General features: G+C 60.4%; 51 protein-coding genes (1 of these 51 running past the window's edge). 25 read left to right on the top strand and 26 right to left on the bottom strand.

Annotated features, from left to right (window positions below):
• On the top strand, positions 1-2,056 hold the 3' portion of the coding sequence (bglX, locus tag PMI26_RS09335) for a beta-glucosidase BglX (protein WP_007976732.1). 236 nt of this gene lie to the left of the window's left edge; only the last 2,056 of its 2,292 coding nucleotides appear in the window; its start codon lies off the left edge, out of view; it ends in the stop codon at positions 2,054-2,056.
• Positions 2,057-2,198: 142 nt separating this feature from the next.
• On the opposite strand, the gene PMI26_RS09340 is transcribed toward bglX, so the two are convergent.
• From PMI26_RS09340 to PMI26_RS09360, 5 genes are all read right to left on the bottom strand, one after another.
• Positions 2,199-3,356, bottom strand: a complete 1,158-nt coding sequence (locus tag PMI26_RS09340) for a phospholipase D-like domain-containing protein (protein ID WP_007976729.1) — start codon at positions 3,354-3,356, stop codon at positions 2,199-2,201.
• A gap of 1 nt (position 3,357) precedes the next feature.
• Complete coding sequence (locus PMI26_RS09345) at positions 3,358-3,948, bottom strand: YceI family protein (RefSeq protein WP_007976727.1); 591 nt, start codon at positions 3,946-3,948, stop codon at positions 3,358-3,360.
• 254 nt (positions 3,949-4,202) lie between these two features.
• Complete coding sequence (locus tag PMI26_RS09350) at positions 4,203-4,526, bottom strand: hypothetical protein (RefSeq protein ID WP_007976726.1); 324 nt, start codon at positions 4,524-4,526, stop codon at positions 4,203-4,205.
• Entirely contained in the window at positions 4,523-5,617 is a 1,095-nt protein-coding gene (locus PMI26_RS09355; protein WP_007976724.1) for a serine hydrolase domain-containing protein, read from the bottom strand. The genes PMI26_RS09350 and PMI26_RS09355 overlap by 4 nt, the downstream gene beginning before the upstream one ends.
• 179 nt (positions 5,618-5,796) lie before the next feature.
• Positions 5,797-6,675, bottom strand: coding sequence for an acyl-CoA dehydrogenase family protein (locus PMI26_RS09360; RefSeq protein ID WP_007976722.1), 879 nt, complete (start codon positions 6,673-6,675; stop codon positions 5,797-5,799).
• Between the two features lie 155 nt (positions 6,676-6,830).
• Between PMI26_RS09360 and olsB the strand changes: the two genes are divergently transcribed.
• Complete coding sequence (olsB, locus tag PMI26_RS09365) at positions 6,831-7,586, top strand: L-ornithine N(alpha)-acyltransferase (protein WP_007976720.1); 756 nt, start codon at positions 6,831-6,833, stop codon at positions 7,584-7,586.
• Positions 7,586-8,377, top strand: coding sequence for a lysophospholipid acyltransferase family protein (locus tag PMI26_RS09370; RefSeq protein WP_007976719.1), 792 nt, complete (start codon positions 7,586-7,588; stop codon positions 8,375-8,377). The genes olsB and PMI26_RS09370 overlap by 1 nt, the downstream gene beginning before the upstream one ends.
• A gap of 123 nt (positions 8,378-8,500) precedes the next feature.
• Here PMI26_RS09370 and PMI26_RS09375 read toward each other — a convergent pair whose 3' ends face one another.
• Positions 8,501-9,079 (bottom strand): acyl carrier protein phosphodiesterase, encoded by a 579-nt coding sequence (locus PMI26_RS09375; RefSeq protein WP_007976717.1) that lies wholly within the window; start codon positions 9,077-9,079, stop codon positions 8,501-8,503.
• A gap of 170 nt (positions 9,080-9,249) precedes the next feature.
• On the opposite strand from PMI26_RS09375, the gene PMI26_RS09380 reads away from it, so the two are divergent.
• The 4 genes from PMI26_RS09380 (at position 9,250) to PMI26_RS09395 (ending at position 12,617) form a co-directional block, all read left to right on the top strand.
• Positions 9,250-9,552 carry an ArsR/SmtB family transcription factor gene (locus PMI26_RS09380; RefSeq protein ID WP_007976715.1) on the top strand — a complete coding sequence of 101 codons (303 nt, stop codon included), beginning with the start codon at positions 9,250-9,252 and terminating at the stop codon, positions 9,550-9,552.
• 36 nt (positions 9,553-9,588) lie between these two features.
• Entirely contained in the window at positions 9,589-10,755 is a 1,167-nt protein-coding gene (locus PMI26_RS09385) for an MFS transporter (protein WP_007976713.1), read from the top strand.
• 30 nt (positions 10,756-10,785) lie between these two features.
• Entirely contained in the window at positions 10,786-11,835 is a 1,050-nt protein-coding gene (locus PMI26_RS09390) for an alkene reductase (RefSeq protein ID WP_007976711.1), read from the top strand.
• A gap of 251 nt (positions 11,836-12,086) precedes the next feature.
• On the top strand, positions 12,087-12,617 hold the full coding sequence (locus PMI26_RS09395; protein ID WP_007976709.1) for a hypothetical protein: 531 nt from the start codon (positions 12,087-12,089) through the stop codon (positions 12,615-12,617).
• Between the two features lie 310 nt (positions 12,618-12,927).
• Here the strand turns inward: PMI26_RS09395 and emhR are convergent, their stop codons facing one another.
• Positions 12,928-13,560: an efflux system transcriptional repressor EmhR gene (gene emhR / locus PMI26_RS09400; protein ID WP_007976707.1), complete on the bottom strand. Its 633-nt coding sequence runs from the start codon at positions 13,558-13,560 to the stop codon at positions 12,928-12,930.
• A 277-nt stretch (positions 13,561-13,837) separates the two neighbouring features.
• Between emhR and PMI26_RS09405 the strand changes: the two genes are divergently transcribed.
• The 4 genes from PMI26_RS09405 (at position 13,838) to PMI26_RS09420 (ending at position 21,303) form a co-directional block, all read left to right on the top strand.
• The gene (locus PMI26_RS09405) at positions 13,838-14,995 is read left to right on the top strand and encodes an efflux RND transporter periplasmic adaptor subunit (protein ID WP_007976706.1); all 1,158 of its coding nucleotides are present in this window, start codon (positions 13,838-13,840) and stop codon (positions 14,993-14,995) included.
• 3 nt (positions 14,996-14,998) lie between these two features.
• Positions 14,999-18,160 (top strand): efflux RND transporter permease subunit EmhB, encoded by a 3,162-nt coding sequence (gene emhB / locus PMI26_RS09410; protein WP_007976703.1) that lies wholly within the window; start codon positions 14,999-15,001, stop codon positions 18,158-18,160.
• The gene (emhC, locus tag PMI26_RS09415) at positions 18,160-19,620 is read left to right on the top strand and encodes an efflux RND transporter outer membrane subunit EmhC (RefSeq protein ID WP_007976702.1); all 1,461 of its coding nucleotides are present in this window, start codon (positions 18,160-18,162) and stop codon (positions 19,618-19,620) included. Before emhB ends, emhC begins: the two co-directional genes overlap by 1 nt.
• A 423-nt stretch (positions 19,621-20,043) precedes the next feature.
• On the top strand, positions 20,044-21,303 hold the full coding sequence (locus PMI26_RS09420; protein WP_007976700.1) for an OprD family porin: 1,260 nt from the start codon (positions 20,044-20,046) through the stop codon (positions 21,301-21,303).
• Between the two features lie 123 nt (positions 21,304-21,426).
• On the opposite strand, the gene pcaC is transcribed toward PMI26_RS09420, so the two are convergent.
• The 11 genes from pcaC to pcaR form a co-directional block, all read right to left on the bottom strand.
• Positions 21,427-21,819 carry a 4-carboxymuconolactone decarboxylase gene (gene pcaC / locus PMI26_RS09425; protein WP_007976697.1) on the bottom strand — a complete coding sequence of 131 codons (393 nt, stop codon included), beginning with the start codon at positions 21,817-21,819 and terminating at the stop codon, positions 21,427-21,429.
• A gap of 10 nt (positions 21,820-21,829) precedes the next feature.
• Positions 21,830-22,621: a 3-oxoadipate enol-lactonase gene (pcaD, locus tag PMI26_RS09430; RefSeq protein WP_007976694.1), complete on the bottom strand. Its 792-nt coding sequence runs from the start codon at positions 22,619-22,621 to the stop codon at positions 21,830-21,832.
• Between the two features lie 12 nt (positions 22,622-22,633).
• Positions 22,634-23,998 (bottom strand): 3-carboxy-cis,cis-muconate cycloisomerase, encoded by a 1,365-nt coding sequence (locus PMI26_RS09435; RefSeq protein ID WP_007976692.1) that lies wholly within the window; start codon positions 23,996-23,998, stop codon positions 22,634-22,636.
• A 45-nt stretch (positions 23,999-24,043) separates the two neighbouring features.
• A complete protein-coding gene (locus tag PMI26_RS09440; RefSeq protein ID WP_007976690.1) occupies positions 24,044-25,348 on the bottom strand; it encodes an MFS family transporter in 1,305 nt (434 codons plus the stop codon).
• Between the two features lie 125 nt (positions 25,349-25,473).
• Entirely contained in the window at positions 25,474-26,040 is a 567-nt protein-coding gene (gene pcaG / locus PMI26_RS09445; RefSeq protein WP_007976688.1) for a protocatechuate 3,4-dioxygenase subunit alpha, read from the bottom strand.
• 1 nt (position 26,041) lies between these two features.
• Positions 26,042-26,746 carry a protocatechuate 3,4-dioxygenase subunit beta gene (gene pcaH, locus PMI26_RS09450; RefSeq protein ID WP_007976686.1) on the bottom strand — a complete coding sequence of 235 codons (705 nt, stop codon included), beginning with the start codon at positions 26,744-26,746 and terminating at the stop codon, positions 26,042-26,044.
• Between the two features lie 37 nt (positions 26,747-26,783).
• Positions 26,784-27,989: a 3-oxoadipyl-CoA thiolase gene (gene pcaF / locus PMI26_RS09455; RefSeq protein WP_177323536.1), complete on the bottom strand. Its 1,206-nt coding sequence runs from the start codon at positions 27,987-27,989 to the stop codon at positions 26,784-26,786.
• On the bottom strand, positions 27,986-28,765 hold the full coding sequence (locus PMI26_RS09460) for a CoA-transferase subunit beta (RefSeq protein ID WP_007976682.1): 780 nt from the start codon (positions 28,763-28,765) through the stop codon (positions 27,986-27,988). Before PMI26_RS09460 ends, pcaF begins: the two co-directional genes overlap by 4 nt.
• The gene (locus PMI26_RS09465) at positions 28,765-29,622 is read right to left on the bottom strand and encodes a CoA transferase subunit A (protein WP_007976681.1); all 858 of its coding nucleotides are present in this window, start codon (positions 29,620-29,622) and stop codon (positions 28,765-28,767) included. Before PMI26_RS09465 ends, PMI26_RS09460 begins: the two co-directional genes overlap by 1 nt.
• A gap of 270 nt (positions 29,623-29,892) precedes the next feature.
• Complete coding sequence (locus tag PMI26_RS09470; protein ID WP_007976679.1) at positions 29,893-31,239, bottom strand: MFS transporter; 1,347 nt, start codon at positions 31,237-31,239, stop codon at positions 29,893-29,895.
• A gap of 123 nt (positions 31,240-31,362) precedes the next feature.
• Positions 31,363-32,205, bottom strand: coding sequence for a pca regulon transcriptional regulator PcaR (gene pcaR, locus PMI26_RS09475; RefSeq protein ID WP_007976676.1), 843 nt, complete (start codon positions 32,203-32,205; stop codon positions 31,363-31,365).
• A 687-nt stretch (positions 32,206-32,892) separates the two neighbouring features.
• Between pcaR and PMI26_RS09480 the strand changes: the two genes are divergently transcribed.
• Complete coding sequence (locus PMI26_RS09480; RefSeq protein ID WP_007976673.1) at positions 32,893-33,093, top strand: hypothetical protein; 201 nt, start codon at positions 32,893-32,895, stop codon at positions 33,091-33,093.
• 377 nt (positions 33,094-33,470) lie between these two features.
• Complete coding sequence (locus PMI26_RS09485; RefSeq protein ID WP_007976671.1) at positions 33,471-34,946, top strand: inorganic phosphate transporter; 1,476 nt, start codon at positions 33,471-33,473, stop codon at positions 34,944-34,946.
• A gap of 270 nt (positions 34,947-35,216) precedes the next feature.
• Here PMI26_RS09485 and ccoM read toward each other — a convergent pair whose 3' ends face one another.
• The 3 genes from ccoM to PMI26_RS09500 form a co-directional block, all read right to left on the bottom strand.
• The gene (gene ccoM / locus PMI26_RS32185; RefSeq protein WP_007976669.1) at positions 35,217-35,327 is read right to left on the bottom strand and encodes a cytochrome c oxidase subunit CcoM; all 111 of its coding nucleotides are present in this window, start codon (positions 35,325-35,327) and stop codon (positions 35,217-35,219) included.
• A gap of 145 nt (positions 35,328-35,472) precedes the next feature.
• A complete protein-coding gene (locus PMI26_RS31645) occupies positions 35,473-35,634 on the bottom strand; it encodes a hypothetical protein (protein WP_086776977.1) in 162 nt (53 codons plus the stop codon).
• A 100-nt stretch (positions 35,635-35,734) separates the two neighbouring features.
• Positions 35,735-36,076, bottom strand: coding sequence for a hypothetical protein (locus tag PMI26_RS09500; RefSeq protein WP_007976665.1), 342 nt, complete (start codon positions 36,074-36,076; stop codon positions 35,735-35,737).
• Positions 36,077-36,294: 218 nt separating this feature from the next.
• On the opposite strand from PMI26_RS09500, the gene rapA reads away from it, so the two are divergent.
• A complete protein-coding gene (rapA, locus tag PMI26_RS09505; RefSeq protein ID WP_007976663.1) occupies positions 36,295-39,141 on the top strand; it encodes an RNA polymerase-associated protein RapA in 2,847 nt (948 codons plus the stop codon).
• 184 nt (positions 39,142-39,325) lie between these two features.
• Here the strand turns inward: rapA and PMI26_RS09510 are convergent, their stop codons facing one another.
• On the bottom strand, positions 39,326-40,675 hold the full coding sequence (locus PMI26_RS09510; protein WP_007976662.1) for a spinster family MFS transporter: 1,350 nt from the start codon (positions 40,673-40,675) through the stop codon (positions 39,326-39,328).
• Between the two features lie 268 nt (positions 40,676-40,943).
• On the opposite strand from PMI26_RS09510, the gene PMI26_RS09515 reads away from it, so the two are divergent.
• Complete coding sequence (locus PMI26_RS09515) at positions 40,944-41,309, top strand: YkgJ family cysteine cluster protein (protein WP_007976659.1); 366 nt, start codon at positions 40,944-40,946, stop codon at positions 41,307-41,309.
• 146 nt (positions 41,310-41,455) lie between these two features.
• Positions 41,456-43,672: a putative bifunctional diguanylate cyclase/phosphodiesterase gene (locus PMI26_RS09520; RefSeq protein ID WP_274517838.1), complete on the top strand. Its 2,217-nt coding sequence runs from the start codon at positions 41,456-41,458 to the stop codon at positions 43,670-43,672.
• Here the strand turns inward: PMI26_RS09520 and PMI26_RS09525 are convergent.
• A complete protein-coding gene (locus PMI26_RS09525) occupies positions 43,629-44,525 on the bottom strand; it encodes an NAD(P)-dependent oxidoreductase (protein ID WP_007976655.1) in 897 nt (298 codons plus the stop codon). The two genes, PMI26_RS09520 and PMI26_RS09525, sit on opposite strands and share 44 nt — an antisense overlap.
• A 196-nt stretch (positions 44,526-44,721) precedes the next feature.
• Between PMI26_RS09525 and PMI26_RS09530 the strand changes: the two genes are divergently transcribed.
• Positions 44,722-46,920 carry a hypothetical protein gene (locus PMI26_RS09530; RefSeq protein ID WP_007976654.1) on the top strand — a complete coding sequence of 733 codons (2,199 nt, stop codon included), beginning with the start codon at positions 44,722-44,724 and terminating at the stop codon, positions 46,918-46,920.
• Between the two features lie 284 nt (positions 46,921-47,204).
• On the opposite strand, the gene PMI26_RS09535 is transcribed toward PMI26_RS09530, so the two are convergent.
• Positions 47,205-47,510 (bottom strand): DUF2288 domain-containing protein, encoded by a 306-nt coding sequence (locus PMI26_RS09535; RefSeq protein WP_007976652.1) that lies wholly within the window; start codon positions 47,508-47,510, stop codon positions 47,205-47,207.
• Between the two features lie 350 nt (positions 47,511-47,860).
• Here PMI26_RS09535 and PMI26_RS09540 point away from each other — a divergent pair, with 350 nt between their 5' ends.
• From PMI26_RS09540 to PMI26_RS09560, 5 genes are all read left to right on the top strand, one after another.
• Entirely contained in the window at positions 47,861-48,988 is a 1,128-nt protein-coding gene (locus PMI26_RS09540; RefSeq protein ID WP_007976650.1) for a branched-chain amino acid ABC transporter substrate-binding protein, read from the top strand.
• A 233-nt stretch (positions 48,989-49,221) separates the two neighbouring features.
• Complete coding sequence (gene livH / locus PMI26_RS09545) at positions 49,222-50,145, top strand: high-affinity branched-chain amino acid ABC transporter permease LivH (RefSeq protein ID WP_007976647.1); 924 nt, start codon at positions 49,222-49,224, stop codon at positions 50,143-50,145.
• Positions 50,142-51,398 carry a high-affinity branched-chain amino acid ABC transporter permease LivM gene (locus PMI26_RS09550; protein WP_007976646.1) on the top strand — a complete coding sequence of 419 codons (1,257 nt, stop codon included), beginning with the start codon at positions 50,142-50,144 and terminating at the stop codon, positions 51,396-51,398. Before livH ends, PMI26_RS09550 begins: the two co-directional genes overlap by 4 nt.
• The gene (livG, locus tag PMI26_RS09555) at positions 51,395-52,162 is read left to right on the top strand and encodes a high-affinity branched-chain amino acid ABC transporter ATP-binding protein LivG (protein WP_007976644.1); all 768 of its coding nucleotides are present in this window, start codon (positions 51,395-51,397) and stop codon (positions 52,160-52,162) included. Before PMI26_RS09550 ends, livG begins: the two co-directional genes overlap by 4 nt.
• Entirely contained in the window at positions 52,163-52,864 is a 702-nt protein-coding gene (locus PMI26_RS09560) for an ABC transporter ATP-binding protein (protein ID WP_007976642.1), read from the top strand.
• Between the two features lie 162 nt (positions 52,865-53,026).
• On the opposite strand, the gene PMI26_RS09565 is transcribed toward PMI26_RS09560, so the two are convergent.
• A complete protein-coding gene (locus tag PMI26_RS09565; protein WP_007976640.1) occupies positions 53,027-53,935 on the bottom strand; it encodes a LysR family transcriptional regulator in 909 nt (302 codons plus the stop codon).
• A gap of 106 nt (positions 53,936-54,041) precedes the next feature.
• Here PMI26_RS09565 and PMI26_RS09570 point away from each other — a divergent pair, with 106 nt between their 5' ends.
• Complete coding sequence (locus PMI26_RS09570) at positions 54,042-54,641, top strand: short chain dehydrogenase (protein ID WP_007976638.1); 600 nt, start codon at positions 54,042-54,044, stop codon at positions 54,639-54,641.
• A 12-nt stretch (positions 54,642-54,653) separates the two neighbouring features.
• On the opposite strand, the gene PMI26_RS09575 is transcribed toward PMI26_RS09570, so the two are convergent.
• Positions 54,654-55,010, bottom strand: a complete 357-nt coding sequence (locus tag PMI26_RS09575; RefSeq protein ID WP_007976636.1) for a SecDF P1 head subdomain-containing protein — start codon at positions 55,008-55,010, stop codon at positions 54,654-54,656.
• A 173-nt stretch (positions 55,011-55,183) separates the two neighbouring features.
• On the opposite strand from PMI26_RS09575, the gene PMI26_RS09580 reads away from it, so the two are divergent.
• Together PMI26_RS09580 and PMI26_RS09585 are read left to right on the top strand one after the other, a co-directional pair.
• Entirely contained in the window at positions 55,184-55,852 is a 669-nt protein-coding gene (locus PMI26_RS09580) for a COG3650 family protein (protein WP_007976634.1), read from the top strand.
• Positions 55,853-55,947: 95 nt separating this feature from the next.
• The gene (locus PMI26_RS09585) at positions 55,948-57,561 is read left to right on the top strand and encodes an NAD(P)/FAD-dependent oxidoreductase (RefSeq protein WP_007976632.1); all 1,614 of its coding nucleotides are present in this window, start codon (positions 55,948-55,950) and stop codon (positions 57,559-57,561) included.
• Positions 57,562-57,671: the final 110 nt, after the last annotated feature.

Here is a 57,671-nt window from a genome sequence, read left to right as displayed (position 1 = left end):
GATCACCCGTCCGGAAAACCGGCCGATGCAGGACGCCGCCATGCGCAGCCGCCTGAAGATCCCGATGTTCTTCGCCTACGACGTGATCCACGGCCACCGCACCATTTTCCCGATCCCGCTGGCCCTGGCCTCGAGTTGGGACATGGATGCCATCGGCCTGTCCGGGCGCATCGCCGCCAAGGAAGCCGCGGCTGACAGCCTCGACATCACCTTCGCGCCGATGGTCGACATCTCCCGCGACCCGCGCTGGGGCCGCACCTCCGAAGGCTTCGGCGAAGACACCTACCTGGTGTCGCGCATTGCCGGCGTGATGGTCAAGGCGTTCCAGGGTACTGGCGCCAATGCCGCCGACAGCATCATGGCCAGCGTCAAGCACTTCGCCCTGTACGGCGCGGTCGAGGGTGGCCGCGACTACAACGTGGTCGACATGAGCCCGGTCAAGATGTACCAGGACTACCTGCCACCGTACCGCGCCGCCATCGATGCCGGCGCTGGCGGGGTCATGGTCGCGCTGAACTCGATCAACGGCGTGCCGGCCACCGCCAACACCTGGCTGATGAACGACCTGCTGCGCAAGGAGTGGGGCTTCAAGGGGCTGGCCGTGAGCGACCACGGGGCGATTTTCGAGCTGATCAAGCACGGCGTTGCCGCCGACGGTCGCGAAGCAGCGAAGCTGGCGATCAAGGCCGGCATCCACATGAGCATGAACGACACCCTGTACGGCAAAGAGCTGCCAGGGCTCTTGAAGTCCGGCGAGATCCAGCAGAGCGACATCGACAACGCCGTGCGTGCGGTGCTCGATGCCAAGTACGACATGGGCCTGTTCAAGGACCCGTACCTGCGCATCGGCAAGGCCGAGGACGATCCGGTCGACACCTACGCCGACAGCCGCCTGCACCGCGCCGAGGCCCGTGATGTGGCACGCCGCAGCCAGGTGTTGCTGAAGAACCGGAACGAGACCCTGCCGCTGAAGAAGACCGCGAAAATCGCGCTGGTCGGTCCGCTGGCCAAGGCGCCCATCGACATGATGGGCAGTTGGGCCGCCGCCGGCAGGCCAGCGCAGTCCGTCACCCTGTTCGACGGCATGACCAACGCCCTGGGCGATAAATCGACACTGATCTATGCCCGTGGCGCCAACATCACCAGCGACCCGAAAATCCTCGGCTACCTGAACTTCCTCAACTTCGACGCCCCGGAAGTGGTGGATGACCCGCGCCCGGCGAACGTGCTGATCGACGAAGCGGTGAAAGCGGCCAAGGATGCGGATGTCGTCGTTGCCGCCGTTGGCGAATCCCGTGGCATGTCCCACGAATCGTCGAGCCGCACCGACCTGAACATCCCGGAAAACCAGCGCGAGCTGATCCGTGCCCTGAAAGCCACCGGCAAACCGCTGGTGCTGGTGTTGATGAACGGTCGTCCACTGACGATCCTCGAGGAGAAGGAACAGGCTGACGCGATCCTCGAAACCTGGTTCACCGGCACCGAAGGCGGCAACGCCATCGCTGATGTGCTGTTCGGCGACTACAACCCGTCGGGCAAACTGCCGATCAGCATCCCGCGTTCGGTCGGCCAGATTCCGACCTACTACAACCACCTGACCATTGGCCGGCCGTTCACCCCGGGCAAGCCGGGCAACTACACCTCGCAGTACTTCGATGACACCACAGGCCCCCTCTACCCGTTCGGCTATGGCCTGAGCTACACCGAGTTCAACCTGAGCGACATGGCCCTGTCGTCGACCACGCTGAACAAGACCGGCAAGCTCGACGCCAGTGTCACGGTGAAAAACACTGGCAAGCGCGACGGTGAAACCGTGGTGCAGTTGTACATCCAGGACGTGGCAGGCTCGATGATCCGCCCGATCAAGGAACTGAAGAACTTCCAGAAAGTGATGATCAAGGCCGGCGAGCAGAAGGTCGTGCACTTCACCATCACCGAGGACGACCTGAAGTTCTACAACACCCAGCTCAAGTACGCGGCGGAGCCGGGCAAGTTCAACGTGCAGATCGGCCTGGATTCAGAGGACGTGACGCAGCAGAGTTTTGAGTTGCTGTAAACCCGGCAACAACGCAATACAAATGTGGGAGCGGGCTTGCTCGCGAAGACGGAGTGTCAGTCAATGAAGATGTCGACTGACAGACCGCTTTCGCGAGCAAGCCCGCTCCCACATTAGGTTTCTGGTGTTTGAAGGATTGGGATCAACCGCGCCGATCCAGCAGATTCACCACCACCCGATCCACCCATCCCCACACCCGCTGCTTGACCCGCCGCCACAACGGCCGACGTTTCCATTCTTCCAGGCTGACTTGCTGGCTCAGGGCGAAGTCGTGCTCGAAACTCGCCGCCACCGACCGGGTCAATCCGGGGTCCAGTGCTTCCAGGTTGGCTTCCAGGTTGAAGCGTAGGTTCCAGTGATCGAAGTTGCACGAACCGATGCTCACCCAGTCGTCGATCAGGACCATTTTCAGGTGCAGAAAACACGGCTGGTATTCGTAGATCTTCACCCCGGCCTTGAGCAGCCGCGGGTAGTAACGATGCCCGGCGTAGCGCACGGAGGGGTGATCGGTACGCGGGCCGGTCAGCAGCAAGCGCACATCCACGCCGCGGGCAGCCGCCCGGCGCAGGGAGCGGCGGACTTTCCAGGTCGGCAGAAAATACGGCGTGGCCAGCCAGATTCGTCGTTGACCGCTGTTCAGGGCGCGCACCAGCGATTGCAGAATGTCCCGGTGTTGACGGGCGTCGGCATAGGCCACCCGGCCCATGCCCTCGCCACTGGACGGTACACGGGGTAACCGCGGCAAGCCGAAATGCGAGGCCGGCCGCCAGGCGCGGCGATGGCGGTTGGCGATCCACTGACGATCGAACAGCAGCTGCCAATCGAGCACCAGCGGGCCGGTGATTTCCACCATCACTTCGTGCCATTCGCTGACGTCTTCGCCCGGCGTCCAGAACTCATCGGTGACGCCCGTGCCGCCGACCACGGCCAGGCTCTGGTCCACCAGCAGCAGCTTGCGGTGATCGCGGTAGAAGTTGCCGACCCAGCGTCGCCAGCTCAGGCGATTGTAAAAACGCAGCTCCACCCCGGCGGCCATCAGTCGCTGGCGCAAGGCCAGGGTGAAGGCGAGGCTGCCGTAATCATCGAACAGACAGCGCACCCGCACACCGCGCTCGGCGGCCTGCACCAATGCCTGGACCATGGCTTCGGCGCAAGCGCCCGCCTCCACCAGATACAGCTCCAGCTCCACCTGTTCTTCTGCGCGGGCAATCGCCACCAGCATGCGCGGAAAAAACTGCGGGCCATCGATCAGCAGTTCGAAGTGGTTGCCTTCACGCCAGGGAAAAATCGCTCCGGCCATGTCAACGCGCCGTAAAAATCAGCACCGCACCCACCGGCACCGAAAGACTGATGGCCGAGAGGCCGGCCATTTTGCGCAACGTTTCCAGACCCGGTGCCAGATCGAAATCCTCGGCGTTGACCACCAGCGGTTCGAGGGTCACCACCTGGAAGCGCCGGTCATCGAGACGGGTGGCCAGCAGTTCGGCCTGGTACTCGTGTTGCTTGCCGTGCAGGTCGACCATCAGCGGCAGGCGCAATTCCAGCTGCGCACCGGGAGCGAGGTCGTTGATCGGGCGCAGATCAATTTTCGTGGTGATCAAGGCGTCGGGGAACCGCTCGACCTGGAACAGCTCCTTGCGCATGCGCTCATCGCGCAACGGGATGCCGCTGTTGATCGACTCCAGTTCGACTTCCACCTGCGCCAGCCCCTGGGGATCGACTTTGCCGTGCAGCACCAGAAAGCGCTGCACTTCGGAAACATTGGCGTTTTTGGTGCTGACAAACGACAGGCGTGAAGATTCGCCATCCAGGTACCAATCGGCACGGGCCGACACCGCGGCACCGGTCAGCAGTAGGAAAGTGAGGGTTTGAAGGGTGGAGCGCTTGAACATAGAGACTCGTGGGGCAGATAAACCTGTGCTGAACCTTAACCGGCCCTCAGCGCATTGCAAGCCGTCTACTGCACCAAATCCGCTTTTGTGGCGAGGGAGCTTGCTCCCGCTCGGCTGCGAAGCAGTCGCAAAACCTGCAACCGAGTGCTGCCTGAAGAAACCGAATGGCTGATTTCGGGAGTGCTTCGCACTCCAGCGGGAGCAAGCTCCCTCGCCATAGAAGCTCCCTCGCCACAAAAGCCCGGTCGCTCCACTCAAGGTTGCAAGCGACAACCCTGGCGCTCGCCGATCCACTCGGCGCCGTTGCTGCGGCCCATGCCGCTGACCGTTACACGCTTGCCGGCCGGGTCATCGGTAAAGCCGCTGGCGGGCAGCCACTGTTTCACATAACCGTGGCAGTACTCGGTGTCATTGTTCATCACGTAGCGGCACGAACAGTATTCCTTGGCGGTGTAGGCGCTGATGATGTCGGGGAACGCCCACAGCGCCACCCGCTCGTGCCAGATCCAGCCGAGCAAGGCGATCAGCGCAATCAGCAATAGCGAACTGACCGGTCGACGACGGATGAAACCGGTCATGGCTGCACCTTCCCGGCAAAGGCCTTGAGCGCGAGCCTGAGCAATTCGTTGTGCCGGTAACTGCCGTCGCGGTCATCGCCGTAGCGGACGATCACCAACCGTTCGCTGGGAACCACATACATCGCCTGCCCCCAATGCCCCAGTGCAGCGAAGGTATCGGCGGGGGCATCGGGCCAGGGTTGTGCCGCGCCCTCAACCGCTCGATTGAGCCACCACTGGCCGCCGGGGACGGCATCGTCTTCGTGGGCATGATAGTGAGCGAATGGCTCGCGGTTGAACGCCACCCAGTCCTTGGGCAGCAACTGTCTGTCTCCCCAGCGCCCCTCGCGGGCCATCAACAGACCGACCCGGGCCAGATCCCGTGCCGTCAGGTAGGCATAGGACGACGCGACGAACGTGCCGGTGGCATCGGTTTCCCAAACGGCGTGGCGAATGCCCAGCGGTTCGAACACTGCAGTCCATGGATAGTCGGGATAGCGTTCGGGGCCGACGATGGTTTTCAGCGCGGCGGACAACAGGTTGCTGTCGCCGCTGGAGTAGCGAAAGGCCTGACCCGGCGCGGCATACGCAGCATGCGCCGCAGTGAACGCGGCCATGTCGTGGTGCCCGCGGGTGTAGAGCATGGCCACCACCGAAGATTTCAGCGGGGCGTATTCGTAGTCTTCTTGCCAGTCCAGGCCTGAGGCCCAGTGCAGCAAGTCAGCCATGGTCATGTCGGGATGTTTTTGCAGGGGCGGATAAAACTTCGCCACCGGGTCGCTGAGTTTGAAAAAGCCTTCGCCATAGGCCACGCCGAGGACAGCGGCCATCAGGCTCTTGCTGATCGACCAGGTCAGGTGCGGCGTCTCGGCCGTCGTCACGCCGGCGTAGCGTTCGTAGATCAACTGGCCGTCGCGGATCACCAGCAAGGCATCGGTGCGAATGCCCTGGCGAGTGCTGTCATCGCGGGACGGGAAGGCGTAGGCCTCCAACGCTTGAAGCGCCGGGCCAGTCGGCGTCGGGGTGGTCGGCCATTGCTCGGCGGGCCAGTACTCGGCCTGGGCCGTGACGCAGAGCAACAGCAGGAAAATCAGGGACAAGCCTTTGGGCATGGCGGGGGCTCGGAGATTGAACCTGCTGAGCCTAGTCGAGGTTAATGACAGTTCTGAAATTTGTAGCGCCAATAAAGACGTCTTCGCTGGCAAGCCAGCTCCCACAGGGATCTCTGGCGCACACAAGATCATGCAAGACACAGAACTTGTGGGAGCTGGCTTGCCAGCGATGAGGCCCGTCAATGCACCGCCAACGCCTTGGCCAACCTCTTCCCCCGGGCCCCCGCCGCCAGATCCATCACCGCTTGATCGCGCTGCCACATCGCCGCCCACTCCGGGGGCCCACCGGCCATGGCCTCATTCACCTCAGTCTTGAGCGCGTCGAACTGCGCGAACAACCCGCCAAGCACCAGATGCCCGGCCAGACTGGTCGGTGGCTGGCGGCTGGTTTCCGCGCAACCTGCCAACAGCCCCAGCAGACGCAATTGCAAGGATTGCGGCCAGGCACAGTCCCGGCCGATCCCATACAGCCACGCCGTCATGGCGCTCAGAACATAGATGTCTTCCAGCGTGCGGAACGGTTTGACGTACGCATCCCAGCCGTCCCCCGCGAGCAATTCGCACAAGGCATTATCCAGAAACAGCCGGCCGTGGCTGATGTCCGGCATCAACGGAATTGACGCCAGTTTTTCCACCCGCACACCCGGCTCATCGCGATAGATCACCGCCAGGCTCAAGCGCGGGTCGGCGCCGGGCTCCTCGCTGCGTGCCGCCACCAGCAGCCAGTCGGCGGCATCGCCGGCGGTGACGAAATCCTTGCGTCCGCTCAGGCGCAACCCGCTCAGGCGGGTCTGCATGTCGGCCGGGCGCAGGCTGCGCTGTTCGGTGGCGCACAGCGCGCCGAGGCTCAGTGGCGCGCTCGGCCAGAGCATGCGCAATGCCGCCTGATACCCCACCAGAAACGCCAGCCCCGGCGTCGCCATCCGCCGCCCGCCCAGCACGGCCAATTCAAACGGCGTGACCGTGCCCAACTGCTGCAACAAAGTCGCGAAACCTTCGGCCAGGTCCGGGTTGGCGGGCAAGCGATCACGGCGATTCAACAGGGTTTGCCAGGGCATAAGAGGCTCCTCGTGGGCTGTCATATAAGCATCACCAAAGCTTAATGGCGATGACACCGGGGCTACATAGCCTGACTTTGCACAACACGGCTAGACAAAGAAAGTCGATTCGCTGTAGCCCAAAGACGGGTGAGCAGCCCGCACGGAGATTCGCCATGACTCAGATCGCCCGCATCAGCGACACCGCCAACGAACGCCGCCTGCAAGCCGAGCGCCTCGTGGGCGCCGAGGCGCTGCAGGAAGCCCAGGCCTTGCGTTTCAACGTGTTCAGCGGCGAATTCAACGCCAAGCTCAAGGGCGCTGAACTGGGTCTGGACATGGATGACTACGACGTCCACTGCGCCCACATCGGCGTGCGCGACTTGAACACCGGGCGCCTGGTGGCGACCACCCGCTTGCTCGACCACACGGCTGCCAGCAGCCTGGGCAAATTCTACAGCGAAGAAGAATTCAGCCTCCACGGCCTGGTGCACCTGCAAGGCCCGATCCTGGAAATCGGTCGCACCTGCGTCGACCCGGCCTACCGCAACGGCGGCACCATCGCCGTGCTCTGGGGCGAACTGGCCGAAGTCCTGAACCAGGGCGGCTACAGCTACCTGATGGGTTGCGCGAGCATTCCGATGCAGGATGGCGGCGTGCAGGCCCATGCGATCATGCAGCGTCTGCGCGAACGCTACCTGTGCACCGAACACCTGCGCGCCGAGCCGAAAAACCCGCTGCCAAGCCTGGACATCCCATCCAACGTGATTGCCGAAATGCCACCGCTGCTCAAGGCCTACATGCGCCTGGGCGCGAAGATCTGCGGCGAGCCATGCTGGGACGAAGACTTCCAGGTCGCCGACGTGTTCATCCTGCTCAAGCGCGACGAACTCTGCCCGCGCTACGCCAAACACTTCAAGGCGGCCGTGTAATGAGCCGGTTGCGGGTGTACGCGCGAATCGCGCGAGTGCTGATGGTGGTGACGCTGGGCCTGGGCATGGCCAGTGTGTTTGGCGTATTCGAACGCCTGGGCCTGGCCCATTCGATGGCGCGTCGTCAGCGCTGGTCGCGATTTTTCATGGCCCGCCTGGGCAACGCCCTGCCCTTTGACGTGACCGTCCACGGCGAACTGCCGAAGACACCGATGCTCTGGGTCAGCAACCATGTGTCCTGGACCGACATTCCGCTGCTGGGCATGCTCACGCCGTTGTCGTTCCTGTCCAAGGCCGAAGTGCGCACCTGGCCGGTGGCCGGCTGGTTGGCGGCCAAGGCCGGCAGCCTGTTCATCCGTCGCGGCTCGGGGGACAGCCAGTTGATCCGCAAGCAGATGACCCGCCATCTGGAACAGGCCTACCCACTGCTGATGTTCCCGGAAGGCACCACCACCGATGGCCGTTCGCTGCGCACCTTCCATGGTCGCCTGCTGTCCGCCGCCATCGACTCCGAAGTGGCGCTGCAGCCGGTAGCGATCCGTTATGTGCGTGACGGCGAGCCTTGCGCGCTGGCGCCATTCATTGGCGACGATGATCTGCTGTCGCACCTGATGCGTCTGTTCGCCAATGACCGTGGCGGCGTAGAGATTCATCTGCTCAAGCCAATCGCTTGTGAAGGTCGGGAGCGCGCAGCACTGGCGTTCGAGGCACAGCAGGCGGTGCAGAAGGCGTTGTTTGGAACTGTCGTTGAACCTCAGCGAGCACCGATGCGCCCTGCTATCGCGGCGTGACACGATCCTTGATTCACTGAAATACCCTGTGGGAGCGAGCTTGCTCGCGATAGCGGTGGGTCATTCAGCATCATCGTTGAATGTTGATCCGCAATCGCGGGCAAGCCCGCTCCCACAGTGGTTTTAGGGTGTTGGATAGTTCCGCGCAAAATCCTGCAACTGCGGATAGAACAACCGAAAGTCCTCGCTCAACGGTTCATACAACCGTCGCAACTCCTGCATCGCCGCCGCCAGTTCCTCCGGCCGGGTCAGGCGCCGCGAGATCCCGCGCAACACCTGCTCCAGCACTTCAAATTCCTGATACGAGCCCAACCAGTCATTGGCCACCATGTGCGGCGCAATCTTCGCCAGCCGCTCCGGCAGTTGCCGCTCGCTGGACAGCACGCGGTACACGTCCGAAGTGAACAGCTCCAGCGGCTGGTCGGCGTACAGCCTCCAGTCCCGGGCCAGGCAATGGTCGAAAAACACGTCGAGCACGATCCCCGCATAGCGACGACGGGTCAGGGAGAAACGCGACAACGCGACATCCACAAGAGGATGGCGATCGGTGAACACGTCGATGCTGCGGTGCAACTGGATAGCCCCTTCGATGTCCGGAGCGAACTGCCCTTGCAGCCGTCCCTTGACGAAATCGCCATACAGGCTGCCGAGCAATTGGCCGGGACGCTGGCCACCGAGGTGAAGATGTGCGAGATAGTTCATGGGCGCAGCTTAGCACTGCCCCCTTGTCTTGTTACACTCAACGTATCGTTATAACTCGATATACCGAAATGTGAGCTGGTCAGAGCCAAATCATATTTGTATATCGCGAAATACCGATTTAAAGTTCGCCTCATCGCGATATAGCGTTTTAAACATCACGAGCCCACATCATGACCATCAACCTCGACGAAATAATAAAAGCCCTGGCACACCCAGTACGGCGAGAAATCCTGCACTGGCTCAAGGACCCGACCGTCGAATTTCCCGACCAGTCCCACAGCAACGAGCACGGCGTTTGCGCCGGGCAGATCGATCAACGTTGCGGCCTGTCGCAGTCCACGGTGTCGGCACACCTGGCGACCCTGCAACGTGCCGGCCTGATCAGCAGCCGCAAAGTCGGCCAGTGGCATTTTTTCAAACGCAATGAGGAAACCATTCAGGAGTTCCTCCGCATCTTCAACAAAGAGCTCTGATCCTTAACGTCAGTCGGCTTAAAAAGGAATGACCCCATGCCCCTCTCGCTACTCATCCTGGCCTTGAGCGCCTTCGCCATCGGCACCACCGAGTTCGTCATCATGGGCCTGCTGCCCAACGTGGCGGCCGACCTCGGTGTGTCGATTCCCGGTGCCGGCTGGCTGGTGACCGGTTACGCCCTGGGCGTGGCCATCGGCGCGCCGTTCATGGCGCTGGCCACCGCCAGGCTGCCGCGCAAGGCCGCCCTGGTGGCGTTGATGGGCATCTTCATTATCGGCAACCTGCTCTGCGCAGTAGCGGGCGACTACAACGTGCTGATGTTTGCCCGTGTGGTCACCGCGCTGTGCCACGGTGCCTTCTTCGGCATCGGCTCGGTGGTGGCTGCCGGCCTGGTGCCTGCGAACAAACGTGCCTCGGCCGTAGCCCTGATGTTCACCGGCCTGACCCTGGCCAACGTCCTCGGCGTACCGCTGGGCACCGCCCTCGGTCAGGAAGCCGGCTGGCGTTCGACCTTCTGGGCCGTGACCGTGATCGGTGTGATTGCACTGATCGGTCTGATCCGCTTCCTGCCGGCCAAGCGCGATGAAGAAAAACTCGACATGCGCGCCGAACTGGCCGCACTCAAGGGCGCTGGCATCTGGCTGTCCCTGAGCATGACCGCGCTGTTCGCCGCCTCGGTGTTCACCCTGTTCACCTACGTCGCGCCGCTGCTGGGCGAAGTTACTGGCGTCTCGCCCCGTGGCGTGACCTGGACCCTGATGCTCATCGGCCTGGGCCTGACGGTAGGCAATATCATCGGCGGCAAGCTGGCCGACAAAGGCATGGCCGCGACCCTGATCGGTGTGTTCGTGACCATGGCCGTGGTGTCCACCGTGCTGACCTGGACCAGCGTCGCCCTGATCCCGACCGAAATCACCCTGTTCCTTTGGGCCACCGCGTGCTTCGCCGCCGTACCGGCGCTGCAAGTGAACGTGGTGACCTTCGGCAAAGCCGCACCGAACCTGGTGTCGACCCTGAACATCGGCGCTTTCAACATCGGCAACGCCCTGGGTGCCTGGGTCGGCGGCAGTGTGATCGCCCATGGCTTCGGCCTGACCAGCGTGCCGCTCGCCGCAGCCGTACTGGCGGTACTCGCCCTGCTGGTGACCCTGATTACTTTCCGCCAGAGCGGCAACCCCGACCTGGCACCTGCTACCCACTAATCACCTGAAACCTCACGAGGGTTGTACTTCATGACGACTATTTTCGATCCAATCAAACTGGGCGACCTCGAGTTGGCCAACCGCATCATCATGGCGCCCCTGACCCGCTGCCGCGCCGACGAAGGCCGCGTACCCAATGCGCTGATGGCCGAGTACTACGTGCAGCGTGCGTCCGCCGGGCTGATCCTCAGCGAGGCGACCTCGGTGACACCGATGGGCGTCGGCTACCCGGACACCCCGGGCATCTGGTCCAACGATCAGGTACGTGGCTGGTCCAACGTGACCAAGGCCATCCATGGCGCGGGCGGCAAGATCTTCCTGCAGTTGTGGCACGTGGGTCGCATTTCCCACGGTTTGTACCTGAACGATGAAGCCCCGGTCGCCCCGAGTGCCATCCAGCCCAAGGGCCACGTCAGCCTGGTTCGTCCGCTGGCCGACTTCCCGGTGCCGCGCGCCCTGGAAACCGCTGAAATCGCCGACATCGTCGACGCTTACCGCGTCGGCGCCGAGAACGCCAAGGCCGCCGGCTTCGACGGTGTGGAAATCCACGCTGCCAACGGATACCTGCTCGACCAATTCCTGCAAAGCAGCACCAACCAGCGAACCGACAACTATGGCGGCTCCCTGGAAAACCGTGCCCGCCTGCTGTTGGAAGTGACTGACGCCGCCATCGAAGTCTGGGGCGCCGGCCGTGTAGGTGTGCACCTGTCGCCACGCGCCGACTTGCATGACATGGGCGACGACAACCTGGCCGAAACCTTCACCTACGTCGCTCGCGAACTGGGCAAGCGTGGCATCGCCTTCATCTGCTCGCGCGAGAAAGAAGGCGCCGACAGCCTCGGCCCTCAACTCAAGGAAGCCTTCGGCGGCCCTTACATTGCCAACGAGCGTTTCACCAAGGACAGCGCTAATGCGTTGCTCGCCAGCGGCAAGGCCGATGCAGTTGCCTTCGGCGTAGCTTTCATTGCCAACCCTGACTTGCCGGCACGCTTGCAGGTCGACGCGCCGCTGAACGAAGCGCGCCCGGAGCTGTTCTATGCCAAGGGCCCGGTTGGTTACATCGACTATCCAACATTGTAAAACTGCGCAAACTCGAAAAGCCCGGCGTTTCGAACGCCGGGCTTTTTTCTTTAAATAAGCTAAAACCCGCTAACCAGACTTAAACTTCTGACAACTCACCTGCCATCCAAACCAGTATCACACCCACCTGCATACAAACTTACAACTACAACCCAGACAAACCAAAAAAACAACTTAATACTTCACAAAGCCTCGCCACAACATATCGAGCGCTATGGAAAGCCCTTCAAAAACTTTAAAGGATTAACAGTATGGACAACAACGGCCCGATACACGCGCCCCACATCATTGCACAAACAGAATATGAAGCTGGAGAATTCAGCTTTTCTGCCTCCGCCAGCAAATTCCCTGATAAGTACACCGTGATGACCATCAACATCGCCAACAACACTAATGGCCCGATCCGGCTCTTGAAAGCAGGCTGGGACTTGACCGGAACGTCGCTGTCAGATTTCGAAATCGAAAAGAACGATGAGGAAACTCTCGAACTTCCTTACTTCCGGGACTTCTCCAGTAATGGACTGTATTACAAAAAAAGGAATTTCCCTCCGATCTTGCAAGAGTTCTCGTACATTACCGAAGATGGATTAATTTGCACGTTAGCTATTCAGCTGACAGTTTCAGTGGGTTACGGCTTCCTGCATCCAACCCTGAATCCAATCTGGACAAAAAAAATAACGCGATCCGGCAACAGCAGCAGCCCATATAAGGTCACTGCCAACATCACGAACAAGGATGAAGAGGCACCCTTCAGTTTTAGCGTCGACCTGATAATCGGTTAATACTGATCAGACAAAAAATACGCCGATGAAAAAACGTATCAGACCAGCTTACTGATGTCTTTTTTCGCCACATTCCAGACCCCGACTCGCAAAGCCGGGGTTCTTTTTCACGAGCGGTGGTATCCGTTCTAAGTTCATGCCCCATGCAGGCCCGATACAAAATTCCTACAAATTATGTAGCTTGATAGCTGTCAACCTGACACGAGCCCATATATAAAAGCACCCCATTACAAAAAGGCGCAGGAAGCAAAATGATACTCGGGGGGGATTTCAACAGTTGACTTGCCGGGAGCCAGGTTTTCATTTTGTTTCATTTGCGCAGGCTGGGGCTCAAGCGCAGCATGTCCAGCCCGGTATCGACCCATCGTTCGGCTTCGGTGTGCAATTCAAAACTGTCGGGGGCCAGCAACCACTGGTACAGGACGCCGTCAATATAAGCATGCAGGCTGATCGCGGCGCGGGCGGTGTCGAGGTTTTCCGGCAACTGCCCTCGATTGACGGCATTGCTCAGGGCCAGACCGATTCGCACGTTGCATTCGAGGCTGGCTGACACACGCTGCTGGCGCAGGTCGCACATTTCATCGGTGAATTCGCACTTATGAAAAAGAATCTCATTGATGCGTCGGGTTTTCGGGTCCAGCGCAATTTGATGAAACAAATGAATCAACAGCTTGCGCATGCAGCCCAGGGGATCGAGTTCGTCTTCACTCTCGCTGGCCTTGGCCATTTCTTCCAGCGGCTCATGCAAGGTGTCGAGCATGGCCTGCACCAGGTCCGCCTTATTGCTGAAATGCCAGTAAATGGCCCCACGAGTGACGCCGGCCAGGGTGGCGATGTCCGCCAGGGTCGTACGCGCCACGCCTCGCTCGTAAAAGGCCTTTTCGGCCGCCACGAGAATTTGCGCGCGGGTTTCCTGAGCTTCCTCTTTGGTACGACGGACCATGGCAGTACAACCTCAATCAGGGTGCTTCAGCGATGTCTGAATATCAGCTGAATAAAAGTGGGGCGAACGTTCTGGGGGTTCGTCCCCGGCCTACAATTCCAACCTTTCAACAGCGTGTGTAACGGCTTCTGTAACGACGCGGATACGCAGCCCGGGTATTTACAAACAGCCATGTACGTAAGTATATTACTTAGCAAGCTACTTATCCACTCGGCAACCATATTTCAACCTTCCACCTTTCTAGTGCGCACGTTGCGCGCCTGACCCGAGGATTTTCATGCAATTCAAGCCAGCTGTTACCGCTCTGGTCGCCGCCGTCGCCCTGGCATCGCTGCTCAGCGGATGCAAAAAGGAAGAGGCAGCACCGGCCGCCCCACCCCCTCAGGTCGGCGTCGTGACTCTGCAACCGCAATCATTCACCCTGACCTCCGATCTGCCCGGCCGTACCAGTGCGTTCCGCATTGCCGAAGTCCGTCCTCAGGTCAACGGCATCATTCTCAAGCGCCTGTTCAAGGAAGGCAGCGACGTCAAGGCCGGCCAGCAGCTCTATCAGATCGATCCGTCGGTCTATGAAGCGACATTGAAAAGCGCCGAAGCCAACCTGCGCTCGACCAAATCGATTTCCGACCGCTACAAGCAACTGGTCGACGAGCAGGCTGTAAGCCGTCAGGAATACGACACCGCCGTGGCCAACCGCCTGCAATCGGAAGCCGCACTGCAAACCGCACAGATCAACGTGCGCTACACCAAGGTCTATGCCCCGCTGACCGGCCGCATCGGCCGCTCCTCGGTGACCGAAGGCGCGCTGGTCAGCAATGCCCAGGTCGATGCGATGGCGGTGATTCAGCAAATCGACCCGATCTACGTCGACGTGACGCAGTCCTCGGTCGAGCTGCTGCAACTGCGCCGCGAACTGGAAAGCGGCCGCCTGCAAAAAGCCGGCGACAACGCGGCCTCGGTCAAGCTGACCCTGGAAGACGGCAGCGAGTACAAGCTGGACGGCAAGCTGGAATTCTCCGAAATCTCGGTTGACCAGACCACCGGTTCCGTCACCCTGCGCGCCATTTTCCCGAACCCTGACCACACCCTTCTGCCTGGCATGTTCGTGCACGCCAAGTTGCTGGCCGGTGTGAACAGCGCGGCGATCCTGGCCCCGCAGCAAGGCGTGACCCGCGACCTCAAGGGCACCCCGACCGCTCTGGTTGTCGGCCCGGACAACAAGGTCGAACTGCGTCAACTCAAGGCCAACCGCACCGTCGGCAACCAGTGGCTGATCGAAGACGGCCTGAAGGCCGGCGATCGCCTGATCACCGAAGGTCTGCAATTCGTCAAACCCGGCATCGAAGTCAAGGCCAGTGAAGCGACCAACGTAGCCGTAAAGAGCCCGGCCCCCGCTCAGACAGCTGATAAAGCCTCTGGCGGAAAAGGGGAGTAAACCATGTCGAGATTTTTTATCGACCGTCCGATTTTCGCCTGGGTAATTGCCCTGGTGATCATGTTGGTCGGGGCACTATCGATCCTGCGGTTACCGATCAACCAGTACCCGAGCATTGCGCCTCCGGCGATCGCCATTTCCGTGACTTACCCGGGTGCTTCGGCACAAACGGTACAGGACACCGTGGTTCAGGTGATCGAGCAACAGCTCAACGGTATCGACAACCTGCGTTATGTCTCGTCGGAAAGTAACTCCGACGGCACCATGACCATTACCGCGACCTTCGAGCAAGGCACCAACTCCGACACCGCACAGGTTCAGGTGCAGAACAAGCTGAACCTGGCCACCCCGCTGCTGCCGCAGGAAGTGCAACAGCAAGGTATCCGCGTCACCAAGGCGGTGAAGAACTTCCTGCTGGTGATCGGCGTGGTGTCGCGTGACGGCAGCATGACCAAGGACGACTTGTCCAACTACATCGTGTCGAACATGCAAGACCCGATCTCGCGGACCGCAGGTGTCGGCGACTTCCAGGTGTTCGGTTCGCAGTACGCCATGCGTATCTGGCTCGACCCGGCCAAGTTGAACAACTACAACCTGACCCCGATCGACGTCAAGACCGCCATCGCGGCGCAAAACGTCCAGGTCTCGTCCGGCCAGCTCGGCGGCCTGCCTGCCCTGCCCGGCACCCAACTGAACGCGACGATCATCGGCAAGACCCGCCTGCAGACCGCGGAGCAATTCGACAAGATCCTGCTCAAGGTCAACAAGGACGGCTCCCAGGTCCGCCTCAAAGATGTTGCCGAAGTCGGCCTGGGTGGCGAGAACTACAGCATCAACGCCCAGTTCAACGGCGCCCCGGCTTCCGGCCTGGCGGTGAAACTGGCCACCGGTGCCAACGCGCTCGATACCGCCAAGGCCCTGCGCACGACCATCGACAGCCTCAAGCCGTTCTTCCCGCAAGGGATGGAAGTGGTGTTCCCGTACGACACCACGCCGGTGGTGACCGAATCGATCAAAGGTGTGGTTCACACCCTGGTCGAAGCGATCGCGCTGGTGTTCCTGGTGATGTTCCTGTTCCTGCAAAACTTCCGCGCCACCGTGATCACCACGATGACCGTGCCGGTGGTATTGCTTGGTACATTCGGGATCCTCGCGGCCGCCGGTTTCAGCATCAACACCCTGACCATGTTCGGTATGGTGCTGGCCATCGGCTTGCTGGTGGACGACGCCATCGTCGTGGTGGAAAACGTCGAACGGGTGATGAGCGAAGAAGGCCTGTCACCGAAGGAAGCCACCAAGAAATCCATGGGCCAGATCCAGGGTGCACTGGTCGGTATCGCCCTGGTGTTGTCGGCGGTTCTGCTGCCAATGGCGTTCTTCAGCGGTTCCACCGGTGTGATCTACAAGCAGTTCTCGATCACCATCGTCTCGGCCATGGCCCTGTCGGTACTGGTTGCGTTGATCTTCACCCCGGCGCTCTGCGCCACCATGCTCAAGCCGATTCCGAAAGGCGAGCACGGCGTACCCAAGCGTGGTTTCTTTGGCTGGTTCAACCGCAATTTCGACCGCGGCGTTCGCGGCTACGAACGTGGTGTGGGCAATATCCTGCAGCGCAAGATCCCGTATCTGCTGGCGTATCTGCTGATCGTGGTGGGCATGATCTGGCTGTTCACCCGCATTCCGACGGCGTTCCTGCCGGAAGAAGACCAGGGTGTACTGTTCGCCCAGGTGCAAACCCCGGCCGGCTCCACAGCCCAGCGTACCCAGGTGGTCGTGGATGAAATGCGTGAATTCCTGCTGCGCCCGGGCAAGGATGGCGGCGAAGGCGATGCGGTGAACTCGGTGTTTACCGTGACCGGTTTCAACTTCGCCGGTCGTGGCCAGAGTTCGGGCATGGCGTTCATCATGCTGCGTCCGTGGGACGAACGTAACGCCGACAACAACGTGTTCAAGGTGGCGGCCCGTGCCCAGCAGCACTTCTTCACCTTCCGCGATGCCATGGTGTTCGCCTTTGCACCACCGGCGGTACTGGAGTTGGGTAACGCCACCGGTTTCGACGTGTTCCTGCAGGACCGCGCCGGTATCGGCCACGAAAAACTGATGGAAGCGCGCAACCAGTTCCTTGGCATGGCCGCACAAAGCAAGATCCTGTCTCAGGTGCGTCCGAACGGCCTGAACGACGAACCGCAATACCAACTGGAAATCGATGACGAGAAGGCCAGTGCCCTGGGCATTACCATCGCCGACATCAACAACACCCTGTCGATTGCCCTGGGCAGTAGCTACGTCAACGACTTCATCGACCGTGGTCGGGTGAAGAAGGTTTACGTGCAAGGCCAGCCAGGCTCTCGAATGGGCCCTGAAGACTTGCAGAAGTGGTACGTGCGCAACGCCCAGGGAACCATGGTGCCGTTCTCGGCATTCGCCAAAGGCGAGTGGATCTACGGTTCGCCGAAACTGGCCCGTTACAACGGCGTGGAAGCGATGGAAATCCTCGGCGCCCCGGCACCGGGTTACTCCACCGGTGAAGCCATGCTCGAAGTCGAAGCCATTGCCAGGAAATTGCCGGCCGGTGTCGGTATTTCCTGGACCGGCCTGTCGTACGAGGAACGTCTGTCCGGCTCGCAAGCGCCGGCGCTGTACGCCCTGTCGCTGCTGATGGTGTTCCTGTGCCTGGCGGCGCTGTATGAAAGCTGGTCGATTCCGATCGCGGTGATGTTGGTGGTACCGCTGGGGATCATCGGTGCACTGATGGCCACCAGCCTGCGCGGTTTGTCCAACGACGTGTATTTCCAGGTAGGCCTGTTGACGACTATCGGCCTGGCGGCGAAAAACGCCATTCTGATTGTCGAATTTGCAAAGGAACTGCACGAACAGGGGCGTAGCCTGCGCGACGCGGCAATCGAAGCCTGCCGCATGCGTCTGCGACCGATCATCATGACCTCCCTCGCCTTCGTTCTGGGTGTGGTACCACTGGCGATATCCACGGGCGCAGGTTCGGGTAGCCAGCATGCAATCGGTACCGGCGTGATCGGCGGTATGATCACGGCCACTGTGCTGGCGATCTTCTGGGTCCCGCTGTTCTTCGTCACCGTGTCGTCCATTGGCCAGCGCAAGATTGCCGACCCGGATGACGCTACTGAAACTCCTAAAGAGGCTGGCTAATGAGCAAGTCGCTACTCTCCCTGGCAGTCGCCGCCTTCGTGCTCGGTGGCTGCTCGCTGATACCTGATTATCAGCAGCCCGAAGCACCGGTGGCGGGGCAATACCCGCAAGGCCCGGCGTATTCGCCGGCCCAGGCACCGGCGCAAGCGGCAGCCGAGCAGGGCTGGAAGCAGTTTTTCCACGACCCGGCGCTGCAACAGCTGATCCAGGTCGCCCTGGAAAACAACCGTGACCTGCGTGTCGCGGCCCTGAACATCGACGCCTTTGCGGCTCAATACCGCATCTCCCGCGCCGACCTGTTCCCGGCCGTTTCGGCCAACGGCACCGGCAGCCGTCAGCGCCTTCCGGCTAACGCGTCGCAGACCGGCGAAGCCGGCATCACCAGTTCCTACTCGGCAACGATTGGCGTCAACGCCTACGAACTCGACCTGTTCGGCCGGGTTCGCAGCCTGAACGAGGAAGCGTTGCAGAAGTACTTCGCCACCGAAGAAGGCCGACGCAGCACGCAGCTCAGCCTGGTGGCCAGCGTCGCCAACGCCTACCTGACCTGGCAGGCCGACAAGGAACTGCTGAAGGTCACCCAGGACACCCTCGCCGCGTTCGAGGAGAGCTACAAGCTCACCGCGCGCAGCAACGAAGTGGGGGTCGCCTCGGCCCTGGACCTGGCGCAGTCGCGGACCTCGGTGGAAAACGCCCGTGCGCAACTGGCCCGTTACACCCGCCAGGTCGCCCAGGATGAAAACAGCCTGGTACTGCTGTTGGGTACCGGCGTCCCGGCCAACCTGCCAGCGGCCAAACCATTGAACGACGATCTGTTGGCCGAAGTACCGGCCGGCCTGCCGTCGGACTTGCTGCAACGTCGTCCGGACATCCTCCAGGCCGAGCACAACCTCAAGGCGGCCAACGCCAACATCGGCGCGGCACGGGCAGCGTTCTTCCCGAGCATCAGCCTGACCGCCAACGCCGGGACCCTGAGCCCGGACCTGTCCGGCCTGTTCAAGGGCGGTTCGGGTACCTGGCTGTTCCAGCCGCAGATCAACCTGCCGATCTTCAACGCCGGCGCCCTGAGCGCCAGCCTGGATTACTCGAAGATCCAGAAAGACATCGGTGTGGCGAACTACGAGAAGTCCATTCAAACAGCCTTCCAGGAAGTCGCCGACGGTCTGGCCGCACGCGGGACCTACACCGATCAGGTACAGGCACAGCGTAATCTGGTCAGCGCCAACCAGGACTACTACCGCCTGGCCGAGCGTCGTTATCGCATCGGTGTCGACAGCAACCTGACGTTCCTCGATGCCCAGCGTCAGCTGTTCAACTCCGAACAGAATCTGATTACCGATCGCCTGGCGCAGCTGATCAGTCAGGTCAACCTGTACAAGGCACTGGGTGGTGGCTGGAACGAACAGACGGCGAAGAACGAGCCGTTGAAGGAAGAAGCGCCGAAGATGAAGTATTTCTGATAGCGCTGTGAAAACACGAAGCCCACCGATTGGTGGGCTTTTTGTTGGCTGCGGGAAAAGTGTGTCGTCAGGCATGGCCTCTTCGTCGGAACGCCGCCCGGAGCAAGCCCGCTCCCACAAGGATCACCAATACCTTGTGGGAGCGGGCTTGCTCGCGAAGAGGCCGGTCCATAATCCACATAAATTTGGGTCAAGGTTATGTTCGATAATCGCCCAGAACCCGCTTTTTACGATTGAACCATCCAGTACATTCCACGCACCATCCGAACCACAAAACCAATAACAACAGGTTCGACACCATGCCCCCGCGCCCTGCCCTCCCCGGCTGATCCGCTTCCTTTGTGCTGATTTTGACTGTTCGTCTGCAACCCCCGGGTTGCGGCATCACCCCGTTTCATCCAAGAATTAGAGAGACCCGAGCTCATGACGCCTTCTCCCGCGCCGTACTTCGTTCCCAGCCTGATCGCCATTGCCCTGGCCTGCGCGGCCCTGCCCGCCAGCGCCGAGGAGTCGGGCTTTGTCGAGGGCGCCAAGGTCAACCTGAACCTGCGCAACTTCTACATCAATCGCAACTTCACCAACCCGACCAAGGCCCAGGGCAAGGCTGAGGAGTGGACGCAAAGTTTCATCCTCGATGCCAAGTCCGGGTTCACCCAGGGCACCGTAGGTTTCGGCATGGATGTGCTGGGCTTGTACTCGGTAAAACTCGATGGCGGTAAAGGTACCGGCGGTACGCAACTGCTGCCGCTGGACCATGACGGCCGCCCTGCAGACAACTTCGGCCGCACCAACGTGGCCTTCAAGGCGAAGCTGTCCCAGACAGAAGTGAAGGTTGGCGAATGGATGCCGGTGCTGCCGATCCTGCGTTCGGACGATGGTCGTTCGCTGCCGCAAACCTTCCGTGGCGGTCAGATCACCTCGAAAGAAATCAACGGACTAACGTTGTACGGCGGCCAGTTCCGCGCCAACAGCCCGCGCGACGACAGCAGCATGAGCGACATGTCGATGACCGGCAAAGCCGCCTTCACCTCTGATCGATTCAACTTCGAGGGCGGCGAGTACGTGTTCAATGACAAGCGCACCCAGATTGGTCTGTGGAACGCCGAGCTCAAGGACATCTACAGCCAGCAGTTCGTCAACCTGATCCACAGCCAACCGCTTGGCGACTGGACCCTGGGCGCCAACCTGGGTTTCTTCTACGGCAAGGATGACGGCAGCGCCCGGGCCGGCGAGCTGGACAACAAAACCCTGTACGGTTTGTTCTCGGCCAAATACGGCGGCCACACCTTCTACGTCGGCCTGCAGAAACTCACCGGCGACAGCGCCTGGATGCGGGTCAACGGCACCAGCGGCGGCACCCTGGCCAACGACAGTTACAACTCCAGCTACGATAATGCCCGGGAGAAATCCTGGCAGGTGCGCCACGACTACAACTTCGTCGCCCTCGGCATTCCTGGCCTGACCCTGATGAACCGCTATATCAGCGGCGACAATGTGCACACCGGCAGCATCACCGACGGCAAGGAATGGGGGCGTGAATCGGAACTGGGCTACACCGTGCAGAGTGGCGTGCTGAAAGACCTGAACCTGAAATGGCGCAACTCGACCATGCGCCGGGATTACAGCAATAACGAGTTCGATGAGAACCGGTTGATCATCAGCTATCCGATCAGCTTGCTGTAAACACAAAACAAATGTGGGAGCGAGCTTGCTCGCGATGGCGGTGTATCAGGCGACATCAATAGTGAATGTGCCGACGCCATCGCGAGCAAGCTCGCTCCCACAGGTTGTTCACCGTTTTACCGCTTACTCCCGCGACTCGACCCCCAACTCATCCCACACCGACTCGGCCAGGTGGAAGGTCGCATTGGCCGCCGGAATGCCGCAGTAGATGGCGCTCTGCATGATCACTTCCTTGATCTCGCCACGGCTCACGCCGTTGTTGGCGGCGGCGCGCAGGTGCAGTTTGAGTTCGCCCTCGCGGTTCATGCCGATCAGCATGGCGATGGTGATCAGGCTGCGGGTATGACGCGGCAGGCCCGGACGGGTCCAGATGTCGCCCCAGGCGTGGCGGGTAATCATCTCCTGAAACTCCGAGTTGAACTCGGTCAGGGTCGTCAGGCTGCGGTCGACATGCGCGTCTCCAAGGACCGCGCGACGGACCTTCATACCCTCGTCATAACGTTGTTTTTCGTCCACGAAATTCCCCTCAATCAGCCGACAGAAACGCCAGCACGCGCTCGCTGAACGCTTCGCCTGCCTGGACGTTGGACAAATGCGCGGCGTAGAACTCGGCGTACTCGGCCCCGCGCACATGCTCCTGAATGAAATGCCCACCGGATGGCGGCGTCACCGCATCTTCGGTCCCGGCAATCACCAGCAACGGCGTCTTGATCGAGGACAACCGCTCGCGGAAATCGGCATCACGCACCGCCGCGCAATTGGCCGCATAGCCTTCGGGTGAAGTGGCCGCGAGCATGTCGGTAATCTGCTTGGCCGCCGCCGGGTTGGCGGCAGAGAAGTCCGGAGTGAACCAGCGGGCAATCGAGGCATCGCGCAAGGCAACCATGGCCGCCTGACCATCACGCTGGACCATTTCGATACGCGGGTTCCACACTGACGGATCGCCGATTTTCGCCGCGGTGTTGCACACGATCAGCTTGTTCAGGCGCTCGCCGGCATTGATCCCCAGCCACTGGCCAATCAGCCCGCCCATGGACAAGCCGCAGAAATGCGCGCGCTCGATGTGCAAGGCATCCAGCAAGGCGAGCACGTCGCGGCCCAGTTGCTCGATGCTGTAAGGTCCCGGGGTCACCAATGACTGGCCATGACCGCGAGTGTCAAAACGCAACACGCGAAAATGCTCGGAGAACGCCGGGATTTGCGCGTCCCACATGTGCAGGTCGGTGCCCAAGGAGTTGGACAGCACCAGCACCGGCGCATCGACCGGTCCATCCAGTTGATAATGCAGTTCGCCCTCGGCGAGTTGTACAAAAGCCACAGCAATTCTCCTTCAGGCAGTCAATGCAGAATGTTCGGCCACCGCCCGCTCGACCCAGGTTTGGGCCTGGCCGAGGTAATGGGCAGGGTCCAGCAGATGATCGAGTTCAGCCGCCGACAGTTCGGCGGTCACTTGCGGTTCGTCGCCGAGCACCGCACGCAGGTGACGTTGTTCGGCCACCGCGCGTTTGCAGCAGCGTTCGAGCAGATGGTGTGCGGTATCGCGGCCAACCCGTTGGGCGAGGACGATACTCACCGCTTCGGCGAGCACCAGGCCCTGGGTCAGATCGAGGTTGTGCGCCATGCGCCCGGCATCCACTTCCAGTCCCCGGGCGATCAGCAACGCTTGCTGCAGGCTGCCCGACACCAGGCAGCAAATCTCCGGCAGGGTTTCCCACTCGGCATGCCACAGGCCAAGACTGCGCTCGTGTTCCTGGGGCATGGCGCTGAACAGTGTCGAGAGCAAACCGGGTACACGCGTCGCCGCGCCGATCAACACCGCCGCGCCCACCGGATTGCGCTTGTGCGGCATGGTCGAGGAGCCGCCCTTGCCCGGCGCCGAAGGTTCGAACACTTCGGCGGCTTCGGTTTGCATCAGCAGGCTGACGTCGCGACCCAGCTTGCCGAGACTGCCGGCGATCAACCCGAGCACCGCGCCGAACTCCACCACCCGATCACGCTGGGTGTGCCACGGTTGCTCGGGCAAGGTCAGTTGCAGCTCTTCGGCCAGCGCCTGGGCAATCGGCATGGCCTGCTCGCCAAGTGCCGCGAGGGTGCCGGACGCACCGCCGAATTGCAGCACCAGCAGACGCGATTTCAATTCGGCCAGGCGCTGGCGACTGCGAGTCACGGCGCCCAGCCAACCGGCGATTTTCATGCCGAGGGTCACCGGCGTCGCATGCTGCAACCAGGTGCGCCCGGCCAATGGCGTAGCCACATATCGTTCGGCCTGCGTCGCAAGGATTTGCCCCAGTTGCGCCAGATCGTTCTCGATCAGCTCCAGCGCACGACGCAATTGCAGCACCAGGCCGCTGTCCATCACATCCTGGCTGGTCGCACCCAGATGTACGTAACGCTCGGCCTCGGCATTCTGCGCAGCGATCTGCTTGCCCAGCGCCTTGACCAACGGAATCGCCGAGTTACCCGCCGTGGCAATCGCCTCGCCCAACGCCGCAAAGTCGTAAAGCCCGGCGCTGCAAGCCGCTTGAATCGGCGCGACAGCACTCGCCGGAATCAACCCGACCCGCGCTTCGGCCCGGGCCAATGCCGCTTCGAAATCGAGCATGGCCTGGACCCGGCCCTGATCGCAGAACACGTCACGCATATCGCGGGCAGTGAAATAGGCATCGAACAATTGATTGCCCGGTCGCTGGTTCATAAACAGTTCCTGAAGGCGCGGGCCTTTGCGGCCCGCGCGAGAAGATCAAAGATCGTGATGCAGATACTTCGCCTGTTTCGGCAGACGCAGGCTGAACAGGAAGGCTATCGCCATCATCACCGTTACATACCAGTAGAAGGAGTTTTCCATGCCCACGGCCTTGAGGCTCAAGGCCACATATTCCGCCGAACCACCGAAGATCGCATTCGCCACCGCATACGCCAGGCCGACACCCAATGCACGCACCTCCGGCGGAAACATCTCGGCTTTCACCAGGCCACTGATCGAGGTGTAGAAACTGACGATTGCCAGGGCGACGGTAATCAGCACAAAGGCCAGGAACGGACTGCTGACACTTTTCAGGCTCAACAGGATCGGCACCGTGCACAGCGTACCGAGGGCGCCGAACCAGAGCATCGAATTACGCCGGCCGATCTTGTCGGCGAGCATGCCGAAAACCGGTTGCATGCACATGTAGAGGAACAGCGCGCCGGTCATGATATAGCTGGCGGTCTTGGCCGGCATGCCGGCGGTGTTCACCAGGTACTTCTGCATGTACGTGGTGAAGGTGTAGAAAATCAGCGAGCCACCGGCGGTGTAGCCGAGTACGGTGATGAACGCGGCCTTATGGTCACGAAACAGCGCGCCGATGCTGCCGGCGTCCTTGTTTTCGCGCATTTCCTTGCTGGAGGTTTCTTTCAGCGAACGACGCAGATACAGCGAAACCAGCGCCGCCATGGCACCAACCACGAAGGGAATCCGCCAACCGTAGGCACGCAACTCCTCTTCACTGAGGAACTGTTGCAGGATCACTACCACCAATACCGCCAGCAGTTGCCCGCCAATCAGTGTCACGTACTGGAACGATGCGAAGAAACCGCGCTGCCCCTTGAGGGCGACTTCACTCATGTAGGTGGCGGTGGTGCCGTACTCGCCACCTACCGACAGGCCCTGGAGCAAACGCGCAAACAGCAACAGGATTGGCGCCCAGATCCCGATGCTGCTGTAGGTCGGCAGGCAGGCGATAAGCAACGAGCCGAAACACATCATCAGAATCGAGATCAACATCGAATTCTTGCGCCCGTGCTTGTCTGCCAACCGACCGAAAATCCAGCCACCGATCGGTCGCATCAGGAACCCGGCGGCAAACACGCCCGCGGTATTGACCAACTGCACTGTGGGGTTGTCGGAGGGGAAAAAGGCCGGCGCGAAATAAAGCGCACTGAAGGCGTAGACGTAAAAGTCGAACCATTCGACCAGGTTGCCGGACGAGGCACCGACGATGGCGAAGATCCGCTTGCTGCGCTCCTCACCGGTGTATAGCGGTTGTGTAGCGGTGGTCGTTGTCATTGTTTTCTACTCAATGGGGACAGTGAGAGTCTAGACATACTTTGCAACAGTCCCGTTCCACACAAAAGATCGCAGCCGGCGGCAGCTCCTACAAAGGCATGGGCTGCGATCTTTTGATCTGGGTCTTAATAATCGAAGAACACCGTCTCCGCATCAGTGCCTTGCAGAATCACATTCCACTGATAAACACCCGACGCATCCTTCCTGGCCAGCAAGGTACCGCGACGCTCGGCCGGCACGCATTCCAGCAACGGATCGTTGACGTTGGCGGCTTCGCCATCAAAGTAAATCCGCGTCAGCAAGTGCTTCACCAGGCCACGGGCAAACACCAGTACCACCAGGTGCGGTGCCTGAGTCGTGCCTTTGAGTCCCTCGACCGTTCCCGGCTTGATGGTCGTGAAACGAAAACGCCCTTCGGCATCCACCGGCACCCGGCCAAAGCCTTCGAAATTCGGGTCCAGGGGTTTTTCCTGGTCGTCCTCCGGATGGTCATACTTGCCCGCGGCATTGGCCTGCCAGACTTCCAGCATCGCGTCGTTGACGATGTCGCCATTGCCGTCGAGCACTTGCCCGGTGATCGCCACGCGCTCGCCCAGGGTTTGTTCGACGGTCAGGTCTTCGCGGTTCAGCCAGGTCAGGCCGATGTGGTAGTACGGCCCGACGGTGTGGGACGTGGTCGCAGTCAGCGTCATCTTATTTCTCCATCGGCGTGGCGTCGCGGCCGCGCAAAACGATGTCCCAGCGATAACCGAGGGCATAGGACGGGATGGTTTTTTCCAGGTCGAACGAGGCGATCAAGCGCTCTTTGGCGCGGGTATCGGGCACGCAGTTGTAGATCGGGTCGTACGCCAGCAGCGGGTCGCCCGGGAAATACATTTGCGTCACCAAGCGCGTCAGGATGCTCGGCCCGAACAGCGAGAAATGGATGTGCGCCGGGCGCCAGGCGTTGTGGTGGTTACCCCACGGATACGCACCGGGCTTGATGGTCTGGAACTGGTACCAACCATCGGCGTCGGTCACGGTACGGCCGGTACCGGTGAAGTTCGGGTCCAGCGGCGCGTCGTGCAGGTCACGGGCATGGGCGTAGCGACCGGCGGCGTTGGCCTGCCAGATCTCCACCAGAATCCCCGGCACCGGCAGACCGTTTTCATCCAGTACACGGCCGTGAATGATGATGCGCTCACCCTGTGGCTGACCTTCGTGCTGAGCGGTGAGGTCATTGTCCTTCTCGTTGACGCGCTCGGCGCCGACGGTTGGCCCGGTGATTTCCGACAACGAATGGGGCAGAAACACCAACGGCTTGGACGGCGAGCGCAGGTTGGTGGATTGATAGGTCGGATGCAGGTACTCCGGTTGAGTACCCTCCTGCGGGCGACGGTAACCAGGCTTGTCAGTCATTACTCTTTCCTCAGTTCTTGTTAGCCGACAGGGAGTGTCAGACCCGTTCGATTGCCAAAGCCAGACCCTGGCCGACACCGACGCACATGGTCGCCAGACCTTTCTTGCCACCGGTTTTTTCCAGCTGATGCAACGCCGTCAGCACCAGACGCGCACCGCTCATGCCCAACGGATGGCCCAGGGCAATCGCGCCACCGTTCGGGTTGACCTGGGCGGCATCGTCGGCGATCCCCAGTTCACGCAGCACCGCCAAACCCTGGCTGGCGAAGGCTTCGTTGAGTTCGATCACGTCGAAATCGCTTACTGCCACGCCGAGGCGCTCGGTCAGTTTACGCACCGCCGGCACCGGGCCGATGCCCATCACCCGCGGTGCAACACCGGCGCTGGCCATGCCCAGCACTTTGGCGCGGGCGGTCAGACCGTGTTTCTTCACGGCTTCGGCCGAGGCCAGGATCAACGCGGCGGCACCGTCGTTCACACCCGAGGCATTGCCGGCGGTGACGGTTTTGTCCGGGCCGTTGACCGGTTTCAGTTTTGTCAGGGCTTCCAGGGTGGTGTCGGCGCGAGGGTGCTCGTCCTGGCTGACCACGGTCTCGCCTTTCTTGTGGGCAACTCGCACTTCGACGATTTCTTCGGCAAAGAACCCGGCGGCTTGCGCGACGGCAGTGCGCTGCTGGCTGCGCAGGGCAAAGGCGTCCTGATCTTCGCGGGAGACTTTGTAATCGTCAGCGACGTTGTCAGCGGTCTGCGGCATTGCATCCACGCCGTACTGGGCTTTCATCAGCGGGTTGATGAAGCGCCAGCCGATGGTGGTATCTTCAAGCTTCATGTTGCGCGAGAACGCCGCGTCGGCCTTGCCCATCACGAACGGCGCACGGGACATCGACTCGACGCCGCCGGCAATCGCCAACTCCATCTCGCCGCTGGCGATGGCGCGGAACGCGGTGCCGATGGCATCCATGCCCGAAGCGCAAAGGCGGTTGAGGGTCACGCCGGGAATGGTTTCCGGCAGCCCCGCCAACAGCAGCGCCATGCGCGCAACGTTGCGGTTGTCTTCGCCGGCCTGGTTGGCGCAGCCGAGGAACACCTCGTCCACGGCGCTCCAGTCCACCGACGGGTTGCGCTCCATCAAGGCCTTGATCGGCACGGCGGCCAGGTCGTCGGCACGCACCGTCGACAGACCGCCGCCGAAACGGCCGATGGGGGTACGAATCGCGTCGCAGATATAAACGTCACGCATCACGCTTCTCCGGGGGCTTGGCCGTGGGCCGCTGCAGTACGGGCTTCGAGATCGCGCAGCGCGGTCAGTTCGACGTCGGTCGGCTCGGCGGTGGTTGCAACGCTGTCGGCAAAGCGAATCGCCCAACCGGTGGCGGCGACCACTTGCTCGCGGGTCACGCCCGGGTGCAGTGCAGTGACCACGAACTCATGGGTGCCCGCTTCCGGCTCCATGATGCACAGGTCTGTAATGATGCCGACCGGACCAGCGCCCGGCAGGCCGAGACGCTTGCGCGAATCACCGCCCTCGCCGTGGCCGACCGAGGTAATGAAGTCGAGTTTGTCGACAAAGGAGCGCGCCGACTGTTTGAGGATAATCAACACGCTCTTGGCGGAACCGGCAATCTCAGGCGCGCCACCGGCACCCGGCAGACGCACTTTCGGTGCGTGGTAATCGCCGACCACGGTGGTGTTGATGTTGCCGAAGCGGTCGACCTGCGCCGCCCCGAGGAAGCCGACGTCGATGCGCCCGCCCTGCAACCAGTAGCGGAAAATCTCGCCGGTCGGGACCACGGTATCGGCGGTTTCAGCCAATTCACCGTCACCGATCGACAACGGCAATACGCTCGGCTTGGCACCGATCGGACCCGATTCGTAGATCAATACCACATCAGGCGAAGACGTCAGGCGCGCCAGGTTGGCCGCTTTCGACGGCAGGCCGATGCCCACGAAGCACACAGAACCGTTCTTAAGGCGGCGAGCGGCGGCGACGGTCATCATTTCATTGGTGGTGTAAGTCATTACTTCGCCTCCGAAGCGGCGGCCAGTTTGGCCTGGAACTCGCTGAAGTCAGCGCTGCCGTGGATGTATTCGTTGATCCACGCGGTGAAGGTTTCACGGTCGCGGGCAATCGGGTCCCAGGCCTGATAGAAGCGGTTGTCGCGTTCGGTGTAACCGTGGGCGTAGGACGGATGCGCACCACCAGGTACATGGCAAACCGCGCTCAAGGCCCAGGTCGGCAACACGCAGGCGTTCATCGGTGCATTCAGGTCGTCGACGATCTCTTCAACGGTGACGATGCAACGCTTGGCGGCCAGTGCGGCTTCTTTCTGCACGCCGAGAATGCCCCAGAGCAGCACGTTGCCTTTGCGGTCGGCTTTCTGCGCATGGATCACAGTGATGTCCGGGCGCACCGAAGGCACCGCAGCCAGCACTTCGCCGGTGAACGGGCAAGTAACGGACTTGATCAGCGGGTTGACCTTCGGCAGGTCGGAACCGGCGTAGGCTCGCAGCACCGCGAATGGCAGGCCGGAAGCGCCGGCGACGTAGGCATTGGCCAGGTCGGCGTGGCTGTGCTCTTCGATTTCCAGCGGGTGCGGCCACTGTTTCTCGACGGCGTCACGCAGGCGATGCAGGGAGCCGACACCCGGGTTGCCACCCCAGGAGAAAATCAGCTTGCGGGCACAACCGGCACCAATCAACTGGTCGTAGATCAGGTCAGGGGTCATCCGCACCAGGGTCAGGTCTTTCTTGCCCTGGCGAATGATTTCGTGACCCGCAGCAGTCGGGATCAGGTGGGTGAAGCCTTCGAGCGCGACCGTATCGCCGTCGTTCACGAATTGCTTCACCGCGTCGTGCAGCGAAAGAATTTCAGCCATTGGGGCAGGCTCCCGTTTGTTGTTAACCGACAGTGGAAGAAGGCGCCGATGCGCAGCGCCGGAATGACTGAAGGTTAAGCCTGTGCAAAACGTCAAACAATCCGATAATCGACTAACCGTTCGATTATCGAACGCATTGTTGTTCGACTAACAATCCAGATCAAAAGCTTCGCGAGCAAGCCCGCTCCCACAGGTGACCGCGTATCCCTGTGGGAGCGGGCTTGCCCGCGAATGGGTCCTCAAACCAACACGAGATTCCGGATCAGACTGTCAGGTCGCATCCGCATGACTGACCATGCCCTTGATCACAACGGCCGTGGTCGCCAGCGCCGCCGGAATCACCAGGGCCGTCAGCACTTGCTCGAAGTTCCAGCCCAGCCCCAGCAGTGTCGCGCCCATCCACGCCCCGAGGATGGCGCCGAAGCGGCCGATCCCGAGCATCCACGACACACCGGTGGCCCGCCCCTGAGTCGGGTAAAACCGCGCCGCCAGTGACGGCATCGCCGATTGCGCACCGTTGACACACATCCCCGCCACCAGCACCAGCGTCGCCAGTATTGTGATGCTGCCCAGGCTCTGCCCCACCGCGTAGGCAAACACCCCGGCCAGCAGGTAGAAAGTGCCAATGACCTTGTGCGGATTGAACCGGTCCATCGCCCAGCCCACGCCCACCGCACTCAGCACGCCACCGAACTGGAACAGCGCACCGATGAAGGCGGCCTGTTCCATGCTCGCGCCACTGTCACGCATCAGCGTCGGCAGCCAGCTGGTCAGCAGGTAGACGATCACCAGGCCCATGAAGTAGGTCAGCCACAGCAGCAAGGTGCCGACGCTGTAGGTGCCGGAGAAGATCACCGCAAACACATTGCGCGCCTTCACGGTTTTCTGTTCCGGCACGCTGAAGCTGGACGCCTGGGCCACCACCGTCGGGTCAATCGGCGCCAGTGTCTTGCGCACCTTGTCCGTACCGCGGTTACGCACCACCAGGTAACGCGCCGACTCCGGCAGCCAGAACAGTAATACGACGGCGAGGATCAGCGGCAAGACTCCACCGATCAGCAGCAGGCTGTGCCAGCCAAAGGCCGGAATGAGCTTGGCCGAGATAAAGCCGCCGCCGGCCATGCCGAGGTTGAAACCGCAGAACATGCTGGTCACCAGCAAGGACTTCTTGCGCTCCGGGGTGTACTCCGACAGCAGGGTCGTGGCGTTCGGCATGCCGGCGCCCAGGCCCAGCCCGGTTAAAAAGCGCAACACCAGCAATTGCTCGACGTTGGTGCTGTAGGCCGAAGCCAGGCTGAAGGCACCGAACAACAACACCGCCCCGACCAGTACGACTTTTCGCCCAAAGCGGTCAGCCAATGGCCCGGAGCCCAGTGCACCAAAGACCATGCCGATCAGAGCCGCGCTCATCACCGGCCCGAGGCTGGCGCGATCGATTCCCCAATCCTGCGACAGAGCCGGCGCAATGAATCCCATGGCCGCGGTATCGAGGCCGTCGAGAAAGACAATCAGGAAACACAGGATGACTACCCGCCACTGGTAGCGCGAAATGGGTTGAGCATTGATGAAGGACTGCACGTCAAGGCAGTTTCCTACAGCAGACTGGGGCTGGTTCATTATTTTTATTCCGTGGATCACAGTCGAAAGGGGCCAGCCGGGGCTGACGCAGACGCGACAGTAATGATCCACAGGAAACAGCGTCAATTCGTCAAACGTAACTCTGTGCGTTTATCGAACAGCTTAGGTGAACAGTTGGCTACTGAGGTCGCGGCTGGCACTCAGCAGGCCAGGCAGGAAGCGTTGTTCCAGCTCGTTACGACTGACTCGCCCGGCGTGGGTGCTGACATTGAGGGCCGCGACCACCTGGCCGGAGGCGTCGTACACTGGGACGGCAATTGAGCGCAGTCCCTGCTCAAGTTCCTGGTCGACAATGCACCAGCCTTGCTGTCGGACCTCTTGCAGGCATTCGAGCAACGCCTCGGGGGTGTGAATCGTGCGACTCGTCTTGGCCTGCAGTTCGGCGTGCTCCAGGTATTCGCCCAGCGACGTGTCATCCAGCGCAGCCAGCAGGATCCGCCCCATCGACGTGCAATAGGCCGGCAGGCGCCCACCCACCGACAGGTCCACCGAAATCAGGCGCTGGGTGGTCGCGGAGCGGGCGATGTACAGAATGTCGTCACCTTCCAGCGTGGCCATGTTGCAGGCCTCGTGCAGCTGTTCGCTCATGCGGTCCAGGTAAGGCTGGGCGGAAACCGCCAGCGGCGTTGATGACACATAGGCATGGCCGAGGGTCAGCACTTTGGGCAGCAACGAGTAGGTGCGGCCGTCGGTGGTGGCGTAGCCGAGTTTGATCAGGGTGTGCAGGCAACGGCGCACGGCGGCGCGGGGAATTTCCGTGCGGTGGCTGATCTGGGCGATGGTCAGGTGCCGTTTGCGTTCCTGGAATGCTTGCACCACAGCCAGGCCACGGGCCAGGGACGTCATGAAATCCGGGTCGCCAGTCAGTGCCTGGATCCGTTTGGCCGGCGAGGCAACGATGGGGGGAGCCACTGAAGCGAAGGAATTGCGCATTTGATCGTTCATACAAGGTCCTTTTACCCACTCGGAACAGCGACTATTACAAAGGGCTACCGCCTGACGCTCAAGCCCGGCCCGTCAACTCCGGGCGATTATCGAACGCTCGACCGATAATCGCAATCAGCCGTGCCAATCAGCCCGTCCGCTGATGTCCGGTTTTTCGCTGGATCACCAACTCGTTTACAGCCGATCGACCCAGGAATTAATGAGGCATTCTAAATAACATAACTTGTTCGACTTAATGGCGTCAGAAAGGCATCGCAGCAATCAGGATCAGTCGACGTTCTAGTAGAACGTAAAATTCCGCACAACAAAACTGCGCCCCCAAGACCGGCTTTCAACTCTTTGGAGATAGTGTTCTTCAAATAGGCCGCTATAATACAATTCAGTAGCACTCCGGTTTTTTTACTTGCCGGACCTGCTACCCGGCAATGCGATGTTCCATCTCCGTTGCCCATTGCAAGCGCCAGATCTGCATTGCACTGCCTTGCCAGTGCGCTTGCTGAAACAGGAAACTGAAGCTACGTCAGCTGTTTATCTCTGGTGCCGTGGCCGCCTGTGACATGGAAGTATTGATCCCGGTTGTCGCCAAAACGATGTCTTGACGGGCATTGCCCATTCGACGGACGTGATCAATCGATTTGATGCAGCGCGTTTTCACCAGAATTTATCCCAACTCAATCAGGTAGCACTGTGACGAAAGACGAACTGCGCGCGGAACTAGAGCGCCAGGAACAACGCTACAAGGAAGTTTACGGCGGAGAAGTCACCACTTACGCCGCTCAACCCGAACCGGAACGCAAACCCTGGCGTAAACGCGCCACCGTTCAGGATCAGGTTTTCCAGCAAGAACTTGAAAAAATGGAAAAGGAACTCAAAGCCGAAGAGCCATGACTGCTTCGGCCTGATCCTTACAAGGACCTGCCTCTGCACCTGTTAAAAGCGGGATGTAGGGAGGTCGCCTTGCGCGCCCGCTACGAGCGGGCTGCGGCCACTGCCCTCCCCCGGATGAAGGCAGATTTTGATATCTGACGTATTTCTCAGATATTTCGTACAGGCATTCTCCCTCATCCCTCAGCGGCGCAAATCCCTTGCTGCGGCGATCTTTTCAAGCAAAATCAACAAGTTAAAAAACACAGCAAAACCCTAGGGCTTTGGGTGCCGCGGCAAAAAATTTCGTTGAAGAATGTTACCGATGAGCAGCTAGTGCATTGATTAGCAGTCTTTTCTGGCATAATCGCGCCCCCTTATGACCGGGTCAGAAAACCTTCATGATCGATTTATTCAGCGGACTGGATGCTTGGGTGCTTGTGAGCCTCTTGCTCGCCCTGGCCTTTGTCCTCGCCTTCGAGTTCATCAACGGCTTTCATGACACCGCTAACGCGGTGGCCACCGTTATCTACACCAAAGCCATGCCGCCTCACCTGGCGGTGTTTTTCTCCGGGGTGTTCAACTTCCTCGGCGTGCTGCTGGGCGGGGTCGGCGTGGCGTATGCCATCGTCCACCTGCTGCCGGTAGAACTGCTGATCAATGTGAACACCGGTCACGGACTGGCCATGGTGTTCTCGTTGCTCGCCGCCGCCATTACCTGGAACCTGGGCACCTGGTACTTCGGTATTCCCGCTTCCAGTTCCCACACGCTGATCGGTTCGATCCTCGGTGTCGGCCTGGCCAACGCCCTGATCAACGATATTCCGTTGGCCGACGGCGTGAACTGGCAAAAGGCGATCGATATCGCCATGTCACTGGTGTTCTCGCCAATGGCAGGTTTCCTGATCGCCGCGTTGATCCTGATCGGCCTTAAATGGTGGCGTCCGCTGTCGAAGATGCACAAGACACCGGAACAGCGCCGCAAGATCGACGACAAGAAGCATCCGCCGTTCTGGAATCGCCTGGTACTGGTGATCTCGGCCATGGCTGTGAGTTTCGTGCACGGTTCCAACGATGGCCAGAAGGGTATCGGCCTGATCATGCTGGTCCTGATCGGTATCGTGCCGGCGCAGTTCGTCCTCGACCTGAACAGCACGACCTATCAGATCGAGCGTACCCGCGACGCCACGCTGCACCTGAGCCAGTTCTACCAGCGCAACTCGGAAACCCTGGGCGAGTTCCTGGCCCTGGGCAAAAGCGTGGAAGGCGATCTGCCGGAGAAATTCCGTTGCAACCCGCAACAGACCGAACCGACCATCACCGCCCTGCTCGGTACCCTCAAGGGTGTAGCCGACTACCACTCGCTGCCGTCGGAAAGCCGCATCGAAGTACGTCGTTACCTGCTCTGCCTCGACGACACGGCGAAGAAGGTCAGCAAATTGCCAACCCTCGGCGCCCGTGAAAAGGCTGACCTGGACAAGCTGCGCAAAGACCTGACCACTACCACTGAATATGCCCCGTTCTGGGTGATTCTGGCAGTGGCGCTGGCCCTGGGCCTGGGCACCATGGTTGGCTGGAAACGCGTGGTACTGACCATTGGCGAGAAGATCGGCAAGCAAGGCATGACGTACTCTCAAGGTATGTCGGCGCAGATCACCACCGCCAGCCTGATCGGCCTGGCGAACATCTTCAGCCTGCCGGTTTCCACCACCCACGTGCTGTCCTCGGGCGTGGCGGGCACCATGGTCGCCAATAAAAGCGGCCTGCAAGGCGGCACCGTCAGAACCATCCTGATGGCCTGGGTATTGACCCTGCCAGCCACCGTGGCCCTGTCGGCCGGTTTGTTCTGGCTCGCTTCGAAGGCGCTTGGCAGCTGACAGGCAGCCAAACGAAAAAGGCGCGCTCCGCAAGGAACGCGCCTTTTTTATTGCCATAATTTTCGCCACACCACAAGTCATTGTGGGAGCGAGCTTGCTCGCGATAGCGGCCTTGCAGTCAATATAGATGCTGAATGTTATGGCCTCATCGCGAGCAAGCTCGCTCCCACAGGGTTTGCGCGTATCGATAGAGTTTTACAGGCAAAAAAAAGGGCAACCGAAGTTGCCCAAAATGCCTTGCGTGCTCATTACATCCAGAAAGAACTACGGTTACTTCCGCTTGTGCGAATCCTTCCAGATAAAAAGTCCGAACCCTGCAAAAAACACAAACATGAGGCTGACAGTCAGCACTCCGGCGATCACCACGTTGTCGAAAAACATGACGCGTCTCCTGCACTTGCCCTGTTGCGATAGAGCCAAGTTAACCAAACGGGCAGGAGAGAATATTGACCGGGATCAATGTCGCCCGAGACTGGGCAAGAGGAAGGGGAAAGTTTGACCCGCATCAATGAATGCGGGGGGAGGATCAGCGTTTTTTCGGTTTGTTTTTCGGCTTTTTCTTTACCTTGCCCAACGGCATGGCTTGTTCGAACGCCTGGCGAACTTCATTGAGCCGCTTGTCATTGAGGTCATGAACACGCTTGGCGCGTTCCGCGTTGAGGTCAATCAATTTGTCGTCTTGGCTCATGGCAGTCAGTGCATCGCTTGAAATGAGTTTCAGCCGCCGTGGCATTCGGCAACCCTGAGCCAATAATGCGGCCTGACGACCGCGCTGACCAGCCGTGTGCTCAAATCTCGATGTCGACCCACAGCCCCTGCCGCGGTTGATCTTCCATCAACGGCGCCACCGGCACTGTGTTGTCGGCATTGAGTTCATCCCCGGGAATCGCCAGGTGCGCCTCGGGATCATGATCAGCCTCGTGGCGACGCCGTTCCTGCTCCTGCCTGCGGCGCTGTTCCTCTCGCAGCAACAGCCCGTCCTCTTCAGGATTGCGCTTTTGCAGGTCGATGGTGCTTTCACTGGAGCTTTCCTGCACCGGCACCACCGGTGGAATATCCGGGCGCGGGCGGATCGGATCAGTCTGTGAAGTGATCGGCACGGCACTCAAGGGGAGCATCGGTGGCAGCATGGTTTTCAGTCTCCTGTCAGCAAGGTTTCGGCTGCGGGGATGGCGACTTGAGCCATCTGTCGCAAACTGTGACTCAATTAGCACTCAATGGTGCAGTCAACGGCGATCCCTGCGCAGGTGGGCTAACGTAAGACTGTGAGTTTTTCTGAGAGTCCTTTGGCCCTGAAGCCCTCATTCCGTTAAGATAGCCCGCTTTTTCAAGGTGGGAGTCAGGCAGCATGGCGCAGCAGTATCAACCGGGGCAACGCTGGATCAGTGACAGCGAAGCCGAGCTGGGTTTAGGCACCGTTCTGGCACAGGACGGCCGCTTGTTGACCGTGCTCTACCCGGCCACTGGCGACACCCGCCAGTACGCGCTACGGAATGCGCCTCTGACCCGCGTGCGGTTTTCGCCGGGTGACACCATCACTCACTTCGAAGGCTGGAAGCTGACCGTCCGCGAAGTCGATGACATTGATGGCCTGCTGGTTTACCACGGCCTCAACGGGCAGAACGAAGTAGTCACCCTGCCGGAAACCCAACTGTCGAACTTCATCCAGTTCCGCCTGGCCAGCGACCGTCTGTTCGCCGGCCAGATCGACCCGCTGGCTTGGTTCTCCCTGCGTTATCACACCCTGGAACACACCAGTCGCCAGTTGCAGTCCTCTCTCTGGGGCCTGGGCGGCGTGCGTGCGCAACCGATCGCGCACCAGTTGCACATTGCCCGCGAAGTCGCCGACCGTATCGCGCCGCGGGTTCTGCTGGCCGACGAAGTGGGCCTGGGTAAAACCATCGAAGCCGGCCTGGTGATCCATCGCCAGTTGCTCTCGGGCCGCGCCAGCCGTGTGCTGATCCTGGTTCCGGAGAACCTGCAGCACCAGTGGCTGGTCGAGATGCGTCGTCGCTTCAACCTGCAGGTCGCGCTGTTCGACGAAGAGCGCTTCATCGAAAGCGATGCCAGCAACCCGTTCGAAGACACCCAACTCGCGCTGGTCGCGCTTGAGTGGCTGGTGGACGACGAGAAAGCCCAGGACGCACTGTTCGCGGCGGGCTGGGATTTGATGGTGGTCGACGAGGCGCACCACCTGGTGTGGCACGAAGACCAGGTCAGCCCAGAATACTCGCTGGTCGAGCAACTCGCCGAAACCATCCCCGGCGTCCTGCTGTTGACCGCCACCCCGGAACAACTGGGCCAGGACAGCCACTTCGCCCGTCTGCGCCTGCTCGACCCGAACCGTTTCCACGACCTGCAAGCCTTCCGCGCCGAGAGCGAAAACTATCGCCCGGTAGCCGAAGCCGTTCAGGAGTTGCTGGATCAGGGACGCCTGTCGCCGCAAGCCCACGAGACCATCCACGGTTTCCTCGGCAACGAAGGCGAAGCCCTGCTGGCCGCCGTCAACGATGGCGACACCGAAGCCAGCGCGCGCCTGGTGCGCGAATTGCTCGACCGTCACGGCACCGGCCGCGTGCTGTTTCGCAACACCCGCGCCGCCGTGCAAGGCTTCCCGGAACGCAAGTTGCACCCGTACCCGCTGCCGTGCCCGGACGAATACCTCGAACTGCCGCTGGGCGATCACGCCGAGCTGTACCCGGAAGTCAGCTTCCAGGCCCAGCCGGACGCCAGCGAAGAAGTGCGCTGGTGGAAATTCGATCCGCGGGTCGAGTGGCTGATCGATCAGTTGAAGATGCTCAAGCGCACCAAAGTGCTGGTGATCTGCGCCCACGCCGAAACCGCCATGGACCTGGAAGACGCCCTGCGCGTGCGTTCCGGCATCCCGGCCACGGTGTTCCACGAAGGCATGAACATCCTCGAGCGTGACCGCGCCGCCGCCTACTTCGCCGACGAAGAGTTTGGTGCGCAAGTGCTGATCTGCTCGGAAATCGGCAGTGAAGGCCGCAACTTCCAGTTCTCCCATCACCTGGTGCTGTTCGACCTGCCGTCCCACCCGGACCTGCTGGAACAACGTATCGGTCGACTGGACCGGATCGGCCAGAAGCACATCATCGAACTGCACGTGCCATACCTGGAAACCAGCCCGCAAGAGCGCCTGTTCCAGTGGTACCACGAAGCGCTGAACGCGTTCCTCAATACCTGCCCGACCGGCAACGCCTTGCAGCACCAGTTCGGCCCGCGCCTGCTGCCGCTGCTCGAAGAAGCCGACGATGGCGAGTGGCAAGCGCTGATCGACGAAGCCCGCACCGAGCGTGAACGCCTGGAAGCCGAGCTGCACACTGGCCGTGACCGTTTGCTGGAGCTGAACTCCGGTGGCGCGGGCGAAGGCGATGCACTGGTGGAAGATATCCTTGAGCAGGACGACCAGTTCGCGCTGCCGATCTACATGGAAACCCTGTTTGACGCCTTCGGCATCGACAGCGAAGACCATTCGGAAAACGCCCTGATCCTCAAGCCGAGCGAAAAAATGCTCGACGCCAGCTTCCCGCTGGGTGACGACGAAGGCGTGACCATTACTTACGACCGCAACCAGGCGCTGTCTCGCGAAGACATGCAATTCATTACCTGGGAGCACCCGATGGTGCAGGGCGGCATGGATCTGGTGCTGTCCGGTTCCATGGGCAACACCGCCGTGGCGCTGATCAAGAACAAGGCGCTGAAGCCGGGCACCGTGTTGCTGGAACTGTTGTATGTCAGCGAAGTGGTTGCCCCGCGCTCGCTGCAACTGGGTCGCTACCTGCCGCCGGCTGCCCTGCGCTGCCTGCTCGATACCAACGGCAACGACCTGTCGGCCCGCGTGTCGTTCGAAACCCTGAACGACCAGCTCGAAAGCGTACCGCGCGCCAGCGCCAACAAGTTCATCCAGGCCCAGCGCGACCAGCTGACGCCACGGATCAACGCCGGTGAAGCGAAGATCCTGCCGCGCCACACTGAACGTGTCGCCGAGGCGCAACGTCGCCTGGCCGCCGATACCGACGAAGAACTGGCGCGCCTGACCGCCTTGCAAGCGGTCAACCCGACCGTGCGCGACAGCGAACTGGTGGCTCTGCGCAAACAACGCGAGCAAGGCCTGGCCATGCTCGACAAGGCTGCGTTGCGACTGGAAGCGATTCGGGTGTTGGTGGCGGGTTAACAACTCTCCTCCACCGCTATAAAAAGAAGGCCCGCAGTGATGCGGGCCTTTTTGTTTACTTCAATTTCAGTAGTGCTGCTAATGGCCTCTTCGCGGGCAAGCCCGCTCCCACAATTGTTAGTGTCGAATACAAATCTCGTGAACAACACTAAACCTGTGGGAGCGGGCTTGCCCGCGAAAGCGATCAGGCAGTCACCACAGAACCTCCAGGCTCACCCACCGCCACCAACCCTTCCTTCATCCGCTTGGCATCGCGCACAAAACACCGCGAAGCCAGGAACAGAAACACCACGGTAAGCAACAGCGCCACCGGAATCAGGTACATCGCGTCATGCAGGCCAACCGCCTTGAACGCTTCGGTCATCTGCTCGGCGCCGGCGGCGAGCATCGCCGTGTGGGCGAAGTGATCGGACAAGGCTCCGACCACCACCGGCCCCAGGCCACCGCCCAACAGGTACAAACCGGCAAAGAACAGCGCCATGGCCGTCGCCCGCAAGCGCGGTTCGACCACGTCCTGAATCGCCGTGTAGACGCAGGTGTAGAAGTTGTAGGCGAACAGCCAGCCGACACTGAATACGGCGACGAACACACCGATCTCGATTCGTCCGGAATGCAGCGCCCACGCGGTGCAGATCGTCGAAATCACCAGGCTGAAGGCGGCAAACAATAGCCGCCCGTTGGCGACCCGCTGGTGAATCTTGTCGGCGATCCAGCCACCGAGGGTCAGGCCGACCAAACCGGTCACACCAACAATAACCCCGGTCGCCACTGCGGCTTCCTGCAACGGCATGAGGAAGTAGCGTTGCAGCATCGGCACCAGAAACGAATTGCAGGCATAGGTGGCGAAGTTGAAACACAGGCCCGCCATCACCAACCACAGGAAGGTTGGTACGGCCAGTACCCGACGGATCGGTCGATCGATCTTTGCCTGCGACACCTGAACGCTCTCGGCGGCGCCACGTTTCGGTTCCCTGATGAAAAACATGAAGATCGCCAGGATCAACCCGGGCACCGCCGCGATAAAGAACGGCGCGCGCCAGCTATCGAAGGCCTTGACCATCGCGCCGATGGTGAAGAACGCCAGCAACAGCCCCAACGGCAGCCCCAGCATGAAGATACCCATGGCCCGTGCCCGGCGGTGCGCCGGAAACAAATCGCCGATCAGCGAGTTGGCGGCTGGTGCGTAACTGGCTTCGCCAATGCCAACGCCCATGCGCACGATCAGGAAGCTCCAGAAACTGCCCACCATGCCGTTGACGGCCGTCAACCCGCTCCACACCGCGAGTCCCCAGCCCATCAGCTTGCTGCGCGAGCCGGTATCGGCCATGCGCCCCAGCGGCAATCCGGCAATGGCGTAGACGATGGTGAATGCCGTACCGATGATCCCCAACTGGAAATCACTGAGGTGCCACTCCATGCGAATGGGCTCGATGATGATGGCCGGGATGGTGCGGTCGAAAAAATTGAACAGGTTGGCCAGGAACAACAGGAACAGGATGCGCCAGGCATTGGCCGCTTGGGTCGAGTTCTGCATGGGTCCGTCTCTTTTATTGTTTTTGGGGCGTCAATGCCCCCGGACTTTGCAATCTAGACAGGCCGGCCACACCTGTCTTTCATTATTCGCCAGGCTGATACCTGCCCATGGTGCACAACCTGTGGGAGCTTTCGCAGGACGGGTATTTCGCAGCTCGTCCGACCGATGAAAAATACCTCTCGCCCCCCCTTCCCAAGCCGTTGCCGAAGCCTAGAATAGCGGCCTTGATTCCCCCCTGTGTCTCCACTCCTCCTTACGATAATCGCCCATGTCCGAAGCCAGTCCGTGTCTGAATTGCGGTGCCTGCTGTTCTCATTTTCGCGTGTCATTTTTCTGGGGTGAGTGCGCCTCGTCCGGGGGGACGGTACCCGATGAACTCGTCGAGCAGATCAGCCCCAGCCGGGTCGCGATGATCGGCACCGGCTGCAAACCTGTGCGCTGCACCAGCCTGGTTGGAGAGGTGGGCAGTACAGTGCAGTGCTCGATTTACGAAAAACGCTCCAGCACCTGCCGGGAGTTCGATGCTTCATGGGTCGATGGCCAGGCCAATCCCGATTGCGACGCGGCCCGTGCCGCATTCGGCTTGCCGGCCCTGCAACCGGTGTTCGAGACATCTCAGAAGCAAATCGCCTGAGTAATAGCACCAATCGCTATTAGATTAATGTCAAAATATTTGGCACCAATGTGCCACTACCGCTTGCGCTCCATCCATGCCCTCTATACTCCATGACATTCGCTGGCGCTCTTGCACCGGCCCGAGGGATAACGATGGGGCATGCTATGGAGTGGCTTGGTCTGCATTTCATTACCGAGCTACCAGAGAGTGGGCAGGTCATACTCAATTGCACACATGACCCTTTTCTGGTGCTGCTGGCTTATCTGGTCGCCTGTGTCGGCTGTTTCGCGACACTGGACATGGCCGAACGGGTGGCCCACGCGGAAAAAACCGCGTCCCAAACGCGCTGGCGCTGGGTGGGCAGCGGCTGCCTGGCGGGCGGTATCTGGGCCATGCACTTCGTCGGGATGCTGGCATTCCAGGCGCCTGTCGACCTTCACTACCAACTGCCCGTCACGGTGTTCTCGCTAACCATCGCGCTGCTCGCTGCGTGGCTGGCCATGCATACCCTCAGCCTTCCCGATCTGAGCTTTCGACAGTGCCTCAAGGCTTCGATCGGGATCGGCCTGGGTATCGCGACCATGCATTACGTGGGCATGACGGCGATGCACTCCAGTGCCGCAGTCTATTACCATCCAGGTCTGTTCGCCCTTTCCATCGCGATCGCGATCGGTGCCGCGCTGGCAGCCCTGTTGCTGGCCTGGTATCTGCGCAACGGTGCCGGCATGCTGCATCAGCTTTTCAAATACTGCGCCAGCCTGCTGCTCGGGGCAGGCATCCTCAGCATGCACCTAACCGCCATGGCCGCCTTGAATCTGGTGTTGCCCAACGACAGCCTGCCAGTGCAAACCGGCGAACACAGCCATATGCAACTGGCGTTGACCGTGACGGTCATGACCCTGCTGATCATCGGGAGCAGCATCAGCGCGGCACTGGCGGACAAGAAACTGCAACACAAGGACCACGACCTGCAGCGGGTCAACTCCCTGCTCAGCCAACTGGACCAGGCGCGCATGTCACTGCAGCAGGTGGCGCACTACGATGCGCTGACCAACCTGATCAACCGTCGCGGGTTCAACCAGATCTTCGCCGAAAAACTCATCGAGAAAACCAACGAAGGCGGGATGCTGGCAGTCCTGTTCCTGGACATCGACCATTTCAAGCGGATCAACGACAGCCTTGGCCACGACGCCGGAGACGAACTGCTCAAAGTGCTTGCCGCGCACATCAAGAGCTCGGTTCGCAGTCACGAGGATGTGGTCGCACGCTTTGGCGGCGACGAGTTCTGCCTGCTCATCGACCTGCATGATCGTGACGAAGCGCGACAGTTGGCCCAACGCATCATGCTGAAAATGAAGGAGCCCATCGAACTGGCTGGCCGGCGCATGGTGATGACCACCAGCATCGGTATCAGCCTGTTTCCGGAAGACGGCAAGACCTGTGAGGAACTGTTGAAGAACGCCGACCTCGCGCTGTATCAGTCCAAGGGTAGCGGACGCAACGGGTTGAATTTTTTCAGTGCCAACCTGAAAACCCGCGCCACCCTCGAGCTGCAACTGGAAGAAGAGTTGCGCCACGCCCTGCGTGAAGACACCGGCCTGATGCTCTATTACCAGCCGATCTATGACCTCAAGACCGGTCAGGTCAGCAAGCTCGAAGCCTTGATCCGCTGGCAACACCCGGTCCACGGATTCCTCGTGCCGGATCGTTTTATCGCCATCGCCGAGGCCAATGGCCTGATCGCCGAACTGGACAACTGGGTGCTGCGCAAGGCCTGCGAAGATCTGGGCGAGCTGTCGCGCCAAGGCTGTGCAGACCTCAAGATCGCCGTGAACTGTTCGCCCCTGAACCTGGCGCGCGAAGAACTGGCCGATGAGATCGAGTACGCGTTACGGGCCGCCGGTGTCGAGCCCCATCGGCTGGAACTGGAAGTCACGGAAAACGCCTTGATGGGCAATATCGCCAACACACTGGTGTTGCTGCGGCAGATACGCGCCCTCGGCGTATCGCTGTCGATCGATGATTTCGGCACCGGCTATTCATCCCTGGCCTACCTCAAGCGCTTGCCGCTCAACACGCTGAAAATCGATCGCTCGTTCATCCAGGACATTCCCAAGGCGACCCAGGACATGGAGATTGTCCAGGCCATTATCGTCATGGCCCATACCCTGCAACTGCAAGTGGTCACCGAAGGGGTCGAAACCTTCGAGCAATACCAGTTCCTGGAAGAGCAGGGCTGTGACTTCGTTCAGGGCTATTTGCTCAGTCGGCCAGTGCCACTGACCGAGTTACTCCCGGTGCTGAACGAAATCAACCAGCGCAAGCACACCTACACAGTCACGGCGCTGAGTCTGGCTCACGGTACATCTGCACTAATGTAGACGGGTCTTTTTCAAGGAAACCCTGGCTCCCGTGCAGGCGCATCAACTGCGCGGCCAGACCGCTGATCGGTGTCGACGAGCCCTGCTCACGGGAAAACTTCACCGCAGCATCCAGATCCTTGAGCAAGGTGCGCACGTGCCACTTGACCGGTTCGAAACGGTTTTCAGCCATCTGCGGGGCCAGGAACTGCAAGGGCCTGGAATCGGCAAAGCCGCCGGCCAGCGCTTCGGCGATCAGGCTTGCATCAACCCCGGAACGCTCCGCCAGCGCGACCACTTCGGCGATCACCAATGCATTGCAGGCAACGATCATCTGATTGCACGCCTTGGTCACCTGCCCCGCCCCGACACCGCCCATGTGTGTCACACGTTGCCCCAGGCTCAACAGGACGGGCCGGACCCGTTCCAGATCCTGTGCGTCACCGCCGACCATGATCGCCAGGCTCCCCGCTTCTGCACCGACCACGCCACCGGACACCGGCGTGTCGAGCCAGCCCATGCCGGTTCTGCCGGCGAGGTCTGCGGCCATCTCCCGCGTTGCGTTAGGCTCCAGGCTGGAAAAGTCCACCAGCAGCTGGCCTTTTCTTGCCCCCTCGACAATGCCCGCCGGACCAAACACTACCTCGCGCACGACCGCCGTATCCGCCAGGCACAACATCACCACGTCAGCGTGCTGGCACAGTTCGGCCGGGCTGGCGACCTGGCGTGCGCCAGCCTCGACCAGTGGTTTGCACTTGTCCGGATTGCGATTCCATACCGCCAGCGGATACCCCGCGGCCAGCAGTCGCCGGCACATCGGCAACCCCATCAGGCCGATCCCGGCAAACCCCAGCGAAGGTAGTGTTGACATCATTTAGCCTCCTTTTGATTAAAGATCGCCAAATACTGGCCGATTCATCATGACTTGGGAAAGGATTCCCCCCGAGCAATGCTCAGGCCAACGACCAAGGCATGGTCCAGGTGCGCGCTGAAAAAAGACGCGATTCCACTCCGTGACGGGTCGACGACAGAGAGTCGGCCAACCAATCAGCCCAGGTAGATGGCGAACAATGACTTCTAAAAACAACCCGGCCACTGCGGTAACCGATCTGACGTTGAGCCCCGCGGCCAACAGCCCGTCATCACCGAAGCCATTGATTCAATCCCGCCCGTTGGCGACCCAGCAATACCTCTACTTCACCGAAACCAACACCGACCGTATCCTCGATAACCTCGACGGCCTGCGCGACATGGTGTTCCCGCGACCACCGCATCCGGAAGGCGACAGCGAACAACACAGCGACCAGGAATTCCCCTCGGTGTGCCTGATCGGCCTGGGCCGCTGCGGCTCGAACATTGCGCTGGACGTGGCAGAGCTGGTGTACAACGCCCGCAAGTTCTACCTCAACGAATTCAACAACGAAGATCGCCTGTCACCGGACAAGCGTTTTGCCGAAAAGGGCTACAGCCCGGCCCAGTGGATCCGCAACAACCTGCGCCTGGGCCAGAACAAGAACACCAAACCGGTGTTTCTGGTCGAGCCGCTGGTGATGCTCGGCGACCTGGACAAGGACATCGCCGGACGCATCCGCTTCTCACGCAAGGGCGAGAAAAGCGGCTTCCTGCGCGACTACAGCAAAATGAAAATCATGGACTTGTCGGAGGTCCACGCCGGTGGCGCCGGTAACGCGCCGATCCTCGGCCAGTACCTGGCCAAGATCATCCTTAACAAGGACACCCAGCGTTTCTCCAGCCCTGACTGGAAAATGATTCACTCGTACCTGATCGACAGCTGCGGCATCAAGGCCAACCAGTCGCGCCTGTATTTCTCGATCTTCAGTGCCGGCGGCGGTACCGGTTCGGGCATGGCCTCGGAGTTCGGCCTGGCCCAGCAGCACTCGTACATGAACAAGACGTTCGACACCAAACCGATGGACGAGCACGACAGCAAGAGCGGTCACTCCTTCGTCTTCGAACCGATCTTTACCAGCGGCATCTGTGTACTACCGAACATTTCCGATCACCGCAGTGAAATGTCCGAGGCGCTGCACATAAACGCTGGCCGGCTGCTGTGCAAATACCTGTCGGAAGAGTGGGACTTCTCCTACAACTTCGCCAACGAGGACAGCAGCGAAGCCAGCGTCATGGGCCGCATCCGCCCATGGAACGCGATGATGCTGATTTCCAACGACATCATGCGTTACGCCGAAGAGAACGATGACGGCAATATCCAGAACATTGATGTCAATGCCATGGAAAAGCACGCCAACCAGTACATCTCTCAGCAGATTTTCAACATTCTGACGGCTCAGGCGGTCACCACCGACTACGACCAGAACTATTTCCGTCGGGCCGGCATCGACATCGGCGAAACCATTCGCCTGGACGCCAACGACCTGTTCATGAGCCTGGCCGGCCCGGTGGCGATTGCCTATGCCGAGTCCGTGGTGCCGGAAACCCCGCCGCCAAGCAGCGACAAGTTCAAGGTGTTCGAGAAAGAGCCGGCGCGCCTGAACATCGACGACCTGTTTTTCCGTTCGATCGACCTGCCGCACTTCAACAAGGTCACCCAGGCCATCGAAGGCATCAGCCTTTTGCCCATCGAGTCCAAGCGCTATCGCGCGTCGCTGGAGCAGTACAAGAACTCGGGTTACGACGCGGCGGCCCTGCACGACCTGCACTTCTTCAAGAACTGCTCGTCGGTGGTGTCGATCGTTTCCTTGCCGAAGGACTACAAGCTGTCCTACATGGACCTGAACCGGTTGAAGACCCACCTCAACAGCCTGTTCCCCAACACCACGCTCAAGCGCTACGCGCTGGTGATCGGTGCCTCGGCCAACCTGTCCCTGACCACCCTGATCGCCAAGAGCCCGTGCCTGTCGGACGATTTCCTGACGCTGATCGTAGCCTTTATCAAACGCTGCTTTGCGAAGCCTGCCTACCGTTTCGACGAAACCCTGGACAACTCGATCCTGGACTTCATCGTCCAGGAAGAATTCGACGAAGGCCGTATCGACGACTTGCTCAATGAATTCGAGAACCCGGCGAAGATCCTCGATACCAACTGGTACGCGATCAAGCCGATGTATGAGAAGAAGTACCGCGAACTGATCAACGACAAGGAAAAATTCGTCTCGATCAACGACATCCGCCTGTCCCGGGACTGCGTGAAGAAATCGATCAAGTACCTGCGCGAGATCTATCGTCACCGCATTGGCAAGACCAAGGTCATTTCGCTGAACAACCATACGGGCAAGACGGCTTACTAAGCGTCGCCCCCATTCGCGAGCAAGCCCGCTCCCACATTCGACTGCATTCCTTCTGGAAGAACACGGTTAAATGTGGGAGCGGGCTTGCTCGCGAAGGCGGCCTTGAATTCACCGCAAATCAACATCCAGAAACAATTGAGCAGCCGTTCAGCTGCCCTCCCAACTGTTCCCGTTACGTTTACGTCACCGTGAGGCTGTGGCCTTTCTCTACGGCAACATGCCATCACGCTACTCGGCTACACACTTTCCTGCGGGAAAGGCGCGCACCAAGCCGGTGCAACCTTTCAAACCTGCGCCCTTTCCTGGATCAGAATCCACGGCGAAACAACCACCGCCCACAACTGCGGATCACGTTCAAAAAGATCCAGCGCCCGCGTTTCAGACAGCTTGGCGAGCTTGTCGCCAGCCAGCCAGGCAGCCACTTTCTGCCCTTCATCCTGGGCCACGGCCTCGGCGGCGGCGATCAGATCCAGGCCAGGATCGACCCACAATAGGGCACCCTTGGCAAAGAATGGCTCCAACTCTTTCCAGGTAATAGATGCGGTTTCACCAAGCAGCTTGGCATAGAGGGTGCTAGGTTCTTGATTCATGGGACTGTCCGGAAAAGAAATCGACGCAGATGATAACGTCGGTGGACTGGCAGAAAAACCCGGTTGCAATTGAGTGACCGAAATGAAAAGCGCAGGAAAGCCAGGGAATGCACTGAATACGGCTATAAGCCCCTCAACGCCCCGCCGCAATTCTGTCTTTTTCTTTCAATAAAGCGACACTTGCAGGTTTTGCCCCTCGGCGCTGCCTTCCCAGGCTGACAATCGGCGCTCTACACTGTACCGGTACAGTTGCCGAGGGGCTTTTCCGGGGAATGTCGTAGATATCTGACCCGGTTCTGCTGCTTTCGGCGCCAGGACTATAAAAACTACAACAGTAAGAGTGGAGCACTATGACTAAGGCTACTAAGCAGATTTCCAAACTGTTTGCCGCTATGGTTCTGGCCGGGGTTGCCAGCCATTCGTTCGCAGCTGACACCATCAAGATCGGCATCGCCGGCCCTAAAACCGGTCCTGTAGCCCAATACGGCGACATGCAGTTCAGCGGCGCCAAAATGGCCATTGAACAGATCAACGCCAAAGGCGGCGTAGACGGCAAGAAACTCGAAGCCGTTGAATACGATGACGCCTGTGATCCAAAACAAGCGGTAGCGGTCGCGAACAAAGTCGTCAACGACGGCGTCAAGTTCGTGGTTGGCCACCTGTGCTCCAGCTCCACTCAACCGGCTTCGGACATCTACGAAGACGAAGGCGTGATCATGATCACCCCGGCTGCCACCAGCCCGGACATCACCGCCCGTGGTTACAAAATGGTCTTCCGTACCATCGGTCTGGACAGCGCCCAGGGCCCTGCCGCCGGTAACTACATCGCCGACTTCGTAAAACCGAAGATCGTTGCTGTCCTGCACGACAAACAGCAGTACGGTGAAGGCATCGCCACCGCCGTCAAAACCACCCTTGAGAAGAAAGGCGTAAAAGTCGCAGTGTTCGAAGGCGTCAACGCCGGCGACAAAGACTTCTCCTCGATGATCGCCAAGCTCAAGCAAGCCAACGTCGACTTCGTCTACTACGGCGGCTACCACCCAGAGCTGGGTCTGATCCTGCGTCAATCCCAGGAAAAAGGTCTGAAAGCCAGGTTCATGGGTCCGGAAGGCGTGGGTAACGACTCCATTTCGCAGATCGCCAAGGACGCTTCCGAAGGCCTGCTGGTGACCCTGCCGAAATCCTTCGACCAGGATCCGGCCAACATTGCCCTGGCTGACGCGTTCAAGGCCAAGAAAGAAGACCCGAGCGGTCCGTTCGTGTTCCCGGCCTACTCGGCTGTGGAAGTGATCGCCGAAGGCATCAAGGCTGCCAAGTCCGAAGACTCCGCCAAAGTGGCTGAAGCCATCCACAAAGGCACCTTCAAGACCCCGACCGGCGACCTGAGCTTCGACGAGAAAGGCGACCTGAAAGACTTCAAATTCGTGGTTTACGAGTGGCACTTCGGCAAACCAAAAACTGAAGCCAAGCCTCAGTAAGGCGTTGCCTGACTGACTGCCAATAAAGCCCACGGCGTGCCGTGGGCTTTGTTTTACGAACGTACTTGGGCCGCGCTGGCGTGATCCGCCAGTCTCCCCACCTGAAAATCTCAAAACCGTCATCAGCGGTTCGCTGGCAAACCCCGAATTCGAAGTGGATGCAGATCCACGGGGCTCGGGCGGGAAAATGACTCCACCAGTGAAATGCGTATCAGGTTTTTAGGAGCGCTGTAATGCCTGACATCTATCACTTTTTCCAACAGCTGGTTAATGGCATGACCATTGGCAGCACGTATGCCCTGATCGCCATCGGCTATACGATGGTCTACGGCATCATTGGAATGATCAACTTCGCCCACGGCGAGGTGTACATGATCGGCTCCTACGTGGCGTTCATCGCCATCGCCGGGCTGGCCATGCTGGGACTCGACAGCGTTCCGCTGTTGATGACCGCCGCTTTCCTTGCAACCATCGTTGTCACCAGTGCCTATGGCTACAGCATCGAACGGATCGCCTACCGCCCCTTGCGCGGCAGCAACCGTCTGATCCCGCTGATCTCCGCCATCGGCATGTCGATCTTCCTGCAGAACACCGTTCTGCTGGCGCAAGACTCCAAGGACAAATCCATCCCCAACCTGATTCCGGGCAATATTGCCTTTGGGCCAGGTGGCGCACATGAAGTGCTGATTTCCTACATGCAAATCGTGGTGTTCGTGGTGACCCTGGTCGCCATGCTCGGCCTGACGCTGTTCATCTCCCGCTCTCGTCTGGGCCGCGCCTGCCGCGCCTGCGCCGAAGACATCAAGATGGCCAACCTGCTGGGTATCAACACCAACAACATCATCGCCCTGACCTTCGTCATCGGTGCCGCGCTGGCGGCCATCGCCGCCGTGCTGCTGAGCATGCAATACGGCGTGATCAACCCGAACGCCGGTTTCCTCGTCGGCCTCAAGGCCTTCACCGCAGCGGTACTGGGCGGTATCGGCAGCATTCCGGGCGCCATGCTCGGCGGGCTCGTCTTGGGTGTGGCGGAAGCCTTTGGTGCCGATATCTTCGGCGACCAGTACAAGGACGTCGTGGCGTTCGGCCTGCTGGTTCTGGTGCTGTTGTTCCGGCCAACCGGCCTGCTGGGCCGTCCGGAGGTTGAGAAGGTATGACTAGGAATCTTAAACAGGCGCTGTTCAGCGCCTTGCTGGTGTGGGCCGTGGCTTACCCGGTACTCGGTCTGAAGCTGACCATCGTCGGCATCAACCTCGAAGTTCATGGCACCAGTGACGCCACCCTGATCACCATCGCGGTGTGTTCGGTGCTGATGTTCCTGCGTGTGCTGTTCGACCAGCAGATCAGCTCGGCCTGGCGTTCGTCGCCAAGCATGCCGCTGATTCCGGCCAAGGCCAGCAACTTCCTGACCCTGCCGACCACGCAACGCTGGATCATCATCGCGCTGATCGCCGGCGCCCTGGTCTGGCCGTTCTTCGGCTCCCGCGGTGCGGTGGATATCGCAACCCTGGTGTTGATCTACGTGATGCTCGGCCTCGGCCTGAACATCGTGGTCGGCCTGGCTGGCCTGCTCGACCTCGGTTACGTCGGCTTCTATGCCGTCGGCGCCTACAGCTACGCGCTGCTGTCGCACTACTACGGCCTGAGCTTCTGGATCTGCCTGCCGATTGCCGGCCTGATGGCGGCCACCTTCGGCTTCCTGCTCGGTTTCCCGGTACTGCGCTTGCGCGGTGACTACCTGGCGATCGTGACCCTGGGCTTCGGTGAAATCATTCGTCTGTTCCTGCGCAACCTGACCGGCCTCACTGGCGGTCCGAACGGCATCAGCAACATCGAGAAACCGACGTTCTTCGGCCTGACCTTTGAACGCAAGGCCGCGGAAGGCCTGCAAACCTTCCACGAGTACTTCGGTCTGGAATACAACTCGATCAACAAGGTGATTTTCCTTTACCTCGTTGCGCTGTTCCTGGCACTGGCTGCACTGTTCGTCATCAACCGTTTGCTGCGCATGCCGTTGGGCCGTGCCTGGGAAGCATTGCGTGAAGACGAGATCGCCTGCCGTGCGCTGGGCCTGAACCCGACCATCATCAAGTTGTCGGCCTTCACCCTGGGTGCGAGCTTCGCCGGTTTCGCCGGCAGTTTCTTCGCCGCTCGCCAGGGCCTGGTGACGCCGGAGTCCTTCACCTTCATCGAGTCGGCGATCATCCTCGCCATCGTGGTGCTCGGTGGCATGGGCTCGCAACTGGGCGTGATCCTCGCTGCCGTGGTGATGATCCTGCTGCCGGAAATGATGCGTGAGTTCAGTGAGTACCGCATGCTGATGTTCGGTGCCCTGATGGTACTGATGATGATCTGGCGCCCTCAGGGTCTGCTGCCCATGCAACGTCCTCACATGGAGCTGCGCAAATGAGCCGCGAGATCCTGAAAGTAGAAAACCTGAGCATGCGCTTCGGCGGCTTGCTGGCGGTCAATGGCGTAGCCTTGAGCGTGAAAGAGAAACAAGTGGTGGCATTGATCGGCCCTAACGGCGCCGGCAAGACCACCGTGTTCAACTGCCTGACCGGCTTCTACAAGCCGAGCGGCGGCAGCATCCTGCTGGACGGCGAGCCGATCGAAGGCCTGCCGGGTCACAAGATCGCCCTCAAAGGCGTGGTGCGCACCTTCCAGAACGTACGGTTGTTCAAGGACATGACTGCGGTCGAGAACCTCTTGATCGCCCAGCACCGTCACCTGAACACCAACTTCCTGTCCGGCCTGTTCAAGACCCCGTCGTTCCGCAAGAGCGAGCGCGAGGCCATGGAGTACGCCGAATACTGGCTGGACAAGGTCAATCTGCGTGAGTTCGCCAACCGTCCGGCCGGCACCCTGGCCTACGGTCAGCAACGTCGCCTGGAAATCGCCCGCTGCATGATGACCCGTCCGCGGATCCTCATGCTCGACGAACCGGCCGCCGGCCTGAACCCGAAGGAAACCGAAGACCTCAAGGCGCTGATCAGTGTGCTGCGTGAAGAGCACAACGTGACCGTCCTGCTGATCGAACACGACATGAAACTGGTCATGAGCATTTCCGACCACATCGTCGTGATCAACCAGGGTACGCCCCTGGCCAACGGCACGCCGGAACAGATCCGCGACAATCCTGAAGTGATCAAAGCCTACCTGGGGGAAGCGTAAATGCTGCAGTTCGAAAACGTTTCCACCTTCTACGGCAAGATCCAGGCCCTGCACAGCGTCAACGTCGAAGTCCGCCAGGGCGAAATCGTGACCCTGATCGGCGCCAACGGTGCCGGCAAGTCCACGCTGCTGATGACGCTTTGCGGTTCGCCGCGCGCCCACAGCGGCAGCATCCGCTACATGGGTGAGGAACTGGTCGGCCAGGACTCTTCGCAGATCATGCGCAAGAGCATTGCCGTGGTGCCGGAAGGTCGTCGGGTGTTTTCCCGGCTGACCGTGGAAGAAAACCTGTCGATGGGCGGTTTCTTCACCGCCAAGGGCGACTATCAGGAACAGATGGACAAGGTCCTCGGACTTTTCCCACGCCTGAAAGAGCGCTTCAACCAGCGTGGCGGCACCATGTCCGGCGGCGAACAGCAAATGCTCGCCATCGGCCGTGCCCTGATGAGCAAGCCCAAGCTGTTGCTGCTCGACGAGCCGTCGCTGGGTCTGGCACCGATCATCATCCAGCAGATCTTCGACATCATCGAACAGCTGCGCAAGGATGGTGTGACGGTGTTCCTGGTCGAGCAAAACGCCAACCAGGCACTGAAAATCGCTGACCGCGCCTACGTTCTGGAGAACGGCCGGGTAGTGATGACAGGCACCGGTGAGGCGCTGCTGACCGATCCGAAAGTGCGTGAAGCGTACCTCGGTGGCTGAGCCTTTGCGGTAAAACAAAAAACGGCCTTTGCAGGCCGTTTTTTTATGCCTGCGAATACGATCCTTGTAGGAGCTGCCGCAGGCTGCGATCTTTTGACTTTGATCTTTTAAGATCAAAAGATCGCAGCCTGCGGCAGCTCCTACAAGGGTCCGTGTGTGGGTTCAAAGTCGATCCAGCGCCTCCCCACTGCGCTTGAACCATCCGATCAAATAATCCGCCAGCACCTGCGTGCGCTTGGGCAAACCACCCTGATACGGATGCACCAGGTACATCGGCATGCTGCGGGTCTGATAATCGCGCAGCAGCCATCGTAAACGTCCGTCGGCCAGTTCTGTTGGCAAACAGTAGGACGGCAGGCGCGCAATACCGGCGCCGACCAGTGCGGCTTTCTTCAACAGGTTGTAGTGGTTGCTGGCGAACGGCCCCGACACCCGCACCCGCAACAACTCATGCTGCTGGTGATATAGCCATTCTTCGCGGCCGCTGTAATGGCTGTTGAGCAGGCAGCGATGTTCGGCCAGCGCCTGGGGTGTTTGCGGTTCACCGTATTGCTCCAGATAAGCCGGGCTGGCACAGGTCAGTTCCTGCCACGCCAGCAATGGGCGCGCGACCAGCCTCTGGTCAAGGGCCACGTCAGAGCGAATCGCCAGGTCGAATCCGTCCCGGGACAATTCTCGGTAGCTGTTGTTGAGTTCCAGCTCGATCTGCACCTGGGGATACTTTGTCGAGAACTCCAGCAACAGACCATCGAAGAAGGTTTCCCCGAGCGACACCGGCACCGTCATCCGCACCGGCCCGGCCATATCGTCCTTCAGTCGCGCCAGGGCCTGGCGCGCCCGCTCGACTTGCACCACCAGCGCCTGTGCCTGGGGCAACAACGCAGCGCCAGCGGCGGTCAGGCTCAAGCGGCGGGTGGTGCGCTGCAACAGCACCACGGAAAACTGCGCTTCCAGCTGGCTGATGCGCTTGGACAGCTGGCCTTTGCTGCAACCGAGCTGCTGCGCCGCCAGGGTGAAACTTCCCGCTTCGATCAATACGGCGAACGCGGCCAGGTCATCCATCTCGCTCATGGATTGTTTCCATTTGAAAACCAAAGGTTGCCTATTAGCGCGCTTATCTCCAGAAAAAACCACCCTAAACTGATTCCTCGTTCAACCCATACGAGGATCAACCCCCATGAAAATTCTTTTGATCGGCGCAAACGGCACCATCGGTTCGGCAGTCGACAAGGAACTGTCGCAACGCCACGAAATCATCCGGATTGGCCGCAACAGCGGCGATTTTCAGGTGGACATCAGCGACAGCGCCTCGATTCGCAAACTGTTCGAGCAGACCGGCAAGTTTGATGCGCTGATCTGCGCCGCCGGCAACGTGACCTTCGCACCGCTCAGCGAGATGACCGAAGAAAGCTTTGCCCTGGGCCTGAAAGACAAGCTCATGGGCCAGGTCAATTTGCTGTTGATCGGCCGCGACTTCGCCAATGACGGTGCGTCGTTCACCTTCACTACCGGCGTACTCAGCCACGACCCGATTCGCAGTGGCGCCTCGGCGGCGCTGGTCAACGGTGCACTGGACAGCTTCGTACGCGCCGCCGCCATCGAACTGCCGCGGGGCCTGCGGGTGAACTCGATCAGCCCCAACGTCCTCGTCGAAGCCATGGGCAAATACGCGCCGTACTTCCGTGGCTTCAAGCCGGTGCCTGCAGTAGACGTGGCCTTAGCCTACGCCAAAAGCGTAGAAGGCCTGCAAACGGGTCAGACCCTTCACGTAGGCTGAGTCGGTTCAAGCTCAATCAACCAACGTGGGCAATAGGTCTTTGGCGATGGCTTTCGGGATGGACACCTGGAACTGCGCGCCCAAGGCCGATTGCACTGTCGCCGTAGAAATCTTCCAGCCATTGATCGACAGCGTCAATTTCTGGCCTATCGACTCATGGGTAATGCGCTGCATACGCTCAGCTGCTTCAGGACTGAGCGTGACATTCATTTCAAATGCCGAATGAAGTCTGTCGTGGTCCTTCAACAGCAACTCCATCCGGGTGAAGTCGGTCGCCGAAGACAAATTGATCTCGGCAGCGTGACTGCCCGTGGCTCCCGTCATCACCATCAGAAACAACCCGATCTTCCAGCCCATTGCCTGTTTCATATCCGCCTCCTGCAAAAAAGCGGCAGCTTACCTTTGGCTTCCTGGCACTCGGCATTGGAATAATTCACAAGATGTTGCCGCAAATCGCCCTTCCCTTTGCCAGAGCCCCACTCCAGCCTTGTGATGAACGGTCAGCCTGAGTAACGTGGCAGCACTTGTCAGGAGACCCCAAGATGCGTGTTGCCCGTTCCTTAGTCCTCGTTGCCCTGCTTCCGCTGTTCGCCGCTTGCCAGTTGTTCGAAAGTGAGCGGCAGAACGCCTCCCATGTCGGCCAGACACGCATGCAAGGCCAGTTGACCGCGGCGGACGGCAAACTGCTGTTCCAGCCGTGCAACCAGTCTGCGCGCTACGTGGTCAACGACACTGGCGGTACCAGCGTCCTGCAGCAGGCCGCCAGCCTGGCGGACAAGCAAGGCAAGCTGTTCGCCGACGTGCGCGGGCGGGTTGTGGCCGGCAGCGGTGGTGACGGCCAGCTCGATCTGGAGCAGTTGTACCGCGTCGAGCGCTCGGGCAACGCGTGTGAGGATCCGAATTTCAAGCTGCTGATCCTGCGCGCCGCCGGCCATACCCCGGAGTGGAGCGTGAAAGTCAGCGGCAAAGGCATGGTCCTCGACCGGGCCGGCCAGCCGCCGTTGGCCGTACCTTACGTCGAAGAGCAACTGGGCGATGGCCGTTTCAACCTCAGCACCGAAGCCAACAACCAGCACATTGAACTGTGGGTTGCACCGCAACGCTGCGTCGACAGCAGCACCGGCAGCATCCAGCACATGAGCGCCGAGCTGCGCATCGACGGCCAGGTACAGCGCGGCTGCGGGTATTTCGGCGGATCGCGCGACGACTGATCGTTTAAGCCTCACGGGCCTGGGCCTTTGCGGCTTATAATCGCGGGTTTCAAACGCCCTGGCGCAGTTGTGCGCCCCGCGAACCGGATCCCGCCATGTTACGAATCACCGAACTCAAGTTGCCGATCGACCATCCCGATGAAGACCTGCGCCCTGCCATCGTGCAGCGCTTAGGGCTTGCCAGCGATGATCTGCTCGACTTCACCTTGTTCAAGCGCAGCTACGATGCGCGTAAAAAGTCCTCCGAGCTGTGCTTCATCTACACCATCGACCTTGAAGTTCGCGACGAGGCGGCGGTGCTGCACAGGTTCGCCGATGACCGTAACGTCAACGTGGCGCCGGATGTCAGCTATAAAATGGTTGGCCAGGCACCGGCCGACCTGAGCGCACGTCCGATCGTCGTCGGCTTCGGTCCGTGCGGGATTTTCGCCGGGCTGCTGCTGGCGCAAATGGGTTTCAAGCCGATCATCCTCGAACGTGGCACCGAAGTCCGCCAGCGCACCAAGGACACCTGGGGCCTGTGGCGCAAAAGCGTGCTCAACCCGGAATCCAACGTGCAATTCGGCGAAGGCGGCGCGGGGACATTCTCCGACGGCAAGCTGTACAGCCAGATCAAGGATCCGAAGTTCCTCGGTCGCAAGGTCCTGCACGAGTTCGTCAAGGCCGGCGCACCGGAAGAAATCCTCTACGTCAGCAAGCCGCATATCGGTACGTTCCGCCTGACCGGCGTGGTGGAAAACATGCGTGAGCAGATTCGCGCCCTGGGCGGCGAAGTGCGCTTCCAGCAGCGTGTCACCGACGTGCTGATCGAGGACGGCCAACTGGTCGGCGTCGAACTCAATGGCGGCGAACAGATCCATTCGAAGCATGTGATTCTGGCCCTCGGCCACAGTGCCCGCGACACCTTCCGCATGCTCCACGGCCGTGGTGTGTACATGGAGGCCAAGCCTTTCTCGGTGGGTTTCCGCATCGAGCACCCGCAGTCGCTGATCGACCGCGCGCGGCTGGGCAAGTACGCCGGGCACCCGAAACTCGGCGCCGCCGACTACAAACTGGTGCACCACGCCAAGAACGGCCGTTCGGTCTACAGCTTCTGCATGTGCCCAGGCGGCACCGTGGTGGCGGCGACGTCCGAGCCGAACCGCGTGGTGACCAATGGCATGAGCCAGTACTCGCGTAACGAGCGCAATGCCAACTCCGGGATCGTTGTCGGCATTACCCCGGAAGTCGATTATCCGGGCGGCCCGCTGGCCGGTATCGAACTGCAGGAACGCCTGGAGTCCCACGCCTTTGTGCTGGGCGGCAGCAACTACGAAGCCCCGGCACAACTGGTCGGCGATTTTATCGCGGGCAAACCGTCCACCGAATTGGGCAGCGTCGAGCCGTCCTACAAGCCTGGCGTTGCCCTGGGTGATCTGGCGCTGGCACTGCCGGCGTTCGCCATCGAAGCGATTCGCGAAGCCTTGCCGGCGTTCGAGAAGCAGATTCGCGGTTACTCGCTGCACGACGCGGTGTTGACCGGCATCGAGACTCGCACCTCCTCGCCGCTGCGTATTACCCGCAATGAGACGATGCAGAGCCTGAACGTCAAAGGCTTGTTCCCGGCCGGTGAAGGTGCCGGTTATGCGGGCGGGATTCTGTCGGCGGGTGTGGACGGGATTCGGATTGCCGAGGCTGTGGCTCGGGATATCCTCGGTCTGGAGGCTTAAGGTTTAAAACAAAAGATCGCAGCCTGCGGTGTAGTGGTTCATTTTTTTTGAACCGCTCCGTAGGAGTATTAAGCCGCCTGTTGCTCATACAGCGCAGGCGGCAAGTTGTT

The sequence above is a fragment of the Pseudomonas sp. GM33 genome, from assembly GCF_000282295.1.
GTDB classification, from domain to species: domain Bacteria; phylum Pseudomonadota; class Gammaproteobacteria; order Pseudomonadales; family Pseudomonadaceae; genus Aquipseudomonas; species Aquipseudomonas laurylsulfatiphila.
The sequence above is the reverse complement of the archived record's forward strand: the minus strand, read 5'-3'. Positions and strand labels throughout refer to the sequence as shown.

Coding starts and splice junctions, on each gene's coding strand:
- PMI26_RS09350 (WP_007976726.1), bottom strand. CDS start 4,526: ATGACCGGTTTCATCCGTCGTCGACCGGTCAGTTCGCTATTGCTGATT.
- PMI26_RS09370 (WP_007976719.1), top strand. CDS start 7,586: ATGAGCCGGTTGCGGGTGTACGCGCGAATCGCGCGAGTGCTGATGGTG.
- PMI26_RS09500 (WP_007976665.1), bottom strand. CDS start 36,076: ATGCTGCCACCGATGCTCCCCTTGAGTGCCGTGCCGATCACTTCACAG.
- PMI26_RS09355 (WP_007976724.1), bottom strand. CDS start 5,617: ATGCCCAAAGGCTTGTCCCTGATTTTCCTGCTGTTGCTCTGCGTCACG.
- PMI26_RS09405 (WP_007976706.1), top strand. CDS start 13,838: ATGCAATTCAAGCCAGCTGTTACCGCTCTGGTCGCCGCCGTCGCCCTG.
- PMI26_RS09530 (WP_007976654.1), top strand. CDS start 44,722: ATGACTTCTAAAAACAACCCGGCCACTGCGGTAACCGATCTGACGTTG.
- PMI26_RS09465 (WP_007976681.1), bottom strand. CDS start 29,622: ATGGCTGAAATTCTTTCGCTGCACGACGCGGTGAAGCAATTCGTGAAC.
- PMI26_RS09375 (WP_007976717.1), bottom strand. CDS start 9,079: ATGAACTATCTCGCACATCTTCACCTCGGTGGCCAGCGTCCCGGCCAA.
- PMI26_RS31645 (WP_086776977.1), bottom strand. CDS start 35,634: ATGAGCCAAGACGACAAATTGATTGACCTCAACGCGGAACGCGCCAAG.
- PMI26_RS09420 (WP_007976700.1), top strand. CDS start 20,044: ATGACGCCTTCTCCCGCGCCGTACTTCGTTCCCAGCCTGATCGCCATT.
- PMI26_RS09345 (WP_007976727.1), bottom strand. CDS start 3,948: ATGTTCAAGCGCTCCACCCTTCAAACCCTCACTTTCCTACTGCTGACC.
- PMI26_RS09575 (WP_007976636.1), bottom strand. CDS start 55,010: ATGAAACAGGCAATGGGCTGGAAGATCGGGTTGTTTCTGATGGTGATG.
- pcaR (WP_007976676.1), bottom strand. CDS start 32,205: ATGAACGATCAAATGCGCAATTCCTTCGCTTCAGTGGCTCCCCCCATC.
- emhB (WP_007976703.1), top strand. CDS start 14,999: ATGTCGAGATTTTTTATCGACCGTCCGATTTTCGCCTGGGTAATTGCC.
- rapA (WP_007976663.1), top strand. CDS start 36,295: ATGGCGCAGCAGTATCAACCGGGGCAACGCTGGATCAGTGACAGCGAA.
- PMI26_RS09395 (WP_007976709.1), top strand. CDS start 12,087: ATGGACAACAACGGCCCGATACACGCGCCCCACATCATTGCACAAACA.
- PMI26_RS09390 (WP_007976711.1), top strand. CDS start 10,786: ATGACGACTATTTTCGATCCAATCAAACTGGGCGACCTCGAGTTGGCC.
- PMI26_RS09340 (WP_007976729.1), bottom strand. CDS start 3,356: ATGGCCGGAGCGATTTTTCCCTGGCGTGAAGGCAACCACTTCGAACTG.
- PMI26_RS09380 (WP_007976715.1), top strand. CDS start 9,250: ATGACCATCAACCTCGACGAAATAATAAAAGCCCTGGCACACCCAGTA.
- PMI26_RS09470 (WP_007976679.1), bottom strand. CDS start 31,239: ATGAACCAGCCCCAGTCTGCTGTAGGAAACTGCCTTGACGTGCAGTCC.
- pcaG (WP_007976688.1), bottom strand. CDS start 26,040: ATGACGCTGACTGCGACCACGTCCCACACCGTCGGGCCGTACTACCAC.
- PMI26_RS09535 (WP_007976652.1), bottom strand. CDS start 47,510: ATGAATCAAGAACCTAGCACCCTCTATGCCAAGCTGCTTGGTGAAACC.
- PMI26_RS09385 (WP_007976713.1), top strand. CDS start 9,589: ATGCCCCTCTCGCTACTCATCCTGGCCTTGAGCGCCTTCGCCATCGGC.
- PMI26_RS09485 (WP_007976671.1), top strand. CDS start 33,471: ATGATCGATTTATTCAGCGGACTGGATGCTTGGGTGCTTGTGAGCCTC.
- livH (WP_007976647.1), top strand. CDS start 49,222: ATGCCTGACATCTATCACTTTTTCCAACAGCTGGTTAATGGCATGACC.
- ccoM (WP_007976669.1), bottom strand. CDS start 35,327: ATGTTTTTCGACAACGTGGTGATCGCCGGAGTGCTGACTGTCAGCCTC.
- PMI26_RS09510 (WP_007976662.1), bottom strand. CDS start 40,675: ATGCAGAACTCGACCCAAGCGGCCAATGCCTGGCGCATCCTGTTCCTG.
- PMI26_RS09435 (WP_007976692.1), bottom strand. CDS start 23,998: ATGAACCAGCGACCGGGCAATCAATTGTTCGATGCCTATTTCACTGCC.
- PMI26_RS09550 (WP_007976646.1), top strand. CDS start 50,142: ATGACTAGGAATCTTAAACAGGCGCTGTTCAGCGCCTTGCTGGTGTGG.
- PMI26_RS09580 (WP_007976634.1), top strand. CDS start 55,184: ATGCGTGTTGCCCGTTCCTTAGTCCTCGTTGCCCTGCTTCCGCTGTTC.
- livG (WP_007976644.1), top strand. CDS start 51,395: ATGAGCCGCGAGATCCTGAAAGTAGAAAACCTGAGCATGCGCTTCGGC.
- PMI26_RS09540 (WP_007976650.1), top strand. CDS start 47,861: ATGACTAAGGCTACTAAGCAGATTTCCAAACTGTTTGCCGCTATGGTT.
- PMI26_RS09440 (WP_007976690.1), bottom strand. CDS start 25,348: ATGACAACGACCACCGCTACACAACCGCTATACACCGGTGAGGAGCGC.
- PMI26_RS09570 (WP_007976638.1), top strand. CDS start 54,042: ATGAAAATTCTTTTGATCGGCGCAAACGGCACCATCGGTTCGGCAGTC.
- PMI26_RS09520 (WP_274517838.1), top strand. CDS start 41,456: ATGGAGTGGCTTGGTCTGCATTTCATTACCGAGCTACCAGAGAGTGGG.
- PMI26_RS09460 (WP_007976682.1), bottom strand. CDS start 28,765: ATGACTTACACCACCAATGAAATGATGACCGTCGCCGCCGCTCGCCGC.
- PMI26_RS09585 (WP_007976632.1), top strand. CDS start 55,948: ATGTTACGAATCACCGAACTCAAGTTGCCGATCGACCATCCCGATGAA.
- emhR (WP_007976707.1), bottom strand. CDS start 13,560: ATGGTCCGTCGTACCAAAGAGGAAGCTCAGGAAACCCGCGCGCAAATT.
- PMI26_RS09560 (WP_007976642.1), top strand. CDS start 52,163: ATGCTGCAGTTCGAAAACGTTTCCACCTTCTACGGCAAGATCCAGGCC.
- PMI26_RS09565 (WP_007976640.1), bottom strand. CDS start 53,935: ATGAGCGAGATGGATGACCTGGCCGCGTTCGCCGTATTGATCGAAGCG.
- pcaH (WP_007976686.1), bottom strand. CDS start 26,746: ATGACTGACAAGCCTGGTTACCGTCGCCCGCAGGAGGGTACTCAACCG.
- PMI26_RS09515 (WP_007976659.1), top strand. CDS start 40,944: ATGTCCGAAGCCAGTCCGTGTCTGAATTGCGGTGCCTGCTGTTCTCAT.
- olsB (WP_007976720.1), top strand. CDS start 6,831: ATGACTCAGATCGCCCGCATCAGCGACACCGCCAACGAACGCCGCCTG.
- PMI26_RS09360 (WP_007976722.1), bottom strand. CDS start 6,675: ATGCCCTGGCAAACCCTGTTGAATCGCCGTGATCGCTTGCCCGCCAAC.
- emhC (WP_007976702.1), top strand. CDS start 18,160: ATGAGCAAGTCGCTACTCTCCCTGGCAGTCGCCGCCTTCGTGCTCGGT.
- PMI26_RS09525 (WP_007976655.1), bottom strand. CDS start 44,525: ATGATGTCAACACTACCTTCGCTGGGGTTTGCCGGGATCGGCCTGATG.